The sequence below is a fragment of the Pedobacter sp. 01N310 genome, from assembly GCF_056399805.1.
Map to the genome: position 1 here is coordinate 575,525 of NZ_JBFTSB010000002.1, position 57,671 is coordinate 633,195.

Annotated in this window: 41 protein-coding genes (2 of these 41 running past the window's edge); 23 read left to right on the top strand and 18 right to left on the bottom strand. The window is 38.2% G+C overall.

Annotation, left to right across the window (positions count from 1 at the left end; genetic code table 11):
* Window positions 1-226 carry the beginning of an outer membrane beta-barrel protein gene (locus AC1DNH_RS08030; RefSeq protein WP_477578391.1) on the bottom strand. The gene continues 515 nt to the left of window position 1, outside the view, so 226 of the gene's 741 nt are visible here — the first part of the coding sequence; its start codon is at window positions 224-226; its stop codon lies beyond the left edge, outside the window.
* A gap of 285 nt (window positions 227-511) precedes the next feature.
* Window positions 512-1,693, bottom strand: coding sequence for an asparagine synthetase B (locus AC1DNH_RS08035; protein ID WP_108198204.1), 1,182 nt, complete (start codon window positions 1,691-1,693; stop codon window positions 512-514).
* Between the two features lie 233 nt (window positions 1,694-1,926).
* Between AC1DNH_RS08035 and AC1DNH_RS08040 the strand changes: the two genes are divergently transcribed.
* Together AC1DNH_RS08040 and AC1DNH_RS08045 are read left to right on the top strand one after the other, a co-directional pair.
* Complete coding sequence (locus tag AC1DNH_RS08040) at window positions 1,927-2,388, top strand: peptidylprolyl isomerase (RefSeq protein ID WP_029275450.1); 462 nt, start codon at window positions 1,927-1,929, stop codon at window positions 2,386-2,388.
* Window positions 2,389-2,535: 147 nt separating this feature from the next.
* Complete coding sequence (locus AC1DNH_RS08045) at window positions 2,536-3,078, top strand: DUF5606 family protein (RefSeq protein ID WP_057932097.1); 543 nt, start codon at window positions 2,536-2,538, stop codon at window positions 3,076-3,078.
* 60 nt (window positions 3,079-3,138) lie between these two features.
* Here the strand turns inward: AC1DNH_RS08045 and AC1DNH_RS08050 are convergent, their stop codons facing one another.
* A complete protein-coding gene (locus tag AC1DNH_RS08050) occupies window positions 3,139-3,267 on the bottom strand; it encodes a hypothetical protein (protein ID WP_256449212.1) in 129 nt (42 codons plus the stop codon).
* 64 nt (window positions 3,268-3,331) lie between these two features.
* Complete coding sequence (gene rlmH, locus AC1DNH_RS08055; RefSeq protein ID WP_477578389.1) at window positions 3,332-3,805, bottom strand: 23S rRNA (pseudouridine(1915)-N(3))-methyltransferase RlmH; 474 nt, start codon at window positions 3,803-3,805, stop codon at window positions 3,332-3,334.
* Window positions 3,806-3,918: 113 nt separating this feature from the next.
* On the opposite strand from rlmH, the gene AC1DNH_RS08060 reads away from it, so the two are divergent.
* A complete protein-coding gene (locus AC1DNH_RS08060) occupies window positions 3,919-5,733 on the top strand; it encodes a MutS-related protein (protein WP_477578387.1) in 1,815 nt (604 codons plus the stop codon).
* A 160-nt stretch (window positions 5,734-5,893) separates the two neighbouring features.
* Here AC1DNH_RS08060 and AC1DNH_RS08065 read toward each other — a convergent pair whose 3' ends face one another.
* Complete coding sequence (locus tag AC1DNH_RS08065; RefSeq protein WP_477578385.1) at window positions 5,894-6,778, bottom strand: AraC family transcriptional regulator; 885 nt, start codon at window positions 6,776-6,778, stop codon at window positions 5,894-5,896.
* A 219-nt stretch (window positions 6,779-6,997) separates the two neighbouring features.
* Between AC1DNH_RS08065 and AC1DNH_RS08070 the strand changes: the two genes are divergently transcribed.
* From AC1DNH_RS08070 to AC1DNH_RS08085, 4 genes are all read left to right on the top strand, one after another.
* Window positions 6,998-9,736 carry a DUF1553 domain-containing protein gene (locus tag AC1DNH_RS08070; RefSeq protein WP_477625293.1) on the top strand — a complete coding sequence of 913 codons (2,739 nt, stop codon included), beginning with the start codon at window positions 6,998-7,000 and terminating at the stop codon, window positions 9,734-9,736.
* Between the two features lie 11 nt (window positions 9,737-9,747).
* On the top strand, window positions 9,748-11,259 hold the full coding sequence (locus AC1DNH_RS08075) for a DUF1501 domain-containing protein (protein WP_230144678.1): 1,512 nt from the start codon (window positions 9,748-9,750) through the stop codon (window positions 11,257-11,259).
* A gap of 123 nt (window positions 11,260-11,382) precedes the next feature.
* The gene (locus AC1DNH_RS08080; RefSeq protein WP_477582677.1) at window positions 11,383-12,315 is read left to right on the top strand and encodes a sugar phosphate isomerase/epimerase family protein; all 933 of its coding nucleotides are present in this window, start codon (window positions 11,383-11,385) and stop codon (window positions 12,313-12,315) included.
* A gap of 1 nt (window position 12,316) precedes the next feature.
* Window positions 12,317-13,711: a c-type cytochrome domain-containing protein gene (locus tag AC1DNH_RS08085; RefSeq protein ID WP_477625294.1), complete on the top strand. Its 1,395-nt coding sequence runs from the start codon at window positions 12,317-12,319 to the stop codon at window positions 13,709-13,711.
* A gap of 26 nt (window positions 13,712-13,737) precedes the next feature.
* On the opposite strand, the gene AC1DNH_RS08090 is transcribed toward AC1DNH_RS08085, so the two are convergent.
* Entirely contained in the window at window positions 13,738-16,281 is a 2,544-nt protein-coding gene (locus tag AC1DNH_RS08090) for a PKD domain-containing protein (protein WP_477582683.1), read from the bottom strand.
* A gap of 100 nt (window positions 16,282-16,381) precedes the next feature.
* Between AC1DNH_RS08090 and AC1DNH_RS08095 the strand changes: the two genes are divergently transcribed.
* Both AC1DNH_RS08095 and AC1DNH_RS08100 read left to right on the top strand, forming a co-directional pair.
* A complete protein-coding gene (locus AC1DNH_RS08095; RefSeq protein ID WP_477582685.1) occupies window positions 16,382-17,719 on the top strand; it encodes a GH1 family beta-glucosidase in 1,338 nt (445 codons plus the stop codon).
* Window positions 17,720-17,870: 151 nt separating this feature from the next.
* Window positions 17,871-18,302, top strand: coding sequence for a putative signal transducing protein (locus AC1DNH_RS08100; protein ID WP_477582686.1), 432 nt, complete (start codon window positions 17,871-17,873; stop codon window positions 18,300-18,302).
* A gap of 969 nt (window positions 18,303-19,271) precedes the next feature.
* Here AC1DNH_RS08100 and AC1DNH_RS08105 read toward each other — a convergent pair.
* The 3 genes from AC1DNH_RS08105 to AC1DNH_RS08115 form a co-directional block, all read right to left on the bottom strand.
* Complete coding sequence (locus AC1DNH_RS08105; protein ID WP_477625295.1) at window positions 19,272-21,554, bottom strand: aconitate hydratase; 2,283 nt, start codon at window positions 21,552-21,554, stop codon at window positions 19,272-19,274.
* A gap of 194 nt (window positions 21,555-21,748) precedes the next feature.
* A complete protein-coding gene (locus AC1DNH_RS08110) occupies window positions 21,749-24,514 on the bottom strand; it encodes a bifunctional aconitate hydratase 2/2-methylisocitrate dehydratase (RefSeq protein WP_477608537.1) in 2,766 nt (921 codons plus the stop codon).
* 725 nt (window positions 24,515-25,239) lie between these two features.
* Window positions 25,240-25,857, bottom strand: a complete 618-nt coding sequence (locus AC1DNH_RS08115; RefSeq protein WP_477608535.1) for a polysaccharide deacetylase family protein — start codon at window positions 25,855-25,857, stop codon at window positions 25,240-25,242.
* An 80-nt stretch (window positions 25,858-25,937) separates the two neighbouring features.
* Between AC1DNH_RS08115 and AC1DNH_RS08120 the strand changes: the two genes are divergently transcribed.
* The 4 genes from AC1DNH_RS08120 (at window position 25,938) to AC1DNH_RS08135 (ending at window position 31,421) form a co-directional block, all read left to right on the top strand.
* A complete protein-coding gene (locus AC1DNH_RS08120; RefSeq protein WP_477625296.1) occupies window positions 25,938-27,281 on the top strand; it encodes a TolC family protein in 1,344 nt (447 codons plus the stop codon).
* Window positions 27,282-27,392: 111 nt separating this feature from the next.
* Window positions 27,393-28,733: an efflux RND transporter periplasmic adaptor subunit gene (locus tag AC1DNH_RS08125; protein WP_477608533.1), complete on the top strand. Its 1,341-nt coding sequence runs from the start codon at window positions 27,393-27,395 to the stop codon at window positions 28,731-28,733.
* A gap of 174 nt (window positions 28,734-28,907) precedes the next feature.
* Complete coding sequence (locus AC1DNH_RS08130) at window positions 28,908-29,909, top strand: NAD(P)H-dependent glycerol-3-phosphate dehydrogenase (protein WP_477608531.1); 1,002 nt, start codon at window positions 28,908-28,910, stop codon at window positions 29,907-29,909.
* A gap of 1,167 nt (window positions 29,910-31,076) precedes the next feature.
* Window positions 31,077-31,421 (top strand): hypothetical protein, encoded by a 345-nt coding sequence (locus AC1DNH_RS08135; protein WP_477610097.1) that lies wholly within the window; start codon window positions 31,077-31,079, stop codon window positions 31,419-31,421.
* 72 nt (window positions 31,422-31,493) lie between these two features.
* Here the strand turns inward: AC1DNH_RS08135 and rimO are convergent, their stop codons facing one another.
* The 6 genes from rimO to rpmB form a co-directional block, all read right to left on the bottom strand.
* A complete protein-coding gene (rimO, locus tag AC1DNH_RS08140) occupies window positions 31,494-32,825 on the bottom strand; it encodes a 30S ribosomal protein S12 methylthiotransferase RimO (protein ID WP_477581648.1) in 1,332 nt (443 codons plus the stop codon).
* An 84-nt stretch (window positions 32,826-32,909) separates the two neighbouring features.
* Entirely contained in the window at window positions 32,910-33,284 is a 375-nt protein-coding gene (locus tag AC1DNH_RS08145) for a GxxExxY protein (RefSeq protein WP_477610094.1), read from the bottom strand.
* Between the two features lie 115 nt (window positions 33,285-33,399).
* A complete protein-coding gene (gene ftsY / locus AC1DNH_RS08150) occupies window positions 33,400-34,362 on the bottom strand; it encodes a signal recognition particle-docking protein FtsY (RefSeq protein WP_057932079.1) in 963 nt (320 codons plus the stop codon).
* An 84-nt stretch (window positions 34,363-34,446) separates the two neighbouring features.
* The gene (locus AC1DNH_RS08155; protein WP_010599808.1) at window positions 34,447-34,602 is read right to left on the bottom strand and encodes a DUF4295 domain-containing protein; all 156 of its coding nucleotides are present in this window, start codon (window positions 34,600-34,602) and stop codon (window positions 34,447-34,449) included.
* Window positions 34,603-34,700: 98 nt separating this feature from the next.
* Entirely contained in the window at window positions 34,701-34,883 is a 183-nt protein-coding gene (rpmG, locus tag AC1DNH_RS08160) for a 50S ribosomal protein L33 (RefSeq protein ID WP_010599807.1), read from the bottom strand.
* 44 nt (window positions 34,884-34,927) lie between these two features.
* Entirely contained in the window at window positions 34,928-35,161 is a 234-nt protein-coding gene (rpmB, locus tag AC1DNH_RS08165) for a 50S ribosomal protein L28 (protein WP_025145121.1), read from the bottom strand.
* A 288-nt stretch (window positions 35,162-35,449) separates the two neighbouring features.
* Here rpmB and acs point away from each other — a divergent pair, with 288 nt between their 5' ends.
* Window positions 35,450-37,357 (top strand): acetate--CoA ligase, encoded by a 1,908-nt coding sequence (acs, locus tag AC1DNH_RS08170; protein WP_477581658.1) that lies wholly within the window; start codon window positions 35,450-35,452, stop codon window positions 37,355-37,357.
* A gap of 63 nt (window positions 37,358-37,420) precedes the next feature.
* On the opposite strand, the gene AC1DNH_RS08175 is transcribed toward acs, so the two are convergent.
* Both AC1DNH_RS08175 and AC1DNH_RS08180 read right to left on the bottom strand, forming a co-directional pair.
* Window positions 37,421-38,800: a RagB/SusD family nutrient uptake outer membrane protein gene (locus tag AC1DNH_RS08175; protein WP_477581652.1), complete on the bottom strand. Its 1,380-nt coding sequence runs from the start codon at window positions 38,798-38,800 to the stop codon at window positions 37,421-37,423.
* Window positions 38,801-38,816: 16 nt separating this feature from the next.
* A complete protein-coding gene (locus AC1DNH_RS08180; protein WP_477581654.1) occupies window positions 38,817-41,906 on the bottom strand; it encodes a SusC/RagA family TonB-linked outer membrane protein in 3,090 nt (1,029 codons plus the stop codon).
* Window positions 41,907-42,106: 200 nt separating this feature from the next.
* Here AC1DNH_RS08180 and AC1DNH_RS08185 point away from each other — a divergent pair, with 200 nt between their 5' ends.
* Both AC1DNH_RS08185 and AC1DNH_RS08190 read left to right on the top strand, forming a co-directional pair.
* The gene (locus tag AC1DNH_RS08185; protein WP_029276197.1) at window positions 42,107-42,292 is read left to right on the top strand and encodes a CsbD family protein; all 186 of its coding nucleotides are present in this window, start codon (window positions 42,107-42,109) and stop codon (window positions 42,290-42,292) included.
* 67 nt (window positions 42,293-42,359) lie between these two features.
* On the top strand, window positions 42,360-43,409 hold the full coding sequence (locus tag AC1DNH_RS08190) for a glycoside hydrolase family 130 protein (protein ID WP_477585254.1): 1,050 nt from the start codon (window positions 42,360-42,362) through the stop codon (window positions 43,407-43,409).
* A gap of 189 nt (window positions 43,410-43,598) precedes the next feature.
* Here AC1DNH_RS08190 and AC1DNH_RS08195 read toward each other — a convergent pair whose 3' ends face one another.
* On the bottom strand, window positions 43,599-46,532 hold the full coding sequence (locus AC1DNH_RS08195) for a M16 family metallopeptidase (protein WP_477625297.1): 2,934 nt from the start codon (window positions 46,530-46,532) through the stop codon (window positions 43,599-43,601).
* 222 nt (window positions 46,533-46,754) lie between these two features.
* Between AC1DNH_RS08195 and surE the strand changes: the two genes are divergently transcribed.
* The 7 genes from surE to AC1DNH_RS08230 all read left to right on the top strand — a co-directional run.
* Entirely contained in the window at window positions 46,755-47,600 is an 846-nt protein-coding gene (gene surE, locus AC1DNH_RS08200; RefSeq protein WP_477584943.1) for a 5'/3'-nucleotidase SurE, read from the top strand.
* 12 nt (window positions 47,601-47,612) lie between these two features.
* Entirely contained in the window at window positions 47,613-47,885 is a 273-nt protein-coding gene (locus AC1DNH_RS08205; protein WP_029276189.1) for a hypothetical protein, read from the top strand.
* Between the two features lie 150 nt (window positions 47,886-48,035).
* Window positions 48,036-49,148 (top strand): lipid-A-disaccharide synthase, encoded by a 1,113-nt coding sequence (gene lpxB / locus AC1DNH_RS08210; protein ID WP_477609427.1) that lies wholly within the window; start codon window positions 48,036-48,038, stop codon window positions 49,146-49,148.
* A 246-nt stretch (window positions 49,149-49,394) separates the two neighbouring features.
* Window positions 49,395-50,399: a LacI family DNA-binding transcriptional regulator gene (locus tag AC1DNH_RS08215; protein ID WP_477609425.1), complete on the top strand. Its 1,005-nt coding sequence runs from the start codon at window positions 49,395-49,397 to the stop codon at window positions 50,397-50,399.
* A 334-nt stretch (window positions 50,400-50,733) separates the two neighbouring features.
* Complete coding sequence (locus AC1DNH_RS08220; RefSeq protein ID WP_477625298.1) at window positions 50,734-53,757, top strand: SusC/RagA family TonB-linked outer membrane protein; 3,024 nt, start codon at window positions 50,734-50,736, stop codon at window positions 53,755-53,757.
* Between the two features lie 11 nt (window positions 53,758-53,768).
* On the top strand, window positions 53,769-55,409 hold the full coding sequence (locus AC1DNH_RS08225; protein ID WP_477609943.1) for a RagB/SusD family nutrient uptake outer membrane protein: 1,641 nt from the start codon (window positions 53,769-53,771) through the stop codon (window positions 55,407-55,409).
* Between the two features lie 273 nt (window positions 55,410-55,682).
* On the top strand, window positions 55,683-57,671 hold the 5' portion of the coding sequence (locus AC1DNH_RS08230) for a glutaminase family protein (protein WP_477625299.1). The gene runs 456 nt beyond the window's last position; only the first 1,989 of its 2,445 coding nucleotides appear in the window; its start codon is at window positions 55,683-55,685; the stop codon falls past the right edge of the window.

Sequence of the window (57,671 nt, forward strand, 5' to 3'; positions counted from 1 at the left end):
TATTTCCTACACCAAAATCACCAAATGCGGTCACATTGAAGCCAACATTGTTTTTTGCATTATCATTAAAATTATTGGCTGCGGCATCATCGCCACCAGCGTGAAACTTTGAAAGGTTAACGCCAGCTTTTATTCCAAAGCGAGCAGTTTCACTAGTCATTTTTGTTTGTGCAAATGCACCTGTTGCTAATAATAAAACTGAAGCGCTTAATAATAACTTTTTCATAATATTTTTCTTTTAGAAGAATCTTGTTTAAAAATTTCAGGCTTAAACCTGCTGTTAATTACAAGCCTCAATTCCAAAAGCTGTGCCAAAGTATCAAGTGTGTTACAAAAGAGTGTGTAATGTATTGGTTTTCAGTATGCTTTTTGCGGTATTTAAGTGTGGCTATGATGCAAATCAGAAATGCCGTTAAGCATAATTTACTGTATAGATAACAGGAATATAGCGTAGGGGTTACAATTTTTTAAACGGGAAAGAAATAATACCAAAAGCTAAATCTCTTATAAATTATGTTTTTTGTGGTTTCTTTTTCGCGGCCGGAAAAAGAACATTATTTAAGATCAAACGATAGCCAGGTGAATTAGGGTGTAGATTTAAATCTGTTGGCGGATCGCCTACAGCATGTTGATAATCTTCCGGATCGTGCCCGCCATAAAAAGTAAACTGACCTTTGCCAATTTCTCCATGTAAATACCTTACCTCTGCAGCACCTTTATTTTCACCCAAAACAGTTACACTTGTTTTAACTAAACTCTTTCTGAAAGCTGTGGTTTGCCCCATAAAACCTTTAATCACCTTATCATGATCTTGGGTAAGCATGGTTGGAACAAGATCCCATTTGGCCGAAAAATCGAATAAAGTAAAGTAATCGTTGGTTTGGTTCAGTGTACGGGTTTGAGTAGCGTCGATATCCGAAAATTCATAGTTCATTGGGTTGTTATCTAACTTGAAATTCTGGAAGGCTAAGGTTTTATTAAAATCCAGTTTACTTTGTGCATTTGGATCTGCAGCATCACCATCAAACATTTGAGCGCAAATATCTACCCCATCAGCAGCAAGAGCAATGTCGAAACTATCAGTGCCTGAGCACATTGCAAATAAAAAGCCTCCACCAGCACAATATTCTTTAATGTGTTTGGCAACGGCTAATTTCATTTCAGAAACCTTTTTATAACCCATGCGCTTAGCTAGGGTTTCCTGGTTTTTAACATCTTCCTGGTACCAGGTTGCATACCTGAAATTAGCCCAGAAACGGCCATACTGCCCGGTAAAATCTTCATGGTGCAAGTGTAGCCAATCGTATTTGCTCAATTTATCCTGTAAAATATCATCATCATAAATTACATCGTACGGGATTTCGGCGTAGGTTAAAACGAGTGTAACGGCATCATCCCAGGGTAATTTGCTTTTTGGAGAGTAAACCGCAATTTTTGGTGTTTTCTCCAGCTTAACCATCTCCATATTCACCGCAGGATCGCTGATTTCGTTTAAAAGGTTGGTTACCTTTCCATCGGCCATTACTTCGTATGATACGCCACGGATTTTAAGCTCGTCTTCAACTGTTTTATTGTATTTAATTAAAAAACTTCCGCCGCGATAGTTTAAAAGCCAGTCAACCTCTAGTTGTTTGCTGATTGTCCAATAGGCAATACCATATGCTTTAAGGTGGTTCTTTTGGTCTTCATCCATGTAAATTAACAAAGAAGAAGCCCTTAGCCCCAGGGAGCAAAGCAGGCAAATGAGCAGGATATAATATTTCTTTATCAAATCGGTATGCTTAAAACACTAAAATACCGCATTTAAACTGTATAGAAAAATTTAATGATGTTATAAGTTATACAATTTTGTTATTTTTGCCCTCTACTAAAAAAATACGATTGTTTTTTAGGTGAGTAAAATTTAAAATTAGTACCGATATTGATATGAGTAAAGCAATAATAAAAACAGAAAAAGGCGAAATGACTGTAGAATTCTACGATAATGATGCGCCGAAAGCCGTTGCAAACTTTAAAAAATTAGCTAAAGAAGGCTTTTATGATGGTGTAACTTTTCACCGTGTAATTCCTAACTTTATGGTTCAGGGCGGATGCCCAAATTCAAAAGACCCGGCTAAAGCACATTTAGCAGGTACTGGTGGCCCAGGTTACAAAATTGATTGCGAACTGGACGGAGAAAATCAATATCACGATCGTGGTGTTTTATCTATGGCTCACGCTGGCCGCAATACTGGTGGTTCACAGTTTTTTATTTGCCACAGCAGAACAAATACCGCTCACTTAGACCGTAACCATACTTGTTTTGGTAAAGTAGTTGAGAATGTAGACCTTGTAGATGATATTCGCCAAGGTGATAAAATTTTAAACATAGAAGTTTTAGAAGATTAGTGCGCAATGGGTTTGGCGATAAGCGTTTAAAGCGCTAATACCAATTGCTCAATATTGAGGTTTTAAAACATTAGAAAACGCGATGCGTTTGGCGGTGAGCGTATTACAACGCTAAACTCCAAACACTAACCGCTAAACACACATAATATGAATTTAAGAGGAATTGTTGCCGTATCTGGCAGACCGGGTTTATTTAAACTGGTTGGACAAAATAAAGTAGGTTACATTTTAGAAGGCTTAGATGCTCAAAAAACTAAAGTTGTTGCCAACATCACCAACACAAAATTAGCTTCGTTAGAAGATATTACCGTGTATGGCGAAGATGAGGAAATTAAATTGGCAGATATTTTTGCTAAAATTTCAGCAAAAGGATCTACTCCGGATTTGAAAGGCGATTTACGCGCTTATTTCCTTGAAGTAGCACCAGGTCACGATCAAGAGAAAGTTTATGCTTCTGATATGAAGAAAATTATCACTTGGTATAACTTATTAAAAGACCTGCCATTGTTTACTGAAGAAACTCCGGAAACTCCGGGTACACCAGCAGAGGTTAAGTTATCAGAAGAAAAAGCAGCTTCAGATAAAAAACAAAAAGCTACAGGATCTAAAGCATCAGCAAGTGCTAAAGCAACTACTAAAACTTCAGCACCAGCTAAAAAAGCAAGTATGACCAGTAAAAAAGGCGTTTAAGCTTTATTTACCCAAATTATAGCGAACACCAGGCAATTTGTCTGGTGTTTTTTTGTGGGGTTAATCGAAGAAATAATAAAGCAAAGCTATAATAACCAATGATGCAATAATGCTGATCCATAGGTATTTATTGTTGCCGTTCTGATTGCTTTTATATCTGTATTCCCGTTTATATTTATCTAATAGCATAATTTCTTTTATTTAATGATGATTTTTATTCGCCTTTTCCATAGCTCATTCACATTGTCCATCTCTAAGCGTGATGATAAGGTTCTCCTTTTAAAATGCTAAATCCCCGGTAAAGCTGCTCTACAAAAAACAATCTGATCATTTGATGAGAAAAGGTCATGTCAGACAGCGAAATTAATCCGTTTGCCCTTTTGTAAATGGTTTCATCAAATCCATAAGGCCCGCCAATAATAAAAATTAAATGCTGTATACTACCAACCATCTGTTTATTTAAGTAGTTTGAAAATTCTACGGATGAATATTTTTTTCCTTTTTCATCTAATAAAATAACAACATCGCCATTGTTAATTTGTTTATGCAGCAACGCTGCTTCTTTTGTCTTTTGCTGGGCCTCGCTTAGGTTTTTAACATTCTTTACATCTGGCAAAGCCACAAAACTAAAGTTAATATAGTGCTTTAAACGGTTGATGTATTTATCAATTCCTTCAATTAGATATTTATCTTCTGTTTTGCCAATGGCGATCAGTGTAATCTTCATTTAATATTTTGCCTATCTTTAGAATTTCGAGATTCAAACTTAGAGAAAATTGTAACAAAAAAGACAATCTATCGATCTTATACCTTCGAAAATATATACACCGAAGCGATATCATGTTAAAACAACAAGCAGAAATAATAGCCGATTACGATCAAAAAATTAAACAGGTTACCACTGATATAGCAGAGACCAAAAAAATAATCGATCAACTTTCTTTCATCCGGATAGGCCTTTTTCTAGCCGAAATTTTATTTTTTGTTCTACTATTACGTTCTGCGGATGATGGATTACGCACATTAATTCAGCTTGCATTATTGGTGCCAATTATTGCCTTTGCCTTTATTGTACGGAGGCAAAGTAAGCTAGACCGCGAAATCGATTTTAAAAAGCAACTCTTGTGGGTTTATCAGAATGAATGGAATGTTTTAAACGGAACAGCGAATGGTTACGATCACGGTAAGGCTTTCGAATCCGAACTGCATCCCTATACTTCCGATCTTGATATTTTTGGAAATGCATCTCTGTTTGCACTGATCAACCGTTGTAGTACCAAAAGCGGAAATAACCTCCTGGCTAAAAAATTCGCAGAGAAACCGACCAGAGATAAGATATTACTCCGCCAGGAAGCCATAAAAGAAGTAACAGATAAGATAGCAGAAACTTATAGTTTCAGGGCTAATCTGCATGGTTACGACCCCGATAAAATAGAGCAGATTAAAATACAGCTTAAACACCAATTGGGTGCACAATTGGAATTTGTAAAGAGTAGTTTTTTGAGGTTTTATGTAAAGCTGGTGCCTTATATTGCTGTTGGTTTAATTTTGGCGGCACTTCTTATTAGCGCTGCTTTTTGGAAAATACTGGCACTTCTATTTGTAATCCACACGGGATGGAATGTTTTATTGGGCTCAAAAATTAACAAGGTTTTTTACACCTTTGGTGGAAGTTCAAATCTGTTAAACGGTTATGCCAGCGCTATTTTATGGACAGAGAATCAAAACTGGCAAAGTTCATACACCTTAAGTTTATTAGATTCAAAAATCCCGGTAAGCAAAGAAATTAAGGGCCTATCTAAAATTATCCAGAATTTTGATGCCAGGCTAAATATCCTGGTTGGTGGTATATTGAACGCACTTTTACTTTGGGATTTAAAGTGCTGCATCAGTTTAGATATTTGGTATAAATCTTCATCAGAGGATGTGATTTCGGCCCTTGACCATTTAGGCGATTTTGAAGAGCTGATATCATTGGCCACAACAGCCTATAATCAGCCAGATTGGGTTTTTCCGGTAGTAGCCGATCAATTTGCATTGGCCACCACCCATATTGGCCATCCGCTTATTAACCAGCAGGTTCGGGTGGATAACGATTTTCATTTAGAAGCAAAACCAACTGTAGATATTGTAACGGGTTCTAACATGGCCGGCAAAAGCACTTTTCTACGTACTTTGGGTATTAATATGATATTGGCTTACACTGGTGCACCGGTTTGTGCGAAAACCATGCAATTGTCGGTTTTTTCGATCAATACTTATATGCGGATTAAAGATTCGCTGAACGAAAGTACCTCAACTTTTAAGGCAGAGTTAAACCGCCTGAAAATGATTTTAGATAATGTAGTTAAAGACAAAGATACTTTTGTATTGATTGACGAAATGCTGCGTGGTACAAACAGTAGGGATAAATATTTGGGCTCGAAGGTTTTTATACAAAAGCTGATTAGCGAAAAAACACCTGCGCTTTTTGCTACACACGATTTGCAACTGGCAGATCTGATTATCGATCACCCCGAAACCGTCCGTAATTTCCATTTTGATATCCAGATCACCGAAGGTGAAATGAAATTTGATTATTTACTAAAACACGGACCATGTAAGACTTTTAATGCAGCTATTTTGCTAAAGGAAATTGGTTTAACCTTAGATTAATTTTTAATAAATTCCATGGTGTTGGATATGGCTATTTTCGTGGTGTCAGATGTTACCATCTGACACATAAGAGGTTTAAATGATAATTATAAATAAATATTCTGGCAGATGGTAACATCCTACTGCACATCTAACATCCTGCTGCCCACAAAAAAAAACATCAATTAAACCTATTATCACGGTATTGTTTCGGCGAAATGCCCATGATACTTGAAAAGAGCCTGCTAAAATAATAAGGATCGTTAATGCCGACTTTTTGTGCAATTTCGTTAATCCGCAGGTTGGTGAACAATAAATACTGTGTTGTTTTCTGAATTTTGAGCTGGTTAAAATAATCGATAGGTGAGGTTCCGGTTTTCTTTTTAAAAATGGCCGATAAATAGGAAGGTGAAAGGTAAACAGCCAGTGCCATTTCCTTTAAACTAAGCATCTTTTCAATATTTTTCCGCATAAAATCTATAACCTCTTCAACTTTATCAGGTTCCATAATTTTATCGTTAACGAGATGTTTATCGGTATAAACAACTTCAGCAATGTATTGGTGAAAACATAAATTGGCATAAATTATATTTTCTCTACTAAAACCTCTTTCTAATCGGTTGTAAATCGTATCGAACAACATATTCCGTTCTTCACTAAAACCCGCATAAGCCTTATAATTCTGTAACGAAGCAACCAATTGATCAGCACCGGTTCCCGAAAAATGGAACCAATAAATAGTCCATGGTAACGCTGGGTCGGCTTGGTAAGTATGTGCTGTTTCTTTCGGAATAATAATAAAATTACCTGCTTCAATATGATAATTAGTATCCTGAAATTCTACGTTTCCCTTTCCTTCTACGCAATAAATCAAAATATGCTGATCTGAACCATTATTTCTTTTTATATAGTGATTCAATGCCTTACGGTAATAACCAATATCGGTAATAAATAAATTGTTTATGATTTCATTTTTAGTGCACTGTTTTATAAGTACATTCTTGGGAATGATAAAGGCTTTTTGAAAATCAAAACTATTTTTCTGTCCTACTTGGCGTTTCTCCATTGTGATTCTTAATAAAAAGTAAGATAATCCATTTTTTGAGCAAGTTAATACATTTTTGTATTTTATTTTTTTCTTGATCTTTGGTTTAAGGGAAGCGAAATCTTAGCGATTTAGTCTAATAGTCGCTTCTACTGTAATTTTTGATAAATGTTTAGCTTAATTTAACTTTGTATACAGGTTGAGTGATCTAAAAATTAGCTTAAATTTATTCTAACCAAAATGTTATTAAAAAAGAAAATATTATTTGCAACAGGCTTCGTGCTGGTTGTGATTACCTTAATAGCCTTTTCGCTTTTCTCGTCGGAGAAACCGATCGATTTTAACACGCAGGTTAAGCCCATTTTAAATAAAAAATGTATCTCCTGTCATGGCGGGGTTAAACAACAAGGCGGTTTTAGCGTGTTGTTTAGGGAAGAGGCTTTGGCTAAAACCAAAAGCGGCAAGCCTGCAATTATTCCAGGCAATCCTGAGGATAGTGAATTTATCAAACGCTTAAAATCAAACGATCCTGAAGAAAGGATGCCATATAAGCACCCTGCTTTAAATAATGATGAAATTGATATTTTGAGTGGTTGGATAAAACAAGGTGCAAAATGGGGCAACCATTGGGCTTATGTTAGTGTAAAACCGACTGAATTGCCAGATGTGGATAATGATTGGATACGCAACGATCTGGATAAATTTATTTTTGCAAAGCTTGAGGAAAATAAACTTGAGCCATCTAAAACTGCTGATAAGGCTACCCTATTGAGAAGGGTAAGTTTAGACCTGATCGGTACTTACCCATCAGATAAACTGGCCAAATTCTATTTGAACAGTAAAGACGAACAGGCAGCCTACAATGTGCTGGTTGATAGTTTGCTGGCTTCGCCTAAATTTGGCGAGCGCTGGGCATCGATGTGGCTGGATATAGCACGTTATGCCGATACTAAAGGCTACGAGAGTGATCCTAACCGAAATATCTGGAGTTATCGCGACTGGGTGATTAAAGCCTTTAACCGCGATATGCCATATGATCGGTTTATTACCGATCAGATTGCCGGAGATTTATTTCCAAATCCAACTGATGCCCAATATATTGCTACGGCTTTTAGCAGAAATACGCCAACCAACGATGAGGGGGGGACCAATAATGAAGAATTTAGAACGGCAGCGGTTTTAGATCGTGTAAATGCCACCTGGGAAGGGTTAATGAGTACAACTTTCTCTTGTGTACAATGCCATAGCCACCCATACGATCCTTTTAAACATGATGAGTATTATAAATTCATGTCGTATTTTAATAATACAAGGGATGAAGACGTTTCTGCAGAATACCCATTACTTAAAGATTTTAATGATAGCCTTAAAAACGAGCTCAATCATTTAACCAGCTGGGTTAAAGCTGTTGCGGGTAAAGAAAGAGCTGCCGAAGTTGATTTATTCTTAAAAACGGGTCAGCCGGCAATAAACTCTACAACGGCCGATGAATTGGTGAATTCAGTAATCGGTAATCATAACATTGCACTTTATTTTAAAAATAGCTCATCTGCAAGGTTAAAATCTGTAAACCTTGAAAATGTTGACCAATTGATTTTCCGCTACAACTGCAGTAAACCTGGTGGTACAATGAGTTTACATTTAGGCTCACCAAACGGCCCTGTTGTAAAATCGTGGAAACTGGCCCAAACTAAAGGTTATGAAAATGTAGAAGTAGATTTTGCAAAGCAAAGTGGGATAAAGGATGTGTATTTAAAGTATACCAATCCTTCGGTAAAAAATCCTGACGAATTTATGGTGTATTTCGATTGGTTTTATTTTACCAAACAGTTTCCCGGAAAAGGCAAGCCTGAGTATGTGGCCAATAAAAAAAGATTTACTGATTTAATGAATGCAAAGGTGCCAACAACGCCGATTATGGTCGAAAATCCATTGAGCATGCAGCGCAAAAACTATGTGTTTGAGCGTGGTGCATGGACTTCGAAAGGCAAAGAAGTTAAAGTTGGTGTACCTAATTCTTTGGCTTTTGCTATGCCTAAAAATGCACCTAATAACCGGATGGGTTTAGCCATGTGGCTTACCGATAAAAGAAATCCTCTTGTATCGAGAACAATGGTGAACAGACTATGGGAGCAGTTATACGGAGCTGGTTTGGTAGAAACTTTAGAAGACATGGGCACCCAGGGAATGGCGCCTACCCATCAGGAACTTTTAGATTTTATGGCTTATCAGTTTATGTACAAATACAACTGGAGTGTTAAAAAAATGTTGAAGGAACTGGTGATGATGGCAACTTACAGACAAGATAGTAAGGTAACCGAAGAACTGAAAGAAAAAGATCTGTTTAATAAGTTTTACGCCAGGGGTTCGCGGATCAGGTTAAGTGCTGAGCAAATCAGAGATCAGAGTCTTGCCGTTTGCGGGGTATTAAGTAATAAAATGTACGGACCACCGGTAATGCCCTGGCAACCTGAAGGAATTTGGTTTTCGCCTTATAGTGGTGCTAAATGGGTGCTAAGTGGTGGGGAAGAACAATACCGCAGGGGAATTTATACTTATTGGAAAAGAACAGCCCCATATCCATCAGCTATTGCCTTTGATGGAGCATCGAGAGTGGTTTGTAGTCCGCGCCGTATCCGAACCAATACCCCATTACAGGCCCTGGTTACCTTAAATGATAGTGTTTATATCGATTTGGCAAGAAAACTGGCGCTACGCATGGAAAAAGTAGGAGGAAGCACCAGCAAATCTAAAATTGCCAAGGGCTATGAATTGATCTTATATAAAACGATCCCTCAAAATAGGTTAAAAGTATTCGAAGGCCTGTATGCCAAGGCTTTTGGCGAGTTTAGCAAAAACTCGGCAAGTGTATCGGCATTTATGGGCGATAAACAAAAGAAATTTAAGCCAGAAGAAGCAGCTATGGTGCTAGTAGCCAATGCAATGCTTAACCTGGATGAAGTGGTTACCAAAAATTGATTTGATCGGTTATGACAAGAGACGAATTAAACGCACATAGGTTAATTAAAGAAGCACATGAAGCAAATGCACGCCTAAACTCGCGGCGCCATTTTTTAAAAGAAAGTGCGATGGGTTTGGGTGCTTTGGCAATGGGTTCGTTATTGGGTAGCTGTGGTAATCTTTTTTCGAGTCCACAAACAAAGATTGCTTACGATCCTGCACACCCATTATTGCCAAAATCGCCACCACTTGTAGGTAAGGCCCGAAGTGTAATTTATTTGCACATGGCAGGTGCTCCATCTCAATTAGAATTGTTTGATTTTAAACCAGAGCTAATGAAAATGGACGGCCAGGATTGCCCTCCATCATTACTTGCCGGGAAAAAATTTGCTTTTATAACCGGGGTACCTAAAATGTTGGGCCCACAGGCTAATTTTGCCAAATATGGCCAGTCAGGAGCTTTGGTGAGTGATAATTTACCACACTTTTCTACCATGGTAGATGAGGTAAGCTTTTTGAAAGCTGTAAAAACAGATCAATTTAACCATGCTCCGGCGCAGTTGTTGGTACATACAGGTTCACCGCGATTGGGCAGGCCAAGTATGGGCAGCTGGGTAACCTACGGTTTAGGATCAGAAAACCAGAATTTACCGGGATATGTAGTGCTTACCAGTGGCGGTAGTTTCCCCGATGCGGGAAAAAGTGTTTGGGGAAGTGGTTTCTTGCCCTCCGTTTATCAGGGTGTACAATGTAGAAGTGAGGGAGATCCGGTACTGTTTATAAAAGATCCGGATGGAATGAACCGGGACTTGAGAAAAGCGTCTATCGAAGCCATTAATAAAGCTAACGAGCAGCAATATCAAGAGTATAACGATCCTGAAATTTTATCGCGGATAGCACAGTATGAAATGGCTTACCGCATGCAGATATCGGCACCAGAGGTGATGAACATCAATGATGAACCAGCCTACATCCACGAAATGTATGGTACACAACCAGGTAAAGCTTGTTTTGCCAATAATGTGTTACTTGCCCGTAAACTGGTAGAAAAAGGGGTACGTTATGTGCAGTTATTCGACTGGGGATGGGATGCGCACGGCGATAATCCAAACAACTCACTTAACATCGGACTGAAGAATAAATGCAGAACCATTGACAGGCCAATTACAGCTTTATTACTCGATTTGAAACAACGCGGTTTATTAGAAGAAACCCTGGTTGTTTGGGGCGGTGAATTCGGGCGTACGCCAATGATGGAGAACAGAAATGGTATTCAAAATCCATTTAAAGGTAGAGATCACCATACAGAAGCATTTACCATATGGATGGCCGGCGGAGGTGTGAAAAAAGGATTTACACACGGCGAAACAGATGAAATTGGCTATAGTGCCGTAAGCGGAAAAGTTGATGCTTTTGATATTCAAGCCACTATTTTAAACCAGTTGGGCTTCGATCACGAACAATTTACCTATCCTTTCCAGGGACGGCCATTTAGGTTAACCGATGTGGCAGGTAAGGTGATATCAGAGATTGTAGCTTAACTCAGGAGTCGGAAGTCCTGAGTTCACAGTCTATTAACCGACTAACCCAATGACCAATTTTCAATTGGCAATTACCAATAAACTAATGCCCAATCTACAAATGAACCAACAACAAGTGAACCAATGAACCAAACCAGAAGGAAATTCTTACAAAATACAGCTGTTGTAACGGCAGCATCAATTTTGGCCCCCGTCCAAAACATGAGTGCCAACGAACTTAAAAATATAAAAGCAAAAGCTGGCTACGAACTATTATTTATGCAAACCGATTGGGGTTTTGGAGGCACAAGAGATGAGTTTTGCGCAGCAGCCAAAAAAGAAGGATATGAAGGCATTGAAGTATGGTGGCCTGGTGAGGACAAAGCGGTAAAAGAACTTTTTGATGCGGTTAAGAAATATAAACTGGAAATCGGATTTTTATGCGCCGGATCGCAGTCGAACATAACTGAGCACTTAGCTTCTTTCAAAAAAAGTTTAGATGCTATTTGTGCCAATACTTATCAAAAACCTGTTTACATCAATTGCCATTCGGGAAAAGATTATTTCACTTACGAAGAAAATAAACAGATTATCGATTACGCAACGGCCAAGAGCAAATCGTCGGGCATACCCGTTTATCACGAAACGCATCGTAGCCGTATGATGTTTGCTGCACATATTGCCAAAAATTTTGCTGAGAAAAATCCAGAATTGAAATTCACCTTAGATATTTCGCATTGGTGCAATGTGCACGAAAGTTTATTATCTGACCAGAAACAGACCATCGATTTTATTTTAGAAAAGGCAGAACATATCCACTCGCGGGTTGGGCACCCCGAAGGACCACAGGTAAATGATCCACGGGCACCAGAATGGGCAAAAGTGGTAGAAGCACACCTGGCCTGGTGGGATAAAATTATAGCACGCAAAAAGAAAAACGGCGAGCGTATAACCATTCTTACCGAATTTGGCCCGGCTGATTATATGCCTACCTTGCCTTACACGCGCCAACCCCTTGCCGATCAATGGGCAATAAATGTTTACATGATGAATTTATTAAGAAAGAGATATCAATAAGATGTTAGAGTTTTTCGGCCGCTTTCACCCAGTTTTTGTCCACCTTCCTATCGGAATTTTGTTACTTGGCTGTATATGTATTCTCTTATCATTTGCTGCAAAGTTTATCAACCTAAAACCAGCCATTCCTATTATGCTGCTTCTGGGTGCGTTAAGTGCTGTAGTATCTTGCATTACTGGTTATTTATTGGCCAATGGCGGCGATTATGACGGGAAACTCGTGAGTAATCACCAATGGATGGGAATCAGTGTTGCTGTTTTATCTTTTATATTGTGGATTATTTACCAAAAGGTTAAATCAAATGCCATACTAGGTACAATAGCGGTGGTTCTCATCGTGCTCATTTCAATTACGGGGCATTTAGGCGGTTCTTTAACCCATGGTTCTGATTATTTAACCGCACCGTTAAAATCGGGCAGTACAAAAGGTGGTGCAGCCATACCACCAATTCCCAATGTTCAGGAAGCCTTTGTTTACCAAAATGCTATTCAACCACTCTTTCAAAATAGGTGTTATAGTTGCCATGGCAGCGAAAAGCAGAAAGGCAAGCTTAGGTTAGATCAAGAAGCATATATTTTAAAAGGTGGAGAAGATGGACACACCCTGGTAAAGGGTAAAGCTGATGATAGTGAGCTGATGAAGCGGATTTTATTGCCATTGAATGATGAAGACCACATGGCGCCTAAAGAAAAGCCTCAACTTACTAACAATGAGATTGCCTTATTAAAATGGTGGATTGATAATGGCGCCGATTTTAAAAAGAAATTTAAAGATCTTCCTCAACCAGAAAATATAAAAACAATTTTAGCCAGCCTGCAAAAAGGCGAAAGTGGGGCCGGGCAAATCAAAGCCAGTGATATTCCAACTGAAGAAATTTCGGCAGTTGATAATAAAGTATTGAAAAAGTTTACCGATGCAGGGATTACCGTATTCCCGGTTGCCCAGAATACCAATTACCTTTCGGCCAATTTTATCAATGCACAATCGATGGGCAAAGATGTTTTGGACCTGATAAAATCAATCGAAAAACAGCTCCTTTGGCTTAAGTTAGAAAACAATAAAGTAAACGATCAAACCTTAACTGCAATAAAAGATTGCAAAAACTTAACCAGGTTAAACCTAAACAATACCCAGATCACAGATGCAGGTTTAGCATCGCTGAAAGATTTAGATCAGTTACAATCATTGAGTTTGGTCGGGACAAAAATTACTGTAAAAGGGATTAATCAATTAAAGAAACTAAAAAATTTAAAATTTCTGTATGTGTACCATACTGGAATTACTAAAACCGATTTAGCAGGTATTAAAAAAATATTGCCTAAAGTAAATTTAGATACCGGAAATTACACTGTACCTAAAGTTGCTCAAGATACTACAGTATTTAAAGCACCTTAAGGTTTATAACATGACGCATTACTAAACTATCTGAGAAGGGTTATTGAACCTGAATATTTGACATTTTTATTTGATAAGTTAGTGCCCAATATAACGTAATAATATACGCCAACAGGGAGTTCGTTGCCTTTAAAAGTACCGTCCCAGTTTTCAAATATGTTATTGGTAAAGAAAACCTGGGTACCCAGTCGGTTATAAATGTGGATGCTATATTTCCCAAGGTTTGTTACACCAACAACCAATTCATCATTGATTCCATCGCCGTTTGGCGAGAATGCATTTGGAACAAATGTAGATGCATTTTTTTTGATGATCAGATCGCCTTGGGTGATTGAATTTGCGCAGCCGTTTTTAGAAAATGCAGTTAAAGTAATTCTGAATAATCCATCGGTTTGATAAATATGGGTGGGGTTTTGGTCTGAAGAAGTAATTCCATCGCCAAAATCCCATTCGTAAAAATCTCCATAAAGCGACGTATTCGTAAATGTAATGGGGGCCGGAGCAGAAAACTTAACGTCGAAGGTAGGTTCGGTATAAAATTTAGCTACAGGAATTCTGGCAATGGCCGGAATAACGATAATTGCTGGTTCGGAGCTACAAGAGCCTGATGTTAACACAACCTGATACTGTCCTGCCAGATTAAGGTTTGTTACCGGAATTTCAATGGCATTTGTGGTCGCGTTATAATTGTTTGGCCCGCTCCATGCATAAGTAATACCTTCTTGTGCGGGTACAGCTAATTTTATGATGTCTTTTAAACAAAACAATGCCTGATTGATACTAATTTCTGGTTTTTCTGGCTTCAATTCTACCAAAATATCTTTTGTAAAAGTAGAAACACAACCATTATTGGTTTCAACTGTCAGCCTGATTGTTTTAAGCCCTGTCTCAGTGAAGGTTAATATTTTACTGTCGTTATTAATTGCAACCTGGCTTTTTACGCCTGGACCAAAATCCCAGGTGAGCTTCGTGTAATTTTTAGAAGTATTGATAAACGAAAAGGACTGGTTTGCTTCGCATTTATTATTAACCTCAATCGAAAACATTGCTTCAGGTTTCAAATCAACCGATAGAATATCGACGGAATTTACCTCACTAACACAGTCTCCAACCTGAACATAAAGCTTATATGTGCCAACTATTTCTGCTCCGCTTACCTGGATTTCGGGGTTTTGTTTTGTTGAAATAAAACCGTTTGGCCCTGACCAGTGGTAGTTTGCTAAGTTTAAAAAAGGAGTTGATAATTTTAATACATCTCCCTGACATAAATTAACATTTGAAGCCATTATAGCAGGTTTTTCAGGTGTGTTTGCTACAATAAAAGTTTGTGTAGTTACAACATTGCACCCGTTTGTGCCTTTTGCTTCTAAAACCACAACTTTCTCTCCAGGCGTGTTGTATGTTACGGTAAACGGCCCGGCTGTTGTGGCCGAAACCAAGCTTGCACCTTCACCAAAAGACCATTTTAAAGCAGCGAAATTCTGTGCTCTGCTTTCGAAAATATACGCTTGGCTATCGGTACATGGATTTAGTTTCTTAACATCAATTTCGGCTGTTGGACCTGCAAAATCAGCCGTACCACCGAATTCTAGCGTAAAGCCATTATTTCCTCCTGAATAATTATCTATAAGTAATGCGTAAACATGATCCTGTTGCAGGTCTACGTATTTTACAAAGCCATTTTGACCAGGTGGACAACCCGCCGACTCTGTCAAATCAGTTTCCGTCATACTCAGGCCAGTTTTATAATATGTGGGGCTACAGGTTACACCACTTCCTGATGCGCATCTGATTGCATTTGAAGCATTCACCATACTACAATCCCCGTTCACGCCTAAATCATAAAAAATCCAGTCAATGTCGTTTGTGGTTACAGTAGGTGTGATTACAAAAGTAAAGTCGCCGGGTGCAGAGGCCTTAAACATATACCAGGCAGAGTTAGATTCTGTACCTAGGCAGGTTCCGGCCGATTCGTGATTATTTGCTCCCGAGCCAGTTACATTTAACTGGGTAAATGTTTCTTTTGTGCACAGCACTGAAAATGTCCCGCAGTCTTGTCCTGGCCGTATTGGTGGGAAATAATTATCTATGCAAAGTTTAAAGGTACCGGTAACGTTATTTGCTGCGCTAACCCTAACATAGTAAATCTGTCCTACCGTTAAAGCGCCTTTGTATAAAGAATTAACATTGTTTGATGTGGCCAGCGTGCCGGGTAACTCGCTTATAGAACCAGTTGCTGCATCAAATGAATATAAGGCAACCAACGGATCAATTAAAGTGTTTGTACTATTGGTGTTAATTTTTCCACTAACAGAAATGTTTACATCAAATTTAGATGCCGTAAACTTAAACCAAACATCTTTTCCAACAGCTGGCCAGTTTAAACCTTTATTATAATTGCTCGGAGTAGCTTCTAAATTATTAAATTCGGCATCGCCACTGCAATATGCACTTGTATTAGTAATATTTATGGCGTTTATCAGTTCATCATTAACAGGAGGGGTAAATTTTCCAAAGGCAGAGAGGCTTAATAATACCAATAAAAAAGAAATTAATGAGGAGTAGCGCATAGCGTAAAAATATTAAAAAATGTTTTCATTTCGAATCATTTCAATTGTTAACGATTTATTAATATTAAACTCGCAACTTATGGCAATTAATTGATAACGAATGATTAATGCAAGCGATTTTGGCTCGGATTTTTTATGGGGTGTGGCTACTGCTGCGGCCCAAATAGAAGGTACAGCCACCCAGTACGGTAAAGGCCCTTCCATTTGGGATACCTTTACTGCGAAAAATGGAAAAATAAAAAAGAATCACAAATTAGATCCTGCTTGCGATTTTTATCACCGGTATGCTGAAGATGTAGCTTTGGTTAAACTGCTGGGCTTTAAAGTGTTTAGGTTTTCTATTGCCTGGTCGCGCATTTTACCTGCAGGTAGGGGAGAGATTAACCAGGAAGGCATCCGTTTTTATCACAATCTTATTGATGAATGTTTAACCCATGGAATAACACCCTACATAACGCTTTATCACTGGGATTTACCACAGGCTTTAGAAGATGAGGGAGGCTGGACAAGCTTTAGCATCAACGCTGCTTTTAATGCTTTTGTGAGTATCTGTGCGCTAGAATATGGCGATAAAGTGAAAAACTGGATTGTGTTGAATGAGCCTTTCGGTTATACTTCTTTGGGGTATATGTTAGGCGTTCATGCCCCAGGGAAAACTGGATTAGGAAATTTCTTTTCAGCGGTATTACATACCGCACTGGCCCAGGCAGATGGTGGCAAGATTTTACGTGCAGAAATTAGCAAGGCTAATATCGGGACTACTTTTTCTTGCTCGGAAGTAATTCCAAGTACCCATAGTGATGGTGATATCCTTGCTGCAAAACGTGTTGATTGCCTAATGAACCGTCTTTTTGTAGAACCTACACAAGGCATGGGTTTTCCCACTGCCAATTGGGATGTGTTAGAGAAATTTCAGATCGAATATGGTACCTGGCGGCTTCACGAACGGATGAAATTTGATTTTGACTTTATTGGTCTTCAAAATTATTTCCCTTTGGTGGTTAAGTATAATGCCTTTATTCCGGTTATTCAGGCCTGGGAGGTAAAAGCCAAGAGCAGAAAAAAGCCCCATACCGCAATGGGATGGGAGGTAAATGCTGATAGTTTCTATAATATTGTGAAACAGTTTGCCGCTTACCCAAATGTCAAAAATATCATAATCACGGAAAATGGTGCCGCTTATCATGACAAATTGATCAACGGTAGGGTAGAAGACCCTGAGCGGATCGAATATTTTAAACTTTATTTAAATGCACTGCTAAAGCTCAAAAAGGAAGGCATAAATGTAAGCGGTTATATGGCCTGGACATTAATGGATAATTTTGAATGGGCCGAGGGCTTTACGGCAAGGTTTGGGCTGATCTATAACGACTTTAAAACGCAAGAACGTAGCATTAAAGATTCGGGCTATTGGTGGCAGGAGTTTTTGAAGAAATAGGCCTATACATCGTCCTCGTTTGTAACGAGGATGAAGGAGAAAGGCGATTTGATCGCCATCATTTTACACTTGTGCATTATAAATGCAGATCTCGCTAATCCTAGTTGCAAACGAGGACTATTTAAGTCAAACAAATTCTTATGTTTGGATTATGAATGATAGAACAGTAGTTTACAGCACCTATTACAATCCGATGGAGGCCAATATTATTAAAGCTAAATTGGAAGATAGTGGATTTGCCTGTTTCCTTGCGGATGAAAATGTTGCAACCTTAAATTACAATCAGGCCATTGGCGGTGTAAAACTCATTGTTTTTGAAAGAGATGTAGAGGCCATTAATGCTTTACTAGCTGAAGACAATAGTTTGGCTTTTGAATCATCAGATGAAATTGTTGGTGAAGAAGAACCAGCGGAAAATAGAACAGTTTGCGAGAAATGTGGATCTACCAATGTGGGTTATGGAATGGCTACCAATAAAAAATACAGTATTTGGGCAACTATACTTGCCTTTTTAACCCTAACTACACCCATCAAGGCCAATAAATGTCATCATTGCTACGATTGCGGCTATGAGTTTGAATAATACAAAGCTCGTCATTGCGAATGAAGCAGAGGCTTTTGTGATGGTGTGAAGCAATCTAATTATACAAGTCTTTTTTTGAAGCGCAGGGTCAGTAACAGCTATTAACCTGAGTTCGATTATTAAATTGTAAAAATACTATCAGACAAGGTTTATTCCTAATCTTATCGTCATGCTGAACTTGTTTCAGCATCTTTTTTGGCAGGAAAGACCCTGAAATAAATTCAGGGTGACGACCGACTTAACAGAAAACTTGATTAAAACGTCACAAAGTGAGATTTAATAATCGAACTCAGGTTATTAAGGTTCGTTCCCATGCTTCGCTATATCCTTACGCTGCGCTTCAGGGATGCCGCTGCGCCTGGGGCTAGAAAGCTCATTTCCTGCAAGGAAGGCAAAATCTCCCTCATGGCATCCAGGGAATCTTTGTGTGAAAAGCACCTCTGTCTCTGCCATCTAAACCCGATATACGCGAATGCTGGTTCCTTCAACCTGCAGCAGCATTAGCGGGACTAACCCCAACCCAAGAACTACTGCAAAGCTTTCCGAAAAAAGAAAGAGGTTAAATCCTAAATGATAGATTTGTCATACTGAGAAATCACTTTTAGAAAAACAATGGAGTGACGGTGACAGGATACGGGGTTTCGTCATTCCCAACTCGATTGGGAACCACGAAGTGCTCATCGAAGATAATCATAATGCCTTGGTAGGGGCTTGTCGGTTGCTTTAAGATTCCCGCCTTTGCGGGAAAGACGGCCGATTTTTAGAATTTGTCATTAATAGCCTGTCGAGAACTTTTTAAAACGATTTTAAGGCATTTCGACAAGCTCAATGTGACAAATTAGAGAAACAGATATCATTTTAAGCGGTATCTGGTAAAAGAACAAAAAATCCCGTTCTGATTTAACAAAACGGGATTGATATGATGTCATCCAAATCTCGAACTTCCGACCCTGGACTTCGGACTTCAATTTACAAAAGCGCTGCCTTAGCCGCTGCTTCAGCCCGAATAATATTTAGCGCACCACCAGCTTTAAACCATTCGATTTGTTGATCGTTATAACTGTGGTTAACAGGGAATTGCTCCTGGGTGCCATCAGCGTGATGTAATACTAATGTTAATGGTTTATCTGGAGCGAATTCTGTTAAGCCTACGATATCGATGGTATCATCCTCTAAGATTTTATCATAATCATCTTTATCTGCAAAGGTTAAACCTAACATACCTTGTTTCTTCAGGTTGGTTTCGTGGATACGGGCAAAAGATTTTACCAATACAGCACGAACACCTAAGTGTCGAGGTTCCATAGCGGCATGTTCACGTGATGAACCTTCGCCATAGTTTTCGTCACCAACAACAATAGATCCCAAGCCGGCAGCTTTATAATCGCGTTGGGTTGCAGGAACCGGACCATATTCACCCGTTAATTCATTTTTAACGTTATCTGTTTTATCGTTGAAATAATTAACCGCACCAATAAGCATGTTGTTAGAAATGTTATCTAAGTGACCACGGAATTTTAACCATGGACCAGCCATTGAGATATGATCTGTTGTACATTTACCTTTGGCTTTGATTAAAAGTTTTAAACCTTTTAAGTCGGTACCTTCCCAAGGGGTAAATGGATCTAACAATTGTAAACGGTGCGAAGTTGGAGAAACCAAAACCTGAACGGATGAACCATCAGCTGCTGGTGCCTGATAACCTGCATCTTCTACAGCGAAACCTTTTGTTGGCAGTTCAAAACCGGTAGGTGGATCTAATTTAACCTGTTCGCCTTTATCGTTTGTTAAAGTATCGGTTAATGGATTAAAGCCTAAATTACCTGAAATTGCAATTGCAGCAACCATTTCTGGTGAAGCCACGAAAGCGAAAGTATTAGGGTTCCCATCTGCACGTTTAGCAAAGTTTCTGTTAAACGAGTGTACGATCGTATTTTTTTCTGCTTTTTCTGCCCCGGTACGATCCCACATCCCAATACATGGTCCGCAGGCATTGGTAAAAATTGTTGCGTCTAAATCTTCGAAAGTTTTTAGGAAACCATCACGGTCTGCAGTATAACGTACCTGCTCAGATCCAGGGTTGATACCGAATGCCGATTTGGTTACCAAACCTTTTGCAATAGCCTGGTTTGCGATAGAGGCTGCTCTTGATAAATCCTCGTAAGAAGAGTTGGTACAAGAACCGATCAATCCCCATTCTACTTTTAAAGGCCAGCCATTTTTCTCTGCCTCAACTTTCATCTGCGAAACCGGAGTAGCTAAATCTGGTGTAAAAGGGCCATTTAGGTATGGCTCTAAAGTATCCAGATCGATTTCAATGACCTGATCGAAATAGTTTTCCGGATCAGCATAAACTTCAGCATCACCTGTTAAATATTCCTTTATTTTATTTGCTTCATCAGCAACTTCATTTCTACCCGTAGCGCGTAAATAACGTTCCATACTTTCGTCATAACCAAAAGTAGAAGTGGTTGCACCAATCTCGGCGCCCATGTTACAAATGGTGCCTTTACCTGTACAGCTCATTGAGGTGGCGCCATCGCCAAAATATTCTACAATTGCTCCTGTACCACCTTTTACGGTAAGGATACCCGCAACTTTAAGAATTACATCTTTAGCAGCAGTCCACCCGTTTAATTTTCCTGTTAACTTTACGCCGATTAACTTAGGGAATTTAAGCTCCCAAGGTAAACCCGCCATTACATCGCAGGCATCAGCACCACCAACTCCAATGGCAACCATACCCAAGCCACCCGCATTTACGGTATGCGAGTCGGTTCCGATCATCATTCCACCTGGAAAAGCATAATTTTCTAAAACCACCTGGTGAATAATACCAGCACCTGGTTTCCAGAAACCGATACCGTATTTGTTCGATACAGAAGATAAGAAATCAAAAACTTCGGCACTTTCGGTTTTAGCATGAGGTAAATCTATTGCAGCACCTTCTTTAGCCGTAATTAAGTGATCGCAATGAACTGTAGAAGGTACAGCCACTTGTGGACGACCAGCTTGCATAAATTGCAATAATGCCATTTGAGCTGTTGCATCCTGCATCGCAACCCGATCTGGTGCAAAATCTACGTAGTCAGAGCCACGTTTAAACGCCGTTTTAGGATCTCCATCCCAAAGGTGTGTATACAATATTTTTTCAGATAATGTTAAAGGTCTGCCAACCACTTTACGCGCAGCCTCAACGCGGCTGCCAAAGCTTGCATAAACCTTTTTAATCATGTCTATATCAAAAGCCATACTTTATTTTTTTTAAAATTATTGTCAATAACAACACTAACTAAATTAAACAATTTTTAATATACTTATTTTTAAGATTTGTCAAATTATGTTATTTAAAACCATTCTATTCAATTGTTAGTGTAAATAAAAAGGCTATCCTATTATGGGACAGCCTTTGTGCTTTATTAACAAAAAATATGTTTATTTGTTTCTTATTGTTTTGTAGAAATAGGTGTGAACTTGGTTAAGTTGATGCCTTCTACCGCTACTTTATATTCCTCAATGCTTGGAATACGACCTAAAATAGCAGAAAGAACCACTACCGGTGTTGATGCCAATAAAGACTCTCCTTTTTTACCATCTTTATCTTCCACCACGCGGCCCTGGAATAAACGGGTTGACGTAGCCATTACAGTATCGCCTTTGGCCGCTTTCTCCTGGTTTCCCATGCATAGGTTACAGCCCGGACGTTCCAAGTACATGATGTTCTCATATTCGGTACGCGCTGCAGCCTTAGGTAAAGCATCGCTGAACTCAAATCCTGAGTATTTTTGTAAGTACTCCCAATCGCCTTCTGCTTTCAACTCATCGATGATATTGTAAGTAGGGGCCGCAACTACCAAGGGAGCTTTGAACTCTACTTTACCAGTAAGTGTCTCTACGTTTTTCAACATCTGAGAAACGATTTTCAAGTCGTCTTTATGTACCATACAAGAACCTACGAAACCAAGGTCTACTTTTTTATCGCCACCATAAAAGGTTAAGTCTCTGATGGTATCATGCGTATAACGTTTAGAAACATCTGCATTGTTCACATCCGGATCGGCAATCATTGGCTCGTTGATGATATCCAGGTCAATAACTACTTCTGCATAGTATTTGGCATTATCATCTGGCATTAAAGCTGGCTTAATACCGGTTTTAATTTCTTCAATACGTTTGTTTGCTTTATTGATCAATCCTTGTAAAACCTGGTTATGGTTGTCCATACCCTTGTCTATCATGATTTGAATGCGGTTTTTAGCAATTTCTAACGATTGGATTAATGTATCGTCTTGCGAAATACAAATAGATGCTTTTGCTTTCATCTCAGCTGTCCAGTCTGTAAAGGTAAAAGCCTGATCAGCCAATAAAGTACCAATGTGTACCTCGATAATACGGCCCTGGAATACATTTTCGCCATCAAACTGTTGCAACATTTGCAATTGTGTTGCATGAACTACATCACGGAAATCCATGTGTTCTTTCATTTGACCTTTGAATGTTACTTTTACCGACTCAGGAATTGGCATAGAAGCCTCACCAGTTGCCAGTGCCAATGCCACTGTACCAGAATCTGCACCGAAAGCTACACCTTTAGACATACGCGTGTGCGAATCACCACCGATGATAATTGCCCACTCATCAATAGTAATGTCGTTCAGTACCTTGTGAATAACATCTGTCATTGAATGATATTCGCCTTTAGGGTCGCGGGCAGTAATTACGCCGAAGTCATTCATGAACTTCATCAATTTAGGGATGTTTGCCTGTGCTTTTTTGTCCCAAACAGATGCGGTATGACAGCCAGATTGATAAGCGCCATCAACAATCGGAGAAATAACTGTAGCAGCCATCGCTTCTAATTCCTGAGCGGTCATCAAACCTGTTGTGTCTTGAGAACCTACAATGTTTACTTCTACACGAACGTCAGAACCAGCATGTAAAACCTTGCCCTGTGTTAAACCAACCGCATTTCTATTGAAGATTTTTTCTACAGCCGTTAAACCTTGGCCTTCAATAGATACCTCTTTAGCAGGAGCGAATACTAGCGAAGGTTCGATAGCTAAAGTTTTGGCTGCAAAAGTTTGGATTTTTTTTCCAAAAACGATAGCATAAGAACTACCAGCTTTGATAAATTCCATTTTTTGCGGTGTCAACGCTTTTGAAATGTCGATCAGTTCTTGATCTCCATTGTATAATTTTTTAGTTTTTGTATTAATGGTAAGTACTGTACCCGTTTCTATAGAATAAACCTGCTCTAAAACCGGCTCGTCATTTTCGTTACGGATAACATTGCCATTTTCATCCGTTTTCTTTACCCAGTTTTTAAGGTCGATACCAATACCGCCTGTTACATCAACTGTTGTTAAGAAAATTGGAGAAATGCCATTGGTGCCACCTACAATTGGGGCGATGTTCACAAATGGAATATAAGGGCTAGATTTTTTACCCGTCCAAAGTGCAACATTGTTTACCCCCGACATACGTGAAGAACCTACACCCATGGTACCTTTTTCAGCTACCAGCATTACACTTTTATCAGGGTGTTGCGCTTGCAATGCTTTAATTTCCTCCTGAGCCTCTGGCGTAATCATGCATTTGCCATGCAATTCGCGATCTGAACGAGAGTGTGCCTGGTTACCTGGAGACAATAAATCTGTAGAAATATCGCCAATACCAGCGATAAAAGTTACCACTTTGATTTCTTCTGGTACTTCAGGAAGATTAGTGAAGAACTCAGCCCTGGCATAACTTTCTAATATTTCTTTAGCGATGGCATTGCCATTGTTGTAAGCTTCTTTTAAACGATCGGTATCTGCATCGTATAAGAAAACCTGTGTTTTAAGTACATCTGCAGCTTTATGGGCTTTATCACCATTATCTGCCAAAGCGATGTCTAACAAAACTTTGATAGAAGATCCGCCCTTCATATGCGATAACAATTCGAAAGCAAAATCAGGCGTAATTTCTGCAACGATAGTTCCACCTAAAATAATTTCTTTTAAAAATTCTGCTTTTACACCAGCAGCTCCGGTAGTACCCGGCAAGGTGTTGTATATGAAAAAATTAACAGCATCTGCCCTGTTAAAATTATTTACATTTTTGATTTGATCGATGATTTCACTCAATAATTCTGCTCCATCAATAGGTTTGGGATGAAGACCTTGAGCTTTTCTGTCTTCAATCTCCTGGATATAATCGTTATAAATACTCATCTTAGCTATTTTACTCTTTTTGTTATAAGATTGTGCAACAGAATGTACACCCGCTTTTTACAAAAAAGAATACTGTTTTTGTATATTAATTTGCGTTTACTGAGCCAATAAGGCCGAGTTTTTTGGTTAAAACAAAAATAGCAAAAAACAACCCTTAAATGTAATTTGGGCAGGCGATTAAGTAATTTGGAATTATTCTAAACAACAAAAAAAGAGAGGGATTAAAGGTCGTAAAATCACATAAGTTATGGCTGGGTTTATGTAATTAGTAAGTGTTTTATGTGTGCCTCGTATAAGTTAAAATCTCCATTCTTACCGGCTTATATTATAATCGTCACCCTGAATTCATTTCAGGGTCTATTTGAGGCTGCCTCGTAAATAGAATTGTCATCCTGAGCCTGTCGAAGGACTTGTTTAAATCTCGAAAGGCGTTTCGACAAGCTCAACGTGACAAATTCGAATGGAATTACAAATATGATACAGCCTGATGACGATCGCATTAAGAAAAGAAGCCAAAAACTGTTCGTTACAAATAATGTTAATCGGGGCGACTGTTAATAGGTAAAAAGTAGTCATAAACGATAGAATCTTAATCTGGGTTAACCGTTCGTTATCGGACAGATTTGTGCGATTTTGAACAGTTATTTGTTTTTTTGATATATTAATTTATTTATAATCAGATTGTTAGTGTGTATTTGATGCCTTGGCATAAGATTAGCTTAAGGCTAAAGCGTTGAAAATGTAAAACCTTTTTCACTAAAATAAGCCAATACTTTGGGAAGTGCGTAAGATAAACGATCGAATGCTTTTAAACTATCATGAAATACAATTATAGAACCATTTTCGGTATGTTTAATCACGTTTTGATAACATTTTTCGGGCGAAAGCTTAGTGTCGAAATCGCCGCTGAGTACATCCCACATTATGATTTTTAGTCCTGGGATTTGAGATTTGAGATTTGAGATTTGAGACTTCTTAATTCTCCCGTATGGTGGGCGGAACAGATTTGTTTGTGTAAGTCCCTGGCATTTTAGTGTATTTTGAAGGTAGGTTTCATTATCGGTTTTCCAGCCTTTTAAATGATTGAAAGTATGGTTGCCAATGGCATGTCCGTCGTTTTTTACACGTTCAAAAACTTCGGGGTGTTTTACAATATTATCGCCAATGCAAAAAAATGTAGCTTTAGCATTAAAGACTTTTAAAGTTTTTAATACAAAATCTGTAACATTGGGTATAGGTCCATCGTCAAAGGTCAAATAAATAACTTTTTCGGTGCGGGATTTATTCCATAATAGTGATGGATAATACCATTTTAGCAGAAGCGGTGATTTGATCAGGTACATTTTAGCAGTAAAGTTACTAAATGCCTGTACAGATTGAAATTATTAAAGTTGTTTATATAGATTTGAAACAAATTATGAAGATGTTTACCAAGAATAAGTTAGTTACCGGATCTGCGTTATTAGTAGCATTAAGTTTTAGTCAGAAAATTAAGGCTCAAGAAGTTATCAGTATTCAACAGGCAGTAGAAAACACATTAAAAAACAATTTAAATATTAAACAAGCCGCTTTTAGTGCTTCTTTAAGTGAAGAAACTGTTCGTCAATCTAAAAATGCGCTCTTACCTACCTTAAATGGTACCATTAACCAGTCGATGCAATGGGGTAGAAGTCAACAGGTTTCAGGTTTATTCGAAAACACTCAAAATTATAATTTAAGTCCAAATGTAAGTACGAATGTTTCGCTTTTTGAAGGTGGTACTAAACTCAACCAGATCAGACAAAACAAAATTTTACTGGCCGCTAACGAAACCAATGTAGAAAAGGTAAAGAACGATCTGATTCTTCAGGTGGTTACGGCTTATCTTCAGGTGTTAAATAATGAAGATCAGGTAAAGGCTACAAAGCAACAATTAGATGTAGCCAATTCTACTTTAAAAAGGGAACAAGCACTATTAGATGTTGGAAATAAAACCCTGGCCGATATTTCTCAGGCAAAATCGCAGGCAGCCACGGCAGAGCTTAATTTAACAAATGCTCAAAACCAGCTAACCATATCTTATTTAACTTTAGGCCAATTGATGGAGATTCAACCTCCAATGACTTTTAAGGTTCAGCCTCCTTTGGTTAATGAGATGAGCAATATTCAAACCACTTATGTACCTACTGATATCTATAACCAGGCTTTAGCCACATTCCCTGATATTAAATTAGCGGAATTAAACAGTAAAGCAGCCGAAAAAGGTATTGCTGTAGCTAAGGGTGGATTCTTTCCTCAGATTAGTTTAGGAGCTGGTTTAGGATCGGCTTATTACTATCAGTTTAATTCGAGTTTTCCGATATCGAAATTTACCGATCAATTATCTGATAACTTTGGTCAGTATGTGAGTATGGGAATTTCCGTTCCGATTTTTAACGGATTCACGACCAGATCGGCAGTTAGAAAAGCGAAAATTAACTGGATGCAGCGTAAAACAGATGAGCAGCTATCAAAAAATAATTTGGTAAAAGTAATCAATCAGGCAGTTGCCGATCTTAGTGCTGCACAAAGTAGATACTCTTCTACCCAAAATGCTTTTCAGGCCCAGAAAGATGCTTTTTATGTAATTGATCAACGTTACAATGTAGGTTTGGTAAACTCACTGGATTACAGTACTGCTCAAACCAATAGAAACAAAGCCGAAATAGATTTTATCCAGGCTAAATATGATCTTTTATTCAGGGCAAAAGTAATTGATTACTATTTAGGCAAACAGATCACATTTTAAGATTAAAAGCTAAAAAATAAAAAAGGAAGCTTTGGTTTTATACCATAACATTACAACGTTTTAACTTTAAAACATTACATAATACAACAAACGAAATACAATCAATAAATTATGAAACTGAAGCACATTATTATTACCGTAGTTGCTATCATAGCTCTTCTAGTTATACTAAAGCTAACTGGAGTTATAGGCGGGAACAAAGCCGAAAAAGTAACTACAGAAAAAGCATCAGATAAAACTGTTGTTGAAACAGTTACTGCTAGTGGTAAAATTCAACCAGAAACTGAGGTTAAATTAAGTTCTGAAGTATCGGGAGAGGTAGTAGAATTAAAGGTAAAAGAAGGGGATATTGTTAAAGCAGGCCAATTGCTTTGTAAAGTACGTCCGGATGTTTTGCAATCAGGCTACGAGAGAACCGTAGCGAGTTTTAATGCGCAAAAATCAAGTGTTGCAGCTGCGCAACAACAATTGGCACAAAACCAGGCTAACTTTGTAAATGCAGACGCAACTTACAAACGTAATGTAGAGCTTTTTAAGAAAAAAGTAATATCGGCTTCAGAGTTTGATGCGGCAAAGGCTGCTTTTTTAACAGCAAAAGCCAATTTGGCCAGCGCAAAAGAAAATGTAACCGGTGCTAAATTTACTTTAGAGCAAACAGGGGCAAATGTTAAAGAAGCTGGTGCAAACTTAGCTAAAACAACAATTTATGCTCCGGTTGATGGCGTGGTTTCAAAATTGTCAATCGAATTGGGAGATCGTATTTTAGGAACTTCGCAAATGGCAGGTACAGAAATTATGCGTATCTCTAACCTATCATCAATGGAAGTTAATGTTGATGTTAACGAAAACGATATTACCCGTGTTAAAGTTGGCGATAAAGCTTCGATTGAGGTTGATGCTTTCTCCGATAAAAAATTTAGAGGTGTAGTAACCGAAATTGCAAGTTCATCAACAGCTGTTGGTACTGCGGTATCTACTTCAGTAGATCAGGTAACCAATTTCTCTGTAAAAATCAGGATTACTGAAGAACTAGCGGGTAAACAACAATCTATTTTCCGCCCAGGCATGTCGGCCACAGTTGATATCGAAAGCGAATCGTTAACAGGTTTAGCTATTCCAATTCAGGCTGTATTTACTGATAATGGTAAATCTGGCGATGCTGGTCAAAACCAGGGCAATCAGGAAAACACCGATAAGCAGAAATCTAAATTAACCGATAAAAAAGTGAAGCAATATATTTATGCTTACGATGCTAAAACTAAAAAGGTTAAAAAGACAGAGGTAACCACAGGAATCCAAAATGACCAGTTTATTATCGTGAAATCTGGTGTTAAAACTGGCCAAGAAATTGTTACTGGTCCTTATTCTGCCATCCAAAACAAATTAAAAGACGGAATGATTGTAGAAAAAACATCTAAAGACCAATTGTTTAGCAAAGACGCTAAGAAGTAGTTTATAATTAATAGCAAGAAATAGTAACTTGCGTTGTTTAAGGTGTATTCCTAAGGGTTTAGGGTGTAAGGTTTAAGGTTGAGGGGCAATTGGTCCTAGCCTTACACCTTACACCTTTTGCCTTAAGCCTTTAAAAGGCCTTTACACCTTTTACCTTAAACATTTTTTATAAACATGGTACCTAAAATAGCAATGATTGGGGGCGGGAGCTGGGCTACTGCCATTGTTAAAATGCTTGCAGATAATTTATCTGAAAAGGAAATTTTTTGGTGGATGCGCAACGAGGCAGCCATAGCGCACATTAAAAAATTTAAACACAACCCTAATTATATCAGTTCTGTTGAGATTAAACTTACTCAGGACGACCATATCTCTTCAGATATCAATTCCATCATAAAATCTGCCGAATTTGTAATTCTAAACGTTCCGGCAGCATTTTTAAAAGACACTTTAACTTCCATTACCGCCGAAGATTTAAAGGGCAAAAAAATCATTTCAGCCATAAAAGGCATAGTACCCGAAGATAATCTGATTATCGGCGAATTTTTGCACGAAAATTATAATATCCCATACGATGATATTTTAGTGGTTAGCGGACCATGCCATGCCGAAGAAGTAGCTTTAGAAAAATTATCATACCTAACCATAGCCTGTACCGATGTAGACAAGGCATCAACATTTGCTTCATTTTTAAATACCCGATACATTAAAACAAACGTATCAGACGATATTTTCGGGACGGAATATGCTGCGGTTTTAAAAAATATTTATGCCGTAGCCAGCGGTATTTGTCATGGCATAGGTTATGGCGATAACTTTCAGGCCGTATTGATCAGCAATGCCATCCGCGAGATTAAACGTTTTGTTGATGCCGTTCACCCCATCAATAGGGATATTATGGAGTCGGCATATCTTGGCGATTTGTTGGTTACAGCGTATTCGCAGTTCAGCCGCAACCGTACGTTTGGTAACATGGTAGGCAAAGGTTACACCGTAAAATCTGCCCAATTGGAGATGAATATGGTTGCTGAAGGTTATTATGCGGTTAAGTGTATGCATATTAAAAATCAGGCGTACAATGTAGATATGCCAATTTGCAAGGCGGTGCACAGTATTATTTATGAAAACCGTTCGCCGCACATTGAAATGAAATTATTGGCAGAGAAATTAAATTAATGTCAACCTGAGGGATAATTTATGGTGTAAAAATCAATATAAATTACAGGAGAATTTAAAGAGGTGAGTCAATTAGAAGTATCGTCATTTCGATCCCGAAGATTCGGGAAGAAATCTTTAAATTCGATTTCAACAATATAGTTTAAAGATCTCTCCACTCCGCAGTGCTTCGGTCGAGATGACGATTTTTCTATCGAAATCTATTAATGCCAATATAGTCTAAGGATCTATTTTAATTTATTCTTCTCAGACTGGCAACCGCTCTACTTAAATTTGTAGCGAGCTTCATGTTTCCTTGCAACCGATTGCTGTTTAGCCCCGGGCGAAGCGGCATCCCTGTAGCGCAGCGAAAGGATACAGCGAAGAACGGGAACAGACTCTAATAGCTGCTGTGCCCATGCGCTCCAAAAAAACAATTTAAATCTTTTGTAAAGCAAGGTTGGTGCTTTTCTGATCTGGCAGTCCTTCTTTCCGCTTCTATCTTTTTGTGAGGGTTCGTGAAAACATTTTTGACGGTGCAGCAAAAAGGATAACCGCTTCAATAAGGTTTATTGAACGAGGGCTTTGCAAGAAATAAAAAATGAATGCTTATGAAAGAGGTAGGTAGGCGTTCTGTATTTTCTTGCACCACCAATTGTTTAGCCCCGGGCGAAGCGGCATCCCTGAAGCGCAGCGAAAGGATACAGCGGAGAACGGGAACAGACTCTAATAGCTGCTGTGCCCATGCGCTCCAAAAAAACAATTTAAATCTTTTGTAAAGCAGGTTCGATGCTTTTCGGTTCGGGTAGTCCTTCTTTTCGCTATTATCTTTTTGCGATGGTTAACGGGGGATGTTTTTAGCGGTGCAACAAAAAGTATAACCGCTTCAATAAGGTTTATTGAACGAGGGCTTTGCAAGAAATAAAAAATGAATGCTTATGAAAGAGGTAGGTAGGCGTTCTGCATTTTTTTTCGGCCGGTTGCTGTTTAGCCCCTGGCGAAGCGGCATCGCTGAAGCGCAGCGAAAGGATACAGCGAAGAACGGGAGCATACGTTAATAGTTCTATTGGCCCCGCGCTTCAAAAACAAATCATTATTTTTTGAAAAGTAGATTAGTTCTTTTTGATGTCTGCTAACTAAAACAAATCAATTGATCAATTGTTATCACTTAAATAAAATATAGCTGTCATGAAAAGAAAATTAGTAATGGGTTTATTAACGCTGGCCTTATTTGGAGGTGCAGCCTTAACTGTAAATGCTCAAGAAAAGAAAAAAACTGAAGTAGGTAAAGCATTAGATCAAACCGGTAAAGCAATTGGTAAAGGTGCTAAATCTGTAGGTAATAAAACTGCCGAAGTAGCAGTAAAAGGCAGTTCGAAAGTTGCAGATAAAACCTGGAAAGGTAAAATGGCCCCAGATGGATCTAATGTTTACATCAATGCGAAGAATGAAAAATATTATGTAAACTCGAAAGGTGCTAAAATCTGGTTAAAACCTAGTCAGATTAAAAATAGACCTGAGCCTAAGAAATAGAAGAATGTAATTTAAAGAAGTCAAGTTTTTAAAACCTGACTTCTTTTTTATAAACAAAACGGAGGGTTTAATCTATACTATCGTACCATACAGATCGAAATCTTCAGCCCTGTCTATCTTCACATTAACAAAGCTTCCGTTGGCGGCATAACCTGTAGCTGCATCGATTAAAACTTCATTATCAACCTCAGGTGAATCGAATTCGGTTCTGCCAACAAAGAAATCGCCTTCTTTTTTATCTACCAGCACCTTGAAGGTTTTGCCTACTTTTTCTTGATTAATATCGAACGAAATACCTTGTTGTATTTCCATAATATCATCAACACGTTGTTGTTTTACTTCGTCAGAAATATCATCAACTAAGGTATGTGCATGTGTTTTTTCTTCATGCGAATAAGTAAAGCAACCCAAACGATCGAATTTGGTTTCTGCAACCCATTCCTTCATTTCTTCGAAATCATGTTCAGTTTCGCCAGGATAACCACAGATTAGCGTGGTACGCATGGCGATGCTTGGTACTTTATCACGGATCTGATTGACTAAATCGATGGTTTTTTGTTTGGTGGTACCACGGCGCATCGATTTTAACATATTATCGGTAATGTGCTGTAATGGCATATCCAGGTATTTGCAGATGTTATCGCGCTCATTCATGGCATCTAAAATTTCCATGGGGAAACCAGAAGGGTAGGCGTATTGCAAACGGATCCATTCGATTCCGGGAACATCTGATAAACGACGCATCAACTCATCCAACTTGCGTACACCATAAAGGTCTAAACCATAATAGGTAAGGTCCTGAGCAATTAAAATCAATTCTTTTGTGCCGTTTTTAGCTAGTATTTTAGCCTCGTTAACCAATTCTTCCATTGGTTTACTCAAGTGTTTGCCACGCATTAATGGGATGGCACAGAAAGAACACGGACGGTTACAGCCTTCGGCAATTTTAAAATAAGCGAAATGAGAAGGAGTGGTGAGCAAACGATCGCCAATAAGTTCGTGCTTGTAATTGGCACCTAACTCATGTAAAATATTCTGTAGATCGTTAGTGCCGAAAAAAGCATCAACGTTGGTGATTTCTGATTCAAGTTCGGGTTTGTAACGTTCAGATAAACAACCTGTAACCACTACTTTGCCAATTTTACCGGCTTCTTTTAGTTCGCTGAACTGTAGAATGGTATCGATTGATTCTTGTTTAGCATTATCGATAAAACCGCAGGTGTTAATTACAACGATATCATCTTTGCCCATCTTGTCTGATTCGTGCACAACATTTAAGTTGTTGCCACGCAGCTGCCCCATCAATACTTCCGAATCGTATATGTTTTTTGAACAACCTAATGTAATTACATTAATTTTAGGTTGTTTAATTGCGCTTTTACTTCTTACTATTTTGGTATTCATATTATATGTGATTTCACCGATTATCAAATGATTTAGGCGATAATCTTTTTTATTGATTATGAGATAATTGCCTCTGTTTTTTTGCTAAACAGATAACCGTTTTACTTCGCAACTTGTGTTGCCAAAGTTAATCAATAATCCTGTTTTAATTTTGCTGGCTTTTAAGTATGATATAAGTTGACTTTGAAACAACTTAGGTTGGTACCCTGTTACTGATTTTAATTCCACAATTACTTTATCCTCAACAAAGAGGTCGCATCTAAATTTTCCAATAATTATATGCTCAAATACAACATTAAATTCTTTTTCTGCGACGTAATTTAAACCTGCCTGTTGGAGTTTAATCTTTAAGGCATTCACATAGATTTTCTCCAAAAAGCCTGGGCCTAACTGATTATGAACTTCATAGCAACAGCCTATAATCGTTTGTGTTAGCGTATCTTTTTCATATTCGATCATATATAAATCTATATAAAACTGTTAAATCTACCAATCGGTGTAATCACCTAAATCGGTGGAATCAACCACGAAGTGAATTGTAGACTAAATCCTCAGTGGAATCAAACGCTTGCGCCTATTTAAACAAACTATTCACAAACTCTTTCTTATCAAAAAGCTGTAAGTCGCCAATTTTTTCTCCTACTCCAATATATTTAACAGGAATCCTGAACTGATCTGAAATTCCGATTACTACACCACCTTTTGCTGTTCCGTCTAATTTTGTAATGGCCAATGCATTAACATCAGTAGCTTCGGTAAACTGTTTGCACTGTTCAAAAGCATTTTGTCCGGTCGAGGCATCTAACACCAATAAAATTTCGTGCGGTGCACCTGGTACTACCTTTTGCATCACCTGTTTAATTTTACCCAACTCATTCATCAAACCGATTTTGTTGTGTAAACGTCCGGCAGTATCAATAATCACTACATCTTCGTCGTTAGCAACAGCCGATTGTAGGGTATCAAAAGCAACTGAAGCAGGATCAGAACCCATAGCCTGTGCCACAACCCTCACGCCGACACGTTCGCCCCAGAGTTTAATCTGGTCAACGGCCGCAGCTCTAAAGGTATCGGCTGCACCTAATACTACTTTAAGACCGGATTCTTTAAGTTTGTGGGCCAGCTTTCCGATGGTAGTGGTTTTACCAACACCATTTACGCCAACCACCATAATTACATAAGGTTTATGATCGCCGTATTCGAACTGGCGGAAATCGTTACTGTTGTTTTCGGATAAAAGTAACTGGATTTCATCACGAAGGATAAAATTTAGTTCTGAGGTATTGAGGTATTTATCTTTGGCAACACGTTCTTCGATACGTTTGATAATTTTTAATGTAGTACTTACACCAACATCAGAAGTAACCAAAACTTCTTCCAGATTATCGAGCACTTCATCATCAACAGAAGATTTTCCTGCTACAGCTTTGGTAATTTTATTAAAGAAACCGTCTTTAGTTTTCTCTAAACCTTTATCCAGTGCTTCCTGAGCTTCAGGTGCAGTTTCTTTCTTTTTGAAAAAATCGAATAAACCCATATCTAAATTTTTATATAACAAAAAAAGCCCTTCCGGTTAAAACGGAACGGCCTTTAATATTTTTAATATTAAAAAATATTAACCTTATTTAGATGCAATAGCATCTTTTACGTGGTCGTTGTGTACGATAAGTTCTTTGAATGAGTAAGCACCAGTTTTTGGTGATTTTACCATTGTAATTACTTTCGAATATTCTTTACCTGTACCTGTTTTAAGGGTTGCAACTACTTTCTTTGCCATGTTCTTATAATTTTAATTATTAGATTTGAGATATCAGACACTAGATTTGAGACTTGCAAAATGCTTTAGTCTTTAAGCTTTGGTCTTTTATTCTTAACCTATTTAATTTCTTTATGTACGGTTACTTTTCTCAATACTGGATTGAATTTTTTCAATTCTAATCTTTCAGTAGTGTTTTTACGGTTTTTGGTAGAAATATATCTAGACATACCTGGCATGCCACTTTCTTTATGTTCAGTACATTCTAAAATAACCTGAACTCTGTTACCTTTTTTTGCCATTTTAATATAAATTGAAAACTGTTAATCTCAACAGTTAATGTTTTTTACAAAAATCCTTTTTTTACGAAACGGTTAATTGCTTCGCTAATGCCCACTTTATTGATGGTTTTAATCGCTGAAGTAGAAACTTTCAACGTAATCCAACGGTTTTCTTCAGGAATATAAAATTTCTGAAGTTGTAGGTTTGGGTAAAATTTGCGTTTGGTTTTAACGTTTGAGTGAGAAACGTTGTTACCTACCATTGCTTTTTTTCCTGTTAAATCACAAACTCTTGACATGACTTGTAAATATAGTTGTTAATATCGTCCGCTTAATTTTTTTAAGAGTGTGCAAATATCTGAATAATAATTGTAAACAGCAATAGCGTAGCTAATTATTTTTATAATTAATATTTATGGGCGGAAAAGGTTTGTGCAATTTTTGTTAAAGCCAAACCTTAAATTCTTCCTATATTACATCTATTTAAAATAAATATTTCTTATCAAACGTTTGATATTCATTTTGATACGATTAGACTATTTCTCCTTATTATTATTTATTTAAATTAGCCCCCACTAATCCAAAATATAGAACAAGCAATGCAAATTACATCTTTTAAGCAATACGAAGAAGATTATAAGAAAAGCGTAGAAAACCCAGAACAATTTTGGGGCGAAGTGGCGCAAAACTTTCAATGGCGCAAGCCTTGGTTCAAAGTATTATCATGGAACTTTAACGAACCAAATATCAAGTGGTTCGAAGGCGCTAAACTTAATATTACCGAAAATTGTTTAGATCGGCACTTAGCTGCCAATGGAGATAAACCAGCTATTGTTTGGGAACCTAATAATCCAGAAGAAGAAAGTGTTACTTATACTTATAAAATGTTGCACGAACGCGTTTGCCGTTTTGCCAACGTTTTAAAACGTAATGGAGCAAAAAAGGGCGACCGTATTTGTATTTATATGCCTATGGTGCCCGAGTTGGCTATTGCTGTTTTGGCCTGCGCAAGAATTGGTGCCGTTCACTCGGTTATTTTTGGTGGATTTTCTGCTAAATCTATTGCCGACAGGATTAACGATTCGCAATGTAAAGTAGTGATTACGGCCGATGGTTCTTATCGTGGCAATAAACAGATTCCTTTAAAAGATGTAATTGACGATGCCTTAATTGGTTGCCCAACCGTAGAAAAATGTATCGTGTTAACCCATATCCGTACACCTGTTTCGATGCTGAAAGGCAGGGATGTGTGGTGGGAAGATGAAGTTAAACACGTAAATGATATTTGTGAAGCGGAAGAAATGGATGCAGAAGATATGCTGTTTATTCTCTACACATCTGGCTCTACCGGAAAACCCAAAGGTGTGGTACATACCTGTGGTGGTTATATGGTTTATGCCGGTTATACTTTTTCGAATGTATTTAACTATCAGCCTGGTGAGGTTTATTTTTGTACAGCCGATATTGGCTGGATTACCGGTCACTCTTATATTGTTTACGGACCGCTTTCGCAAGGTGCTACTTCGGTTCTTTTCGAAGGTATTCCTACTTATCCAAGCCCATCTCGTTTTTGGGATATTGTAGAAAAACATAAAGTAAATACTTTGTATACTGCTCCAACGGCTATCCGCTCATTAATGAGTTTTGGTGAAGACCCATTAAATGGCAAAGATTTAAGCTCAATCCGCGTTTTAGGGTCGGTAGGAGAGCCGATCAACGAAGAAGCTTGGCATTGGTTCGATGAGAAAATCGGGCACGGTAAAGCGCCTATTGTTGATACCTGGTGGCAAACGGAAACGGGAGGCATTATGATTTCGCCTATTGCTACGGTAACACCAACCAAACCAAGTTTTGCTACATTGCCTTTACCAGGAATTCAGCCAATTTTAGTTGATGAAAATGGTAATGAAATTGAAGGAAATGGTGTAATGGGAAATCTTTGTATCAAATTCCCCTGGCCGGGCATGTTGCGTACCACATACGGCGATCACGAACGTTGCAAACAGACTTATTTCTCTACTTACGAGAATTTATATTTTACAGGCGACGGCTGTTTACGTGATGAAGATGGTTATTATCGAATCACAGGCCGTGTTGATGATGTATTAAATGTTTCTGGACATAGAATTGGTACCGCTGAAGTAGAAAATGCCATTAATATGCACGCTGGTGTGGTAGAAAGTGCGGTTGTGGGTTATCCGCATGATGTAAAAGGCCAGGGCATTTACGCTTTTGTAATTTACCCTGAAATGCATGGCGAAGCAGAATTATCTAAAAAAGATATTTTACAAACGGTTACCCGTGTAATTGGGGCGATTGCCAAGCCTGATAAAATATTGTTTGTTTCTGGTTTACCCAAAACACGCTCGGGCAAAATTATGCGTAGAATTCTGCGTAAAATTGCCGAAGGAGATACCACTAATTTAGGCGATACTTCTACGCTGCTTGATCCAGGCGTGGTAGAAGAAATTATAGCAGCAGCAAAAAAACTTTAAATTTAAATGAAAGATAAAAAAAATGCCCCAAATTTTTTGGGGCATTTTTGTTGATATGTAATTTTAATAACCTGGGTTTTGAACCAAGTTTTTGTTTGCATCAATTTCACGTTGTGGAATTGGGAAAACCAATCTGGTAGAGTTCCAGGGTATGTTTCCAATATTGGTTTGCGTTCTTTTAGCATCGTGTAATGAAAAGCCTTCAAAAGCAAATTCAAGTTTCCTTTCATTTAGAATATTTGCCAGGGTAGCGGTTAGTGTTGTTAAGCCAGCCCTGCTTCTAACGGTGGTTAAATCTTGTAGTGGTGTAACGCCTCCAATAGGAGCAGCCGGAGCTAAGCGTGCATTAGATTCTGCCCTGATTAAATACATTTCTGCCAGCCTGATTACGGGAACATTTCCGAACTGATTTCCAAATTTCGCCGTAAAAATATCGTCATCATCGTAAAAAGCATTAGCCCTATCGTCGCCTGCACTATAAGTTGCGTCAATCCAATCTTGCGAAATTACCGCATCTCCACGGCCACCAAATGTAGATGAACCATAAAATTCATTAAAACCGTTAAATCCGGTTAAAGTTGTTACCTGCATAGCGAAAACATCTTCCGTCGAATTTTCTCCGGGTTTTGCAGGTTTTCCACTTTCTGGCATTTTAGGAAAAGCATCCAGGTAGGTCCCTGTTAACTGATAATTTCCTGAAGTAATTACCCGGTTTGCAGCAGAAGCGGCAGCACTATAATTGCCCATTTGTAAATACAACCTGGCTAACATTGCTGCAGCCGAAGATTTAGTGGCAAAGAAACTGTTGGTTGCAGGCAATTTAGCCTCAGCATCGGTTAAATCAGCTATGGCCTGATTATAAACCGCCGCTACTGTAGCCCTGCTTACATAACTTGATTCATTTACAATGCTGGTAGGGCTTAATACGATCGGTACACCCAGGTTTGTACTTGCCGAACCATCGTTATAGGCTTTTCCAAATAACCTAACCAACTCAAAATAGGCTGCACCCCTAATAAATTTGGCTTCACCTTCAACTCTACTCTTTTTAGCAGCATCTACTTTATCTATAGCTGCAATAACATTATTGGCATCATTAATTGCGGTATAGCCTGATGCCCAAACGTTATCAACAAAAGTATTTGTTTTTAGTAACGACTTGTTTATCGCCTGGGTTAGTTCTTCATACGTGCCGAACCATTCAATGGCATCAGTATTCGCTAAGAAATCAGTTATCAAAAACGAACGGCCACCGAAAAAATTACGGCTGCCAAGATCTGAATAGGCTCCAATTAGCGCTCCTTCAACATCTTTAGAGGTAAGCAAAGCATTTTTTTGCTCAATGGTATCAACAGGATTTACATCCAGTGCCTTTTTGCATGATGATAAAGCCATCAAAAACACGCAAGCAAATATGATATTATTTATATATGTCTTTTTCATTTTGATTCTTTTTTAATTATAGGCCAATGTTAATACCCAATGAAATTACCCGTGGTTGTGGTGCTGAGTAAAAATCTACGCCCTGATTAATGTTTGTCGATTGATAATCTGCATTAACCTCCGGGTCCCATCCTTTGTAACCGGTTATGGTAAGCAGGTTTTGCGCCGTAGCATATAACCTTAATTTGCTTAACTTAATTTTGGTTAACACCGAAACTGGAAAAGTATAGCCAAGCGTTAATGTTTTTAAGCGGACATAAGAACCATCAGATAAATATCTTGTTGAGTTTCCGATACCATTACCTGCAAACAGACGGGGCTCCGGAACAGATGTAACATCACCCGGTTTATCCCAATAGCTCATTTGATCTACAGTTTGGTTATCATAGCCGTTTGATGCGTTGGCGCTCATATACTGGCCGCCAGCATTGAAAATTTTATTGCTCTTTACACCTTGAAAAAATATACCTAAATCGAAATTCTTGTATGAAAAAGTGTTGTTTAAGCCAAATGTATATTTAGGATTAGGGTTGCCTGCAAAAATCCGTTGTGCATCGTTAATGTTATTTGTTGTACTCCTGTCTACATTGCCATTTGCATCAACTGTGTTTTTGTAATAAATCGCATCACCATTAGCCGGATTTACCCCAGCATATTCCGGGATGTAAAATACGCCGATCGGTTGCCCTGAAATAGCCGCATTTATTTCATTGCTATTTAAAATCTGCCCTCCTAAATTTGTAATCTTATTGTTGTTAATTGCTCCTGTTATTGCTGTTGACCATTTAAACGCGCCTACAAAATTTTCTGTATTGATGCCCAATTCAAACCCGGTATTTTTTAATGAACCTAAATTTTGGGTTTTAGTAGAGAAACCTGTTGTTTGCGGGATAGGCACATCTAATAATAAATCGGTGGTATTTTTTTGATAAAAATCAAAAATTCCTGTAATTCTATTCTTTAAAATACCAAAATCAAAGCCGATATCGAGTTGTTTCGTTTTTTCCCATGTTAAGTCCGGATTGGCTATTCGCGAAGGAATCTGCCCAGGCAAACCACCATATGCCCCTGTTCCGGCGAATAAACCACGGGCAGAATAATTACCAATTTCGGCATTACCCGTTAAACCATAACTTGCCCTAAATTTTAACAAACTGATGGTTTCACTTTGTTTTAAGAAATCTTCTTCAGATGCAATCCAAGCCACTGAACCTGCCGGGAAATACCCATATCTATTATTGGTTCCAAAACGTGATGAACCATCAGCCCTTACACTAAAACCTACTAAATAACGGTCGTTGTATTTATAATTGGCCCTAAAGAAATAAGACAGAAAGCTAAAAGCACCCTCATTACTGGTTGCAATCACTTTTGTTGCAGCAGAACCTAATTTAATGTAAGAATCACTTGGGAAATCCTGTCCTTCAATGGTGCTGTACTTGGTGGTTGATTTTTGATAACTTGTACCCAAAATAACATCAAAAGCACTTTTGCCGATAGTTGTATTATAACTGAAGAAATTATTGGTGTTGGCATTAATTACAAAAGTTGAAATATTTTGCCCGTAGCCATTTGAAGTACCAGTATTTCTAAAAGTTAATGAACCATAATAACTTTCTTCGTTTTGATTTAAGTTATCAATAGAAAAATCAGTGCTGAATTTTAATCCCTTAGCAATGTTGATATTCGCAAAAGCTTTGCCAATTGTTCGGTACACTGTTGCTTTATAAAAAGCATTATCGACACTAATGAATGGATTGTAATATACTGGATAATTTGAAGCGGCTCCAGGTAAAGTTCCACTTATTAAACCCGACCTTGGATCTATAAAAGGCGTAATAGGAGAGAGTGCTACAGATTGTAGCGGACTTGAAAAGGCATTATCATTTGATAGCCTGTTATTAATACTATTTGAAAAATTAAGGTTAATACCCACTTCTAAAAAATCAGTTACTTTATTGGTCAGGTTTAACCGGCCGCTGTAGCGTTTATAACTGTTGCCTATCACAATTCCTTGTTGATCTAAGGCCTGGCCACCGATATAAAATTTCGTTTTTTCATTTCCCCCTGTTAAATTAAGGTCGTATTGTTGCGTAACAGGTTTATCCTGAAAAGAAGCAGCTTCCCAGTTAGAATTTACTTTATAAGTTTGATAATCGTTGTTACCAGCAGAATACCGGTTTAAACGTGCCTCTACACTTGCGCTATAATCATCTAATGCTTCTTGCAGGGTTGCATAATCTCCATTGAGAAAATCCTGATTCGCCTGGCCCTGCCCAGCTCTTCGCTCTATTTGAACGTACTGTTCTGCGTTTAAAAAATCCCTATGGTTAGAAGGTGAGCTTACACCACCCAGTGCATTAAACTGGATAAGTGTTTTGCCTGCCTTACCTTGTTTGGTTGTGATCAATACCACGCCATTTGAAGCTCTTGCACCATAAATTGCCGATGCCGATGCATCCTTTAATACTTCTATAGATTCGATATCATTGGTGTTTATATCTGCCAGAGCACTCGTAGGCGCAGTAGTACTCGAAAAATCTCCCGAGGTAATTGGTATTCCATCAACAATGTACAGCGGCTCGCTACCTGCAGTTACTGATGCAGCGCCCCTTACCCTTACCGTTATTCCCTGCCCTAATTTTCCATTTTGAGCGGCAATCTGAACACCTGCTGCTTTTCCTTGTAAGGCCTGTTCAAAACTTGTTACAGGTAAGTTTTCCAGGTCTTTAGATTTAACAGAGGCTACAGATCCTGTCACATCGCGTTTATTCTGCGTTCCATAACCCACCACCACCACATCTGATAGTGTATTGTTTTCCTCATCAAGGTTTACATTGATGCTTTGCCCTGTAATAGGCACTTCTTTGGTTTTGTAACCAATAAAGCTAAAAACAAGTGTTTTGGCATCATCCGAAACGGTTAATTTAAAGGCGCCCGAGGCATCACTCTGTGTGCCATTAGCTGGTGAGCCTTTTACAAATACGCTAACGCCCGGAATTGGTCCGGAGGTAGACGTAACTTTCCCGGTAATCACTTTGCTTTGTGCGAAAGCAAATGAAATTGCACCGAGATACAAAAGCATACTTAAGAGTAGTTTTTTCATCAAATTGGTAGTTTTAGTTAGTAATGTTTAATAGTTCGTAGAAACGAATTTTAATATAATTAAAAATTTTTATAAAACCTGCTGTAGTTAAGCGAAATTGGATCGTTGTTTGGTTTTTTGAGCTCAAATCAAAACAAAAAGTGGTGAAAAATGTTGATAGATTTAAAAAAGTATATTATTTACCACAAAAAAACACGAGCATGGATAAGTTAGAATTAAAAGGGAAGTGGAATGAAATAAAAGGAAAGGTTAAACAAGCTTATGCCGATTTAACTGACGATGATTTAAAACACGAAGAGGGGCAAGACGATGAATTGTTGGGGAAACTGCAACAAAAAACAGGAAAAGGAAGAGATGAGCTTGTAAAATGGATCAATTCATTATAACATCAATTTTTATTAATAATATACAGGCGGCCAATTTTGGTCGCTTGTTTGGTTTAGAACCTATGCCATGAGCGATATTGCACAACGGTTTATTCAAAACCCAATACTTTGTCCAAAAGATTTAGTACCGAGTATAGCGGGCCTGGAAATTGCATGCCTTTTAAATCCTGGTGTTTTTACCTTTCAAAATAAAATATGGCTTCTGGTGCGGGTAGCAGAACGGCCGGGGCAAAAACAGGGATTTATTTCTTTTCCGGTTTTAAGGAAAAACGGCATCGAAATTATCGAGATAGCGGAGGCAGATCCTGCTTTGGTAGATAATGATCCACGGGTGATCAATTATCAGGGTGCTGATTATTTAACCACATTATCGCATTTAAGGCTCGTTTGCAGTGATGATGGTGTGCATTTTTATCAACCGGCCGGTTATCCTTTATTACAGGGTGAGGGAGAAGATGAAACTTTTGGCATTGAAGATTGCCGTGTATCCTTAATCGATAAAACCTACTATTTAACCTTTACTTCCGTATCTGCCCATGGGGTAGGGGTTGGATTAAGAACAACAAAAGATTGGAAGCGTTTTGAGAAACACGGCATGATTATCCCGCCGCACAATAAAGACTGTGCCGTATTTGAAGAACGCATTAACGGTAAATTTTATGCCTTACACCGGCCCAGCAGTGTAGCTTTGGGTGGTAATTATATCTGGCTGGCCGAATCTCCTGATGGTATTCATTGGGGTAAACACAAATGTATCATTAAAACCAGGCCTAACCACTGGGATAGTGCACGTGTTGGGGCTGGTGCGGCACCCATAAAAACCACAGAAGGATGGCTCGAAATCTATCACGGTGCAAACGGAAAACATCAATATTGTTTAGGTGCCTTTCTAATGGATTTAAATGATCCATCGAAAGTACTGGCCAGAACCGATGAGCCGATTATGGTGCCAACAGCAGATTACGAACTGCATGGTTTCTTTGGTGAAGTCGTATTTACAAACGGCCACATTGTTAACGGAGATGAATTAACGATTTACTATGGTGCGGCTGATGAGTTTGTTTGTGGCGCTAAGTTTTCGGTGAAAGAAATTTTGGAGACACTGAAATATATCTAGTTCTTTTTGCCACGGAAGCACTGATAAACACGGAAGATGGGCTTGTTTTTCTGTACCATACAACTAATGATCAATAGCCAATGAACTAAACAAAAAAAGCGATCCCCGTTTCCGAGAATCGCTAGTAATTTTGATATTAAAGCATCAGGTTTTCACTTTAAACCCTCCGCCTTCCTACCCTCAACCTTATTAGTATCCAAAAATCTGCTCCAGGCTTAATTTAGTTACCGGGCCGAATTTTGCTAAATCGGCCATGTTGATTTTTTTCTCTGAAGCCACGATACAATAGTTGTAAGGTTTGCCCGAAAGATTGGTTTGATGGAACGATTTTACATCATTAAAAGTTAATGGTTTTAAGTTCGCATATTCATCAACTCTTGAGTCATGATCGAAACCTAATTTTTTATCTGCCAAATAGCTATAGATAATTCCATCTTTGGTAATACGGCTGGTTTCTAAGCCGTTTAATGAGTTGGTTTTTGATAATGCAAATGATTTATCAGACTCTGGTAAAGTGGTTAATAACTCATTCATACCGGCAACTGCTTCATTCATTTTATCTGCCTGTGTACCTACATAAGCGATAATGGTATTTTCTTTTTCTTTGGTATTTGGAGAAGAATATACTGCAAAGGTAGAATAAGCCAAAGCTTTAGATTCGCGGATGGTTTGGAATACTACTGAGCCCATGCCGCCGCCAAAATAGTTGTTAAACAAGGCGATTTTTGCTGCATTGGCCGGATCGTACAAGCCACCATTGCGTACCCAACGGATTTCTGCCTGCACCATATCATAATCGGCAAAGTAAACTTTGTTCGAATCGGTTTTGGTGTATACAAATTTCTTAATTGGCGCCGTATCTGTAAATTCTTTAGCCAATGGGTGTGCTTTTACAATATCAGCAGAAAATGCTGCTAAAGTTTTAGGGCCATAATAAGTAATGGTGTGTTTGTAATTGGTTAGGTTGTGCAAGATATAGATCAGATCTGCCGATTTCATGTTTTTGATCTCATCATTGCTTAATCCGTAATTGAAAGGATTATCGGCACCATACTGTGCATAACTCATTAAACCACCAAGAATTGATGATTTGTTTAATTTTGCGTTATCTCTCGATTTTAACAAACGGCCTTTTAAATCTTCTAAGGCTTTTTCGTTTGCTTTGCAATTTGCCAATACATCTTCTACCAGGGCAACAGCTTTATCAAAGTTTTCTTGTAAACCACTGATGGAAACTGTAGTTACATCGGTACCTACGTTTATGCTATAGCTACAGGCAATGTTGTAAAATGCTTTACTAATATCCTCTGCCGAATATTTATCAGTACTTAAGAACGCTAAATATTGAGCAGCATAAGGCAACAACTTATAGTTGTATGAGCCCACATCAAAACGGTAGCCTAAACGGAAAATTCCGTTTTCGGTGTTTTGAACCGCAATTACATCAGCAATGCCTGCTTTACCGAAATTAAGATCTTTGGTATAATCTAAAAACTTAGGGGCGATGGGTTTTACCGGTGCAGCAATAATGTCTTTCGTAAATGGAGAAACCTCATTAACATTGGTTTTTACCGCGGTAATGGCTGGCTTTTCTACTTTAACGATGCTTTTATCTTCGCCTTTATGTTTTAAGATAGAAACATAGTTGTTGACGAAAAATTTATTGGCAAAATCTACAATTTCCTTTTTGGTTACTTTAGCCATTGCATCGGTTGATGCCAGGGTTTTATCCCACTCCGTACCACGGTTTTGGATAAAGGCATTCATCGCGAAATCTGCACGCACATCGTTATTATCGAAACTTTGTAACTCTGCCAATTTGATGTTTGCAACAGTTGCTTTAATCAAACTTTCGTCGAATTCGCCTTTTTTAAGGAGTTCTACCTGCTCTAACAATAATTTTTGCGCTTCTTCTAAACTTTGTCCGGCTTTAGGTGAGCCAGATAAGATGAAGATTCCATAATCTTTCATCGAGTTATAACCAGCGCTTGCCCTCAACATTTTTTGCTGTTTATTGATGTTGATATCCATTAAACCCGCTTTACCGTTGGCTAAAATGCTGCCGATTAAATCCAGTAGTAAGCTTTGGTGTGTATTTTGAGCAAAACCTCTATAGGCAACGTATAAATTTTCGGCACTTGGACCGTAAATGTCAACCGTTTGAACCTGCGTTAATGGTTTTTCTGGAGCAGGGTTGTAGAGTGAAAATGGTTTTGGAACCATGAAGGCAAAATCTTTATCGATTTTTTTAATTAAATCATCATAATTAATATCGCCACTCATAATTAGGGCCATATTATTAGGCACATAATATTTGTTGTAATATTTTCTGATTTCGATTAAAGATGGATTTTTTAAATGTTCAATGGTACCAATGGTGGTTTGTTGTCCGTAGTTATGTGTTGGGAACAAAGCATACAGCATTTTCTCATACATTTTACGGCCATCGTTATCCATACCGATGTTTTTTTCTTCGTACACAGCTTCTAACTCTGTATGGAAGATACGGAAAACAGGGGCGCGGAAACGTTCTGCCTGTACGGCCAAAAATTTATCAATGGCGTTTGATGGAAGATCTTCCTCGTAAACGGTTTCTTCTACCGAGGTGTGGGCGTTGGTAGAGTTGCTCCCGATCGATTTCATCATTTTATCGTATTCGTTTGCGATAGAATAATTAGAAGCTTCGCCCGAAGTTTTATCAATTTCTTTATAAATCTCTTTACGTTTAGCCGGATCGGTAGTTTTGTTGTATGTTTCGTAAAGTGCCTCGATCTTATCTAAAAGTGGTTTTTCTTTGGCATAATTTAAGGTTCCAAATTTATCCGTTCCTTTAAATAAAAGGTGTTCTAAATAATGCGCCAGGCCGGTATTGGTACGCGGATCGGTATTACTGCCCGCTCTTACCGCCATTTTATAGGTAATATTTGGCTCTTTATTGTTCTGGGATAAAATTACTGTCAAACCGTTTTTTAGTGTATAAAAACGTGTTTTGGTCGGATCGTTGGTTACATACCTGTAGCTAAAGCCACCAGATGTTCCTGTTTTCCATTGATAGGTTGTTTGCGCCTTCGCTAAAGCACCTGTAAATAGAAAACAAGCCAAAGTAAATAGTTTGAATTTCATTGAATTGGTTTTGGTTTATGATAATGAGTGCGTACCTGTTGGTTTAAGCGTGATCTCAAATACAGCCTTCATTTTTAATAAGTTATTTATCCAAATATATATGCTTTCTGGCAGGGAATGAAATAATTTTGATTTCAAAACTAAAAATCTAGGAATAAATGATTTTTGCATATAAACCATGCTTTATTGTGCCTTGAATTTATAATCTGTATTTTTACCGACATGACAAAGCAGGGCACAAAACCAAATATTTTAGTTGTAAATGATGATGGCATTACAGCTACAGGCATCAAAAATTTAATGGAGGTAATGCAGGAGCTGGGCAATGTAGTGGTGGTTGCGCCAGATAGTCCGCAAAGCGGAATGGGGCATGCCATTACCATAGGTAAACCGATCCGTTTTGATAAGGTTGATCTTTATGCCGGTGTAGAAATGTACAAATGCAGTGGAACCCCGGTTGATTGTGTTAAAATTGCTGTAAATAAGATTTTTAAAGGTAAAAAACCTGATTTATGCGTTTCAGGAATTAACCATGGACTAAATAATTCGATTAATGTACTTTATTCAGGTACCATGTCTGCAGCGGTGGAAGGCGCGATAGAAAAAATCCCCTCTATTGGTTTCTCTTTAGATGATTTTGCAGCCGATGCCGATTTTAGTCATACCAAAAAATACATTAAAAACATCTGTGAGCAGGTTTTGGTGAATGGTTTACCAGAAGGAACCCTTTTAAATGTGAATTTCCCAAAAGGCGATCAGCTAAAAGGCGTTAAAGTTTGCCGTCAGGCCAATGCAAAGTGGATGGAAGAATTTGATGAAAGAACTGATCCTTACAAACGACCATACTATTGGCTAACCGGTGTTTTTGAAAATTTCGATAAAGGAGAAGATACCGATGTTTGGGCATTGGAAAACAATTATATTTCTATTGTCCCGGTCCAGTTTGATTTAACGGCACACCATGCGATACAAGCAATAAACAGTTGGGATTTTATTGGCAACAATGCTGCTAAATCTACAAGTACCGGCACTAAAGTTTCAGCGCCAGATGGCATAAATTTAGGTTAAGCGCTTGCCATTATGATTGATCGATTGAAAAGATTAAATAATTCTGTATGGATAGGTTTGGGCATTGGTTTGCTTGTGCCGGCAATATTTTGTTCCATTGCCTGGTACATCATTACCCATGTTGCTTCCCTTGCTAAAGCAGATTTGTTATATATTGGTGGTATTGCAATAAATGCCTATACCATGCAATACTTTTTTAAATACAATAAAGAAAATATTGGCAGGGGTATATTGGCCGCAACGTTTTTATGCGCTTTTGTATTTTTTGCTTATAAAGTTTTTTAAAACAGGCGTCATTGCGAACTGAAGAAGGGGATGGTGAGCTGGGTGAAGCAATCTTTCCAGAACAACGGAGAATTAAGGGATAGACAATAGCATAAAGATTGCTTCGTCGTGCCTCCTCGCAATGACGACTTTGTTATAACATAAGAAAATATGAAGTACTACCTCGTAGCCGGAGAAGCCTCAGGCGATTTACATGGCGCCAACTTAATGAAAGCCTTAAAAACTGAGGACGGCGAAGCTGTATTCAGGTATTTCGGGGGTGATAAAATGCAGGCCGAAGGTGGCGAGTTGGTTAAACACTATGCTGATATGGCTTTTATGGGCTTTACAGAAGTAATTCTAAATTTAAGGACCATTTTCAAAAATCTTAAAGCCTGCAAGAACGATATTTTACAATGGAAGCCCGATGTACTGATCCTGATCGATTTTCCGGGATTTAACTTAAAAATAGCAGCGTTTGCAAAGGCCAATGGTATTAAAGTATGTTATTATATTTCACCTAAAGTTTGGGCATGGAACCAAAAACGGGTGCTGAAAATCAAAAAGGTTGTCGATCATATGTTCTGCATCTTACCTTTCGAAGTAGATTTCTACAAAGAATGGGGCATGCAGGTAGATTATGTAGGCAACCCATTATTAGACGAAATTGCGCAATTTACTCCAGATCTAAATTTTCGCGAAAACCATCAATTAGGAGATGGAAAAATTATCGCCCTGTTGCCTGGTAGCCGCAAGCAGGAAATAGAACGTTTACTCCCGGTGATGTTGAGCATTACCGAAAACCATCCCGATTATATTTTCGCCATAGCAGCCGCACCAACCTTTACCGAAAGTTATTATCGCCGGTTTACGGGAGATAAAAAAGTTCATCTGCTTTTTAACAGTACCTATAATTTATTGCACCATGCGCATGCTGCAATTGTAGCTTCAGGAACAGCTACGCTAGAAACTGCTTTGTTTAAAGTGCCACAAGTGGTTGTTTATAAGGGCGGAACCATTTCAATTGCCATTGCCAGGATGTTGGTGAAAATTAAGTTTATTTCATTGGTTAATCTTATTGTAAACAAGAAGATTGTAACCGAACTTATCCAGGAAGATTGTAACACCCAAAAGGTGAACGGAGAACTCAAAATTATCTTAACAGGGGAGGGCAGGAGTGAGATGTTAAAACATTATGATGAGTTGCTTTTACTTATGGGAAAACCCGGCGCTTCGGCAAAAACGGCCAGATTAATTACGACCTATCTGCACAAAACAATTTAACAGGATAGAGGGGCCTGATTATGAACTTATTTATTTATACAGGATATTAATTTTGATACAAAAGACGCTTTAATGGTGCCTTTTGTTGTTTTAAGCTTTCATATTTACATTGAACCATCCTTTAACAAGTGTTTCTAAAACGATTAACATAAAAAATGTTAAATTGCGTCTTTATAATGGGCAAAAATTTAAAAGCTGCAATTTTTATTTAGCTTTGAATTGATTAACTTAAAGAAATCCAACCAGATGAAATCGCTTTCTATTAAAGATATAGCCGTAAAAGCAAATGTATCCATTACCACAGTTTCATTCATTATTAACGGTAAAGCAAAAGAGAAATCGATAAGCGAGGCAGTAATAGAGAAAGTTGAAAAAATTATCGAAGAAAGCGGTTATAAGCCTAATCAGATTGCAAGAAGCTTAAGAACTGGTAACTCCAATATCATCGGCTTAATTATCGAAGATATTTCCAATTCATTCTTCTCGAGGATTGCAAGGTTAATCGAAGATAAAGCCTATAAAAGAGGCTATAAAATTATTTATTCCAGTACAGAAAACAGCATCGACAAAGCAAAGGAACTGATCAACATGTTCAAATCGCGAAAAGTTGATGCCTATATCATTTCTCCAATAAAAGGAATAGAAGAAGATATACAAATGCTCCTGGATGATGGAAACCCTGTAATCCTGTTCGATAGAAATTTGTCAGACATTAATACCAGTTATGTTGGAGCAGATCATTTTAATGCCTCGCACCAGTCCATACAGAGTTTTATCGATCAGGGTAAAAAGAATATAGCCTTGGTTACCACTGATATAAATGTGGAACAAATTATAGAGCGATACGATGGTTATAAAAAAGCATTGGAAGATAATGGGATCGAATATAATGACAACCTGGTTTTAAAGATCCACTTTAACCAGGAAGAAGGCGAAACGATTGCTCAGATTCAAGAACTCTTCGAAAATAAAAAAATCGATGCAGTGTTATTTGCAACCAATTATTTAGCGATTAGTGGCTTAAAAGCGCTAAAACAAATCAATAAAAAAGTAGGAGATGATTTAGGAGTTATCGCATATGATGATCATGAAGCATTCGAACTGCACACCCCCCGTATTTCTGCTGTCCAACAACCCCTGGAAGAAATAGCTGAAACCATTATTAAACTCATTTTAAACCAACTTTCCTCAAAAGGTAAATCACCTGCTGAAGAGGTAATTATCCCCGCCCGTTTAGTCATTAGAGACTAGAAAAAAATCATCCCTCACTCGATTGTAATATTTTTTTTACTTACTAAAACGTTTTATTATAATTTAAAATTGCTATAATTGATCTACTAAAACGTTTTAGCATAGCCGGACTAATTTTATGAGTATTACAGCAGTTCTCTACTGAATTTTAATGGATTGTATTAGCTACAGGGATAGATCTTCTCGTTGGGATTTTTTCTGTTTGTCCAATCAAATCTTCAAAACAATAAGATAATAGAAAACGTCAGACACTTAGCCTGTCTGGCCATCGCTTTCGCAGATAAATAATACCAGAAACAAAAACTAATCATTTATAATTAAAACAAAACCGTTAATGAAAATTAATTTACTCAAAATTACGGGACTGTCTGCTGCCATTGTGCTGCTAAATAGTCCGGCGTTTTCAATGAATTTGGAGTGGGAAGGTACCCGGAGGTTCTTGAATGATAACAAGCTCTATGGGCGGGTTCAGGCGCAAAAAAATGTTACCGGAACAGTGGTAGATGATAGTGGCCTGCCAGTTCCAGGTGCCAGTATCAAAAATCAAGCTACCGGTAGAACAACCCTTACCGATGCTAATGGAAAATTTGCTATCGAGGCCGATGCCGGGCAGGTGCTTCGTTTTACTTACGTTGGTTACGATACACAGGATATAACTGTTGGCCAATCGTCAGTTATCAATGTAAAATTTGCGGTATCAAAAAATACAAACCTACAGGAAGTAACTGTTGTTGCTGTTGGGTACGGCACCCAATTGCAAAAGGAGGTAACTTCAGCAGTTGCGCACGTTGGTGCTGAAGATTTCAGACAAAGTGGTTCAAGAAATGCATTAGACCTTATCCAAGGTAAGGTTGCTGGTTTAAACATCACACGTAGTGGTTCAAATCCAAACTCTGGTGTTAGTGTTCAGCTTCGTGGTGTAGTTACAGTAACGGGAAGCTCAAGTCCGTTATTTGTAATCGATGGAATTCCTGGCGGTAATCCAGATTTATTGCAACAAGATGATATCGAATCAATCGACGTTTTAAAGGATGGTTCTGCAGCTGCAATTTACGGTTCTAGTGCCAATGCAGGGGTAATTTTAATTACCACTAAAAAAGGTAAAGCCGGCCCTCCTCAATTCAACTATTCTGGTTACGCCAGAAAAGAATATTATAATCAATGGTTAGATTTCTTGTCGCCGGCAGATTATAAAGCGAAAATTGCCTCAGGCGAGATTAAACAACAAAATTTTGGAAGTGAAACTGATTTTGTTGACCAGTTAATCAATCATGATAACCTGACTCAAAACCACAACTTAAACTTTAGTGGTGGCACTGATAAAACGAGCTATAGAGCAAGTATTAACTATCGCGATTTACAAGGTATTGCAAAAGAAAATAGTCGCGAAGAATATACTTTAAGGTTTAACATTAACCAAACAGGTTTAGACAACAGATTAAAAATTCAGGCGAACCTGGTAACTAACTTTAACAAAGCCAACTTACTTGGTGGCGGCGGCTGGGAAAGTGAGCAAACCAAAAACCCTACTTTATCCAACTACAATCCAGACGGAACTTATCGTTTCGATTTAACCAGTACCAACGAGTTTGCCCGTTTGGCTCAAGAAACTTCTTACCGTAAACAACAAACCAGTTCTGCAGATATTAAAGCTGATTTAGACATTGTAAAAGGTTTAAAAGGTTCAATTTTTGGTTCTGTAACCCGCGATAACCGTAACGATGGGCAATACCGCCTTAAAGCAAGCGAAAACTCATTGGAAAATACAGATTTTCCAGGTGGTGGTTATGCTTATAAAGGTGATTATTTATCGCAGGCATGGGCTGTAGAGCCAACTTTGCAGTATAATACAACAATTGCATCGAAACACAATTTAACTGCTTTGGTAGGATATAGTTATCGTTATTTCATGGAGGAGAGCTCAAGTGCATCTAACCGTGGGTTTATAAACGACTTATTCCACGAGGATAACTTAGGCCAAGGTGCCGCTCTGGGTGTTGGTAAAGCTTCGATGAGCAGTGGTAAAAATGATAACACGTTAATCGCTTTCTTTGGTAGGATTAACTATAACTACGATGGTAAATATTTATTGACTGCTACTTTAAGAAGAGAGGGCTCATCTCGTTTCGGTGATAACAATAAATGGGGCAACTTCCCTGCAGTTTCAGGAGCCTGGAACATTACTCAGGAAGATTTCATGAAAAATATCACCTGGGTTAACAATTTAAAATTAAGGGTTGGTTATGGAGAGACAGGTAACAGTGGTTTTGCAAACAATGCATCAAGGGTAACTCTTGGTGGCGGTGGTAGATATTTATATCCGGACGGACAATATCTTGAAACTTATGGACCTAATAGAAATCCAAATCCAAACCTTAAATGGGAGACTAAAAAAGAAAGTAACATCGGTTTAGAGTTTAGCTTATTAAAAAGTAAACTATCCGGTACATTAGACCTATTTAAACGTACCACTAAAGATTTATTGGATACCTATACTTCTCCTCAACCTCCATTTGTTCAAAGCTCAATTTACACTAACGTAGGTACAATCTCTTCAAAAGGTATTGAGCTTGCATTAAGTTATGCTGCATTTAATACCAAAGATTTTAGCTGGGATATTGATGCAACAGCGAGCACACTAAAAAACACTTTGGATTCTTATTCAAATGATGAGTATAAAATTTTATACAAAACGTTTGGTGGAATTGGTGGTGCTGGTGCCTTAGGAGATGCTATTGTAACTTATGAAGGAGGTGCTTTAGGTGAATTCTGGGGCAAAAAATTCGCTGGTTTTACTGCTGATGGTAAATGGTTGTTCTACAACAGAAACGGCCAGGCTGTACCAAACGCACAGATCAATAACTCCAGAGATAAAAACGTAACAGATTTACAAATGATCGGGAATGCGATTCCTAAGTATTACGCATCAATGGCACATAATTTCAGATACAAGCAATTTGATTTACGTGTTTTCTTAAGAGGTAAGTTCGATTATGATATCTTAAACAGAAATGCACTTTCTTATGCAAATAAAACATGGTCTGGTAACTTATTGTCAAGTACTTTCGATAAATACAGCCAAATCAATGATACCTATATGTATTCTGACTACTATTTGGAAAAAGGAAGTTACGTTAAATTAGATGAAGTAACCATTGGTTATAATTTCAAATTAAAAACCAAATTAATTAGAAACATGCGTGTTTATGCAACTGGACAAAACTTAGCTACCATTACTGGTTACACAGGTAGCGATCCAGATTTCATTGCAGATACTGGTACTGGGCCAGGTGTAGATAACAGTGGTGCTTATCCAAGTACCCGTACTTTCTTGTTTGGATTAAATGTTGGATTTTAAAGATTAAAAAAATGAAAAATAAATCAATCATATGTAGTTTGCTCATAGGTACTTTGTTGCTTACAAATGCCTGCACCAAGTTAGATGAAAATGCTTATGATCAGCTATTGACAGATAACTTCTATAATAATAAAGCTGAGGTTTTATCGGCGGTTTTAAGGCCCTATACGCACGCAAACGCATGGGTTACCCCATCTGGTCAGGATGGCTGGTGGCGCTTAGCTGAACTTTCAGGAGATCAGTTAGCATGGCCAACAAAAGGACGTCATGGCGAAGATGGCGGTAAATGGAAAAGACTACATTACCATACCTGGACGACAGATGAAAGCGGAATTAACAACGCATGGTCTTTAATGTTTTGGGGCATGGGTTTATGTAATGACCCTATTGAGAATATCGAAAAACGTGATATTTCGCAAATGGGGATTACGCTAGTTGAAAAAGAAGCCTTTATTGCAGAATTGAAGCTATTAAGAGCATTTCATTATTTAAAATTAATGGACTTGTTCGGTAATATTCCTGTGGTTACACAAGTAGGTACTCCCGCAAAACCAGAAACAAAATCCCGTAAAGACGTATTCAATTTTATTGAATCAGAAATTAAAACAAACATTGATAAAGCGCCTAAATTATCGCGTGGTATGCTCGGCCGTATGAGCCAGGCAGGAGCTTATGCCATGTTGGTCGAACTTTATTTAAATGCTGAGGTTTGGACCGGTACACCACGCTGGGATGATTGTATTGCTGCTGCAAATAAACTGATAGCTGGAGATGGAGGTGCCCAAAATGGCACAATGGGATTAGATCCAAATATTACCGATCAGTTTAAAACCACAAACGACCTGTCTAAAGAAGTTATTTTCTCTATTGCTTATAATTATTCAATAGCTAACTTTCAACCATCTTGGCCGGGAGAGTTCTATCACTTTAAGCAACAACAGATTTATGGTGGTGGCAGAAACGGTAACGATGGTATTGTGTTAATCCCTGGCGTTTTTACTACCTACGAAGATGCTGACTTAAGAAAAAGAGGATGGCTTTTAGAAGGACCAATGTTTCAATTTGCTGCTCCAGCTGAACCAGTTCTGGCATCAGAAGAGTATAATGGATCGCAATTGACTTTTGTAGATAACATCCGTAAAAATAAAACGGGTTCTACAGTAAGTAATATGAGCGAAGGCGAAGAGAACTCAGGTGTCCGTTTTAACAAATATAAATTGGGTAACCAATTTGCGGGCCCTGGTGGTGTTCCGTCAATTGATCCGAATTACAACAATGGCGATTGGAATATCTATCGTTTAACGATGATTTATTTTGCTAAAGCAGAAGCGATTATGCGTAAAAATGGGGGCGTAGCTACAGCAGAAGCTGTTCAATTAATTAACGATTGTAAAAAACGTGCATTTAGTGAGGCAGATTTTGCCACCCGTGCCTACACTACAACAAGTTTAACTTTAGATGAGCTTTTGGCTGAAAGAGGCAGAGAATTTATTTTCGAAGGAATGAGGAGAGATGATTTAATCCGTTTTGGTAAATTTGCAACCGGTAGTTGGTGGGATCACACTGCATCTACCGCAACTAAAGCACTTTATCCAATTCCGCAAAGACAAAGAGATCTGAACGGAAATCTAACTCAAAATCCAGGCTACTAATTCGTAACCAAAAAAAGGTGTCCAAAATTGGGCACCTTTTTTGGTTATTTTTTGACCAAATCTTTGTAACCTATATGTTACGGATTTAAAGGGTAAAAGATGTACATTTTTTTACTAATATTGAATTAGTAAAACGTTTTACTTTAATCGACTACCAAGCACCAATAATCCATTTAATCTAGCGGTCATTTTTTCGTTTTTCTGTGATCAGAATTAGAAAGTTGAGCGATAAAATTAGGTAAAACGATTTATTAATGAACCAAATATTAATTTATGAGAAAACTTTCCTTAGTAGCACTTTGTCTTTTTTTTAATTTAATTACAAAAGCACAAGATAAAGCACCCGCTTATCCCTTAATTACACATGATGCATATTTCAGTATTTGGTCTTTCGGCGATGGGCTTAACCAATCGGTAACTAAACATTGGACAGGCAAGGAGCAATCTTTACTGGGCATTATAAAAGTAGATGGTAAATTTTACCGGTTTTTGGGTGAGGAAAGCAAAACCTTTAAAGAAATACTCCCTGCTGCCGATGCATTAAAATACCAGGCCAGCTACAGTTTCGACAAACCTGAAGCAGGTTGGGAAAATAACAGTTATAACGATAATAGCTGGAAAAAAGCCGAAGCCCCTTTTGGAGACGATAATTCTGCCAAAACAAAATGGAATAGCGATGATCTTTATTTTAGAAGGACCTTCGATGTAGACAATGTATCGGCCGCAAAAAAATACCTGAAACTCAATCACGATGATAATGTAATTGTTTATTTAAATGGGAAAGTAATTTATAAAAAGAATGGATGGGTTTCTGATTATATTTATGTGCCAATTGAAGTTGGGATTTTAAAAACAGGAAAAAATGTATTGGCCATACATTGTAAAAATACAGCCGGTGGCAGGCATTTAGATGCCGGGCTTGTAGAAGAAGCTGCAGACAATGTAAAAATTACTCCCGCCACTCAAACCAATGTATCCATTCAGGCTACCACTACCAAATATACTTTTAGCTGTGGCCATGTAGAACTACAGGTAGCTTTTACCTCTCCATTATTACTCAATGATATTAAATTAACCGCCAGGCCAATCAGTTATATCAATTACACCGTAAAATCTACTGATGCCAAGCCGCATAGTGTTGATATTTTCTTTGGCGCATCATCAAACCTGGCTGTAAATACACCAAACCAAAGTGTATCGGCGTGGAAGCGTTCGAAAAACAATCTCTCCATCTTAAAAACAGGGACTGTAGAACAGCCAGTATTAAAGAAACGGGGCGATGATCTGCGTATCGATTGGGGCTATTTATATGTGGCCGTTCCCGCTAAGTTTAATGCCACTCAGTTTATAGCTACACAGAACGAAAGCTTAAAAAGTTTCGTCGATTCCAAATATCCAACACAAACACAGGTTTTAAATTCGAAAAACCTGAACCTAAGCAGTATTATTCCTTTCGGTTCGGTTTCTTCAAGCCCGGTAGATAAATATATGATGTTGGGCTATGATGACCTAAAATCGGTTGAATATTTTGGCGAAAAGCTACAGCCGGTTTGGCGACAGACTGGTTCACAGCAATTCGAAGATCAGCTGGCCGAGGCGAATACCCAATACCCTTCATTAAAAACCAAGTGTGCCATTTTTGATGCCAAACTATACGCCGATGCTGAAAAAGCAGGTGGCAAAGAATATGCAGATCTATGTAAACTGGCTTATAGGCAGGCTATTGCGGCGCACAAAATTGTATATGCACCAAATGGTGATATCCTGTTCCTATCGAAAGAAAATTTTAGTAATGGATCAATCAATACAGTGGATGTAACTTATCCATCAGCACCACAATTTTTAGTGTACAATCCCGAATTGCTAAAAGGAATGTTGAATGGCATTTTCTATTACTCAGAAAGCGGAAAATGGAAGAAACCATTTGCGGCACACGATTTAGGTACTTATCCTTTAGCCAACGGCCAAACCTATGGTGAAGATATGCCTGTAGAAGAAGCCGGTAATATGATCATCTTAACAGCTGCCATAACCAAAGCAGAGGGAAATGCAAAGTATGCCGAGAAACATTGGGAGGTAATGTCTGTATGGGCAAACTATCTGCTAAGAGAAGGTTTCGATCCGGCCAATCAATTATGTACGGACGATTTTGCTGGCCATTTGGCCCGGAATTCGAATTTATCGGTAAAAGCCATTGTAGCTTTAGGCGCTTATGCACAAATGGCGCAATTATTAGGCAAGGCCGATGTAGCTACAAAATAT

Bases quoted from the DNA above. Each gene is read 5' to 3' on its own strand.
- AC1DNH_RS08215 (WP_477609425.1), top strand. From the start codon at position 49,395: ATGAAATCGCTTTCTATTAAAGATATAGCCGTAAAAGCAAATGTATCC.
- rimO (WP_477581648.1), bottom strand. From the start codon at position 32,825: ATGAATACCAAAATAGTAAGAAGTAAAAGCGCAATTAAACAACCTAAA.
- lpxB (WP_477609427.1), top strand. From the start codon at position 48,036: ATGAAGTACTACCTCGTAGCCGGAGAAGCCTCAGGCGATTTACATGGC.
- AC1DNH_RS08220 (WP_477625298.1), top strand. From the start codon at position 50,734: ATGAAAATTAATTTACTCAAAATTACGGGACTGTCTGCTGCCATTGTG.
- AC1DNH_RS08125 (WP_477608533.1), top strand. From the start codon at position 27,393: ATGAAACTGAAGCACATTATTATTACCGTAGTTGCTATCATAGCTCTT.
- rpmB (WP_025145121.1), bottom strand. From the start codon at position 35,161: ATGTCAAGAGTTTGTGATTTAACAGGAAAAAAAGCAATGGTAGGTAAC.
- AC1DNH_RS08155 (WP_010599808.1), bottom strand. From the start codon at position 34,602: ATGGCAAAGAAAGTAGTTGCAACCCTTAAAACAGGTACAGGTAAAGAA.
- AC1DNH_RS08050 (WP_256449212.1), bottom strand. From the start codon at position 3,267: ATGCTATTAGATAAATATAAACGGGAATACAGATATAAAAGCAATCAG.
- surE (WP_477584943.1), top strand. From the start codon at position 46,755: ATGACAAAGCAGGGCACAAAACCAAATATTTTAGTTGTAAATGATGAT.
- AC1DNH_RS08095 (WP_477582685.1), top strand. From the start codon at position 16,382: ATGATTAATGCAAGCGATTTTGGCTCGGATTTTTTATGGGGTGTGGCT.
- AC1DNH_RS08070 (WP_477625293.1), top strand. From the start codon at position 6,998: ATGTTATTAAAAAAGAAAATATTATTTGCAACAGGCTTCGTGCTGGTT.
- AC1DNH_RS08075 (WP_230144678.1), top strand. From the start codon at position 9,748: ATGACAAGAGACGAATTAAACGCACATAGGTTAATTAAAGAAGCACAT.
- ftsY (WP_057932079.1), bottom strand. From the start codon at position 34,362: ATGGGTTTATTCGATTTTTTCAAAAAGAAAGAAACTGCACCTGAAGCT.
- AC1DNH_RS08195 (WP_477625297.1), bottom strand. From the start codon at position 46,532: ATGAAATTCAAACTATTTACTTTGGCTTGTTTTCTATTTACAGGTGCT.
- AC1DNH_RS08130 (WP_477608531.1), top strand. From the start codon at position 28,908: ATGGTACCTAAAATAGCAATGATTGGGGGCGGGAGCTGGGCTACTGCC.
- AC1DNH_RS08085 (WP_477625294.1), top strand. From the start codon at position 12,317: ATGTTAGAGTTTTTCGGCCGCTTTCACCCAGTTTTTGTCCACCTTCCT.
- AC1DNH_RS08110 (WP_477608537.1), bottom strand. From the start codon at position 24,514: ATGAGTATTTATAACGATTATATCCAGGAGATTGAAGACAGAAAAGCT.
- AC1DNH_RS08100 (WP_477582686.1), top strand. From the start codon at position 17,871: ATGAATGATAGAACAGTAGTTTACAGCACCTATTACAATCCGATGGAG.
- AC1DNH_RS08175 (WP_477581652.1), bottom strand. From the start codon at position 38,800: ATGAAAAAGACATATATAAATAATATCATATTTGCTTGCGTGTTTTTG.
- AC1DNH_RS08205 (WP_029276189.1), top strand. From the start codon at position 47,613: ATGATTGATCGATTGAAAAGATTAAATAATTCTGTATGGATAGGTTTG.
- AC1DNH_RS08180 (WP_477581654.1), bottom strand. From the start codon at position 41,906: ATGAAAAAACTACTCTTAAGTATGCTTTTGTATCTCGGTGCAATTTCA.
- AC1DNH_RS08115 (WP_477608535.1), bottom strand. From the start codon at position 25,857: ATGTACCTGATCAAATCACCGCTTCTGCTAAAATGGTATTATCCATCA.
- AC1DNH_RS08080 (WP_477582677.1), top strand. From the start codon at position 11,383: ATGAACCAAACCAGAAGGAAATTCTTACAAAATACAGCTGTTGTAACG.
- AC1DNH_RS08060 (WP_477578387.1), top strand. From the start codon at position 3,919: ATGTTAAAACAACAAGCAGAAATAATAGCCGATTACGATCAAAAAATT.
- rpmG (WP_010599807.1), bottom strand. From the start codon at position 34,883: ATGGCAAAAAAAGGTAACAGAGTTCAGGTTATTTTAGAATGTACTGAA.
- AC1DNH_RS08065 (WP_477578385.1), bottom strand. From the start codon at position 6,778: ATGGAGAAACGCCAAGTAGGACAGAAAAATAGTTTTGATTTTCAAAAA.
- AC1DNH_RS08120 (WP_477625296.1), top strand. From the start codon at position 25,938: ATGTTTACCAAGAATAAGTTAGTTACCGGATCTGCGTTATTAGTAGCA.
- AC1DNH_RS08090 (WP_477582683.1), bottom strand. From the start codon at position 16,281: ATGCGCTACTCCTCATTAATTTCTTTTTTATTGGTATTATTAAGCCTC.
- AC1DNH_RS08225 (WP_477609943.1), top strand. From the start codon at position 53,769: ATGAAAAATAAATCAATCATATGTAGTTTGCTCATAGGTACTTTGTTG.
- AC1DNH_RS08105 (WP_477625295.1), bottom strand. From the start codon at position 21,554: ATGGCTTTTGATATAGACATGATTAAAAAGGTTTATGCAAGCTTTGGC.
- AC1DNH_RS08040 (WP_029275450.1), top strand. From the start codon at position 1,927: ATGAGTAAAGCAATAATAAAAACAGAAAAAGGCGAAATGACTGTAGAA.
- AC1DNH_RS08185 (WP_029276197.1), top strand. From the start codon at position 42,107: ATGGATAAGTTAGAATTAAAAGGGAAGTGGAATGAAATAAAAGGAAAG.
- AC1DNH_RS08135 (WP_477610097.1), top strand. From the start codon at position 31,077: ATGAAAAGAAAATTAGTAATGGGTTTATTAACGCTGGCCTTATTTGGA.
- AC1DNH_RS08145 (WP_477610094.1), bottom strand. From the start codon at position 33,284: ATGATCGAATATGAAAAAGATACGCTAACACAAACGATTATAGGCTGT.
- AC1DNH_RS08035 (WP_108198204.1), bottom strand. From the start codon at position 1,693: ATGGATGAAGACCAAAAGAACCACCTTAAAGCATATGGTATTGCCTAT.
- AC1DNH_RS08190 (WP_477585254.1), top strand. From the start codon at position 42,360: ATGAGCGATATTGCACAACGGTTTATTCAAAACCCAATACTTTGTCCA.
- rlmH (WP_477578389.1), bottom strand. From the start codon at position 3,805: ATGAAGATTACACTGATCGCCATTGGCAAAACAGAAGATAAATATCTA.
- AC1DNH_RS08045 (WP_057932097.1), top strand. From the start codon at position 2,536: ATGAATTTAAGAGGAATTGTTGCCGTATCTGGCAGACCGGGTTTATTT.